Source organism: Chryseobacterium glaciei (assembly GCF_001648155.1).
Lineage (GTDB): Bacteria > Bacteroidota > Bacteroidia > Flavobacteriales > Weeksellaceae > Chryseobacterium > Chryseobacterium glaciei.
Map to the genome: position 1 here is coordinate 1,095,756 of NZ_CP015199.1, position 57,671 is coordinate 1,153,426.

Annotated in this window: 47 protein-coding genes (2 of these 47 cut by a window edge); 19 read left to right on the forward strand and 28 right to left on the reverse strand. The window is 34.6% G+C overall.

Features of this window, described 5'->3' with window-relative positions; all coding sequences use genetic code 11:
• The 20 genes from A0O34_RS04850 to A0O34_RS04945 form a co-directional block, all read right to left on the reverse strand.
• Positions 1–1,217 carry the 5' portion of a type VI secretion system Vgr family protein gene (locus tag A0O34_RS04850; RefSeq protein WP_066751929.1) on the reverse strand. The gene continues 706 nt to the left of window position 1, outside the view, so the window shows 1,217 of its 1,923 coding nt (coding positions 1–1,217); it begins with the start codon at positions 1,215–1,217; the stop codon falls past the left edge of the window.
• A 119-nt stretch (positions 1,218–1,336) separates the two neighbouring features.
• Positions 1,337–1,726, reverse strand: coding sequence for a type VI secretion system tube protein TssD (gene tssD / locus A0O34_RS04855; protein WP_066751930.1), 390 nt, complete (start codon positions 1,724–1,726; stop codon positions 1,337–1,339).
• A 231-nt stretch (positions 1,727–1,957) separates the two neighbouring features.
• Positions 1,958–2,344, reverse strand: a complete 387-nt coding sequence (gene tssD / locus A0O34_RS04860) for a type VI secretion system tube protein TssD (protein WP_066751932.1) — start codon at positions 2,342–2,344, stop codon at positions 1,958–1,960.
• 179 nt (positions 2,345–2,523) lie between these two features.
• Positions 2,524–2,910, reverse strand: coding sequence for a type VI secretion system tube protein TssD (tssD, locus tag A0O34_RS04865; protein ID WP_066751935.1), 387 nt, complete (start codon positions 2,908–2,910; stop codon positions 2,524–2,526).
• A 166-nt stretch (positions 2,911–3,076) separates the two neighbouring features.
• Positions 3,077–4,450 (reverse strand): DUF5458 family protein, encoded by a 1,374-nt coding sequence (locus A0O34_RS04870; protein ID WP_066751938.1) that lies wholly within the window; start codon positions 4,448–4,450, stop codon positions 3,077–3,079.
• 25 nt (positions 4,451–4,475) lie between these two features.
• Positions 4,476–4,925 carry a hypothetical protein gene (locus tag A0O34_RS04875; protein WP_066751941.1) on the reverse strand — a complete coding sequence of 150 codons (450 nt, stop codon included), beginning with the start codon at positions 4,923–4,925 and terminating at the stop codon, positions 4,476–4,478.
• 26 nt (positions 4,926–4,951) lie between these two features.
• Positions 4,952–6,778, reverse strand: coding sequence for a type VI secretion system baseplate subunit TssF (locus tag A0O34_RS04880; RefSeq protein WP_066751944.1), 1,827 nt, complete (start codon positions 6,776–6,778; stop codon positions 4,952–4,954).
• A gap of 4 nt (positions 6,779–6,782) precedes the next feature.
• The gene (locus A0O34_RS04885) at positions 6,783–7,211 is read right to left on the reverse strand and encodes a GPW/gp25 family protein (protein WP_066751947.1); all 429 of its coding nucleotides are present in this window, start codon (positions 7,209–7,211) and stop codon (positions 6,783–6,785) included.
• Between the two features lie 21 nt (positions 7,212–7,232).
• Entirely contained in the window at positions 7,233–7,931 is a 699-nt protein-coding gene (locus A0O34_RS04890) for a hypothetical protein (RefSeq protein ID WP_066751950.1), read from the reverse strand.
• Positions 7,928–8,497, reverse strand: coding sequence for a hypothetical protein (locus A0O34_RS04895; RefSeq protein ID WP_066751953.1), 570 nt, complete (start codon positions 8,495–8,497; stop codon positions 7,928–7,930). Before A0O34_RS04895 ends, A0O34_RS04890 begins: the two co-directional genes overlap by 4 nt.
• 11 nt (positions 8,498–8,508) lie before the next feature.
• On the reverse strand, positions 8,509–9,021 hold the full coding sequence (gene tssO, locus A0O34_RS04900) for a type VI secretion system TssO (protein ID WP_066751956.1): 513 nt from the start codon (positions 9,019–9,021) through the stop codon (positions 8,509–8,511).
• 20 nt (positions 9,022–9,041) lie between these two features.
• Positions 9,042–10,202, reverse strand: coding sequence for a type VI secretion system baseplate subunit TssK (gene tssK, locus A0O34_RS04905; RefSeq protein ID WP_066751959.1), 1,161 nt, complete (start codon positions 10,200–10,202; stop codon positions 9,042–9,044).
• A 60-nt stretch (positions 10,203–10,262) separates the two neighbouring features.
• Entirely contained in the window at positions 10,263–11,138 is an 876-nt protein-coding gene (locus A0O34_RS04910) for a hypothetical protein (protein WP_157885952.1), read from the reverse strand.
• Between the two features lie 5 nt (positions 11,139–11,143).
• Positions 11,144–12,097: a hypothetical protein gene (locus A0O34_RS04915; RefSeq protein WP_157885953.1), complete on the reverse strand. Its 954-nt coding sequence runs from the start codon at positions 12,095–12,097 to the stop codon at positions 11,144–11,146.
• 56 nt (positions 12,098–12,153) lie between these two features.
• Complete coding sequence (locus A0O34_RS04920; protein WP_066751969.1) at positions 12,154–14,259, reverse strand: M23 family metallopeptidase; 2,106 nt, start codon at positions 14,257–14,259, stop codon at positions 12,154–12,156.
• Between the two features lie 19 nt (positions 14,260–14,278).
• Positions 14,279–14,761: a DUF4280 domain-containing protein gene (locus A0O34_RS04925; RefSeq protein WP_066751976.1), complete on the reverse strand. Its 483-nt coding sequence runs from the start codon at positions 14,759–14,761 to the stop codon at positions 14,279–14,281.
• A gap of 15 nt (positions 14,762–14,776) precedes the next feature.
• Positions 14,777–15,586, reverse strand: coding sequence for a hypothetical protein (locus A0O34_RS04930; RefSeq protein ID WP_066751979.1), 810 nt, complete (start codon positions 15,584–15,586; stop codon positions 14,777–14,779).
• Between the two features lie 2 nt (positions 15,587–15,588).
• Positions 15,589–16,596 (reverse strand): TssN family type VI secretion system protein, encoded by a 1,008-nt coding sequence (locus tag A0O34_RS04935; protein WP_066751981.1) that lies wholly within the window; start codon positions 16,594–16,596, stop codon positions 15,589–15,591.
• A 12-nt stretch (positions 16,597–16,608) separates the two neighbouring features.
• A complete protein-coding gene (locus tag A0O34_RS04940) occupies positions 16,609–17,544 on the reverse strand; it encodes a hypothetical protein (protein ID WP_066751983.1) in 936 nt (311 codons plus the stop codon).
• Between the two features lie 7 nt (positions 17,545–17,551).
• Complete coding sequence (locus A0O34_RS04945) at positions 17,552–18,187, reverse strand: NlpC/P60 family protein (RefSeq protein WP_066751985.1); 636 nt, start codon at positions 18,185–18,187, stop codon at positions 17,552–17,554.
• 124 nt (positions 18,188–18,311) lie between these two features.
• On the opposite strand from A0O34_RS04945, the gene A0O34_RS04950 reads away from it, so the two are divergent.
• The 5 genes from A0O34_RS04950 to A0O34_RS04970 all read left to right on the forward strand — a co-directional run bounded on the left by A0O34_RS04950 (position 18,312) and on the right by A0O34_RS04970 (position 26,768).
• Entirely contained in the window at positions 18,312–19,376 is a 1,065-nt protein-coding gene (locus A0O34_RS04950) for a PKD domain-containing protein (RefSeq protein WP_066751987.1), read from the forward strand.
• Positions 19,377–19,466: 90 nt separating this feature from the next.
• Positions 19,467–21,941: an AAA family ATPase gene (locus A0O34_RS04955; RefSeq protein WP_066751991.1), complete on the forward strand. Its 2,475-nt coding sequence runs from the start codon at positions 19,467–19,469 to the stop codon at positions 21,939–21,941.
• A gap of 580 nt (positions 21,942–22,521) precedes the next feature.
• A complete protein-coding gene (gene xylA, locus A0O34_RS04960; RefSeq protein WP_066751994.1) occupies positions 22,522–23,850 on the forward strand; it encodes a xylose isomerase in 1,329 nt (442 codons plus the stop codon).
• Positions 23,851–23,971: 121 nt separating this feature from the next.
• Complete coding sequence (gene xylE, locus A0O34_RS04965; RefSeq protein WP_082891098.1) at positions 23,972–25,393, forward strand: D-xylose transporter XylE; 1,422 nt, start codon at positions 23,972–23,974, stop codon at positions 25,391–25,393.
• A gap of 346 nt (positions 25,394–25,739) precedes the next feature.
• The gene (locus tag A0O34_RS04970; RefSeq protein WP_066752001.1) at positions 25,740–26,768 is read left to right on the forward strand and encodes a LacI family DNA-binding transcriptional regulator; all 1,029 of its coding nucleotides are present in this window, start codon (positions 25,740–25,742) and stop codon (positions 26,766–26,768) included.
• A 486-nt stretch (positions 26,769–27,254) separates the two neighbouring features.
• Here the strand turns inward: A0O34_RS04970 and A0O34_RS04975 are convergent, their stop codons facing one another.
• The 8 genes from A0O34_RS04975 to kduI form a co-directional block, all read right to left on the reverse strand.
• Entirely contained in the window at positions 27,255–28,868 is a 1,614-nt protein-coding gene (locus tag A0O34_RS04975) for a UxaA family hydrolase (RefSeq protein ID WP_066752003.1), read from the reverse strand.
• 6 nt (positions 28,869–28,874) lie between these two features.
• Entirely contained in the window at positions 28,875–30,338 is a 1,464-nt protein-coding gene (locus A0O34_RS04980; protein WP_066752005.1) for a tagaturonate reductase, read from the reverse strand.
• 170 nt (positions 30,339–30,508) lie between these two features.
• Positions 30,509–32,038, reverse strand: a complete 1,530-nt coding sequence (locus A0O34_RS04985) for an MFS transporter (protein ID WP_066752008.1) — start codon at positions 32,036–32,038, stop codon at positions 30,509–30,511.
• 15 nt (positions 32,039–32,053) lie between these two features.
• Positions 32,054–32,719: a beta/alpha barrel domain-containing protein gene (locus A0O34_RS04990; protein WP_066752011.1), complete on the reverse strand. Its 666-nt coding sequence runs from the start codon at positions 32,717–32,719 to the stop codon at positions 32,054–32,056.
• A 105-nt stretch (positions 32,720–32,824) separates the two neighbouring features.
• Entirely contained in the window at positions 32,825–33,832 is a 1,008-nt protein-coding gene (locus tag A0O34_RS04995) for a sugar kinase (protein WP_066752014.1), read from the reverse strand.
• A gap of 332 nt (positions 33,833–34,164) precedes the next feature.
• Positions 34,165–35,562 carry a glucuronate isomerase gene (gene uxaC / locus A0O34_RS05000; protein ID WP_066752016.1) on the reverse strand — a complete coding sequence of 466 codons (1,398 nt, stop codon included), beginning with the start codon at positions 35,560–35,562 and terminating at the stop codon, positions 34,165–34,167.
• Between the two features lie 18 nt (positions 35,563–35,580).
• Entirely contained in the window at positions 35,581–36,363 is a 783-nt protein-coding gene (locus A0O34_RS05005; protein ID WP_066752018.1) for a gluconate 5-dehydrogenase, read from the reverse strand.
• 8 nt (positions 36,364–36,371) lie between these two features.
• Positions 36,372–37,208, reverse strand: a complete 837-nt coding sequence (kduI, locus tag A0O34_RS05010; protein ID WP_066752020.1) for a 5-dehydro-4-deoxy-D-glucuronate isomerase — start codon at positions 37,206–37,208, stop codon at positions 36,372–36,374.
• An 892-nt stretch (positions 37,209–38,100) separates the two neighbouring features.
• Between kduI and A0O34_RS05015 the strand changes: the two genes are divergently transcribed.
• The 14 genes from A0O34_RS05015 to A0O34_RS05080 all read left to right on the forward strand — a co-directional run.
• Positions 38,101–41,121: a SusC/RagA family TonB-linked outer membrane protein gene (locus tag A0O34_RS05015; protein WP_066752022.1), complete on the forward strand. Its 3,021-nt coding sequence runs from the start codon at positions 38,101–38,103 to the stop codon at positions 41,119–41,121.
• A gap of 13 nt (positions 41,122–41,134) precedes the next feature.
• Positions 41,135–42,949 carry a RagB/SusD family nutrient uptake outer membrane protein gene (locus A0O34_RS05020; protein WP_066752024.1) on the forward strand — a complete coding sequence of 605 codons (1,815 nt, stop codon included), beginning with the start codon at positions 41,135–41,137 and terminating at the stop codon, positions 42,947–42,949.
• Positions 42,950–43,042: 93 nt separating this feature from the next.
• On the forward strand, positions 43,043–44,065 hold the full coding sequence (locus A0O34_RS05025) for a pectinesterase family protein (RefSeq protein WP_066752027.1): 1,023 nt from the start codon (positions 43,043–43,045) through the stop codon (positions 44,063–44,065).
• A 39-nt stretch (positions 44,066–44,104) separates the two neighbouring features.
• Positions 44,105–45,520 carry a pectate lyase family protein gene (locus A0O34_RS05030; RefSeq protein ID WP_066752029.1) on the forward strand — a complete coding sequence of 472 codons (1,416 nt, stop codon included), beginning with the start codon at positions 44,105–44,107 and terminating at the stop codon, positions 45,518–45,520.
• A 60-nt stretch (positions 45,521–45,580) separates the two neighbouring features.
• Positions 45,581–46,837 (forward strand): glycoside hydrolase family 88/105 protein, encoded by a 1,257-nt coding sequence (locus A0O34_RS05035; RefSeq protein ID WP_066752032.1) that lies wholly within the window; start codon positions 45,581–45,583, stop codon positions 46,835–46,837.
• 260 nt (positions 46,838–47,097) lie between these two features.
• Entirely contained in the window at positions 47,098–48,741 is a 1,644-nt protein-coding gene (locus tag A0O34_RS05040) for a glycoside hydrolase family 43 protein (RefSeq protein WP_066752035.1), read from the forward strand.
• A gap of 132 nt (positions 48,742–48,873) precedes the next feature.
• A complete protein-coding gene (locus tag A0O34_RS05045; RefSeq protein ID WP_066752038.1) occupies positions 48,874–49,719 on the forward strand; it encodes a rhamnogalacturonan acetylesterase in 846 nt (281 codons plus the stop codon).
• A gap of 1 nt (position 49,720) precedes the next feature.
• Positions 49,721–51,388, forward strand: coding sequence for a glycoside hydrolase family 28 protein (locus tag A0O34_RS05050; RefSeq protein WP_066752041.1), 1,668 nt, complete (start codon positions 49,721–49,723; stop codon positions 51,386–51,388).
• Positions 51,389–51,459: 71 nt separating this feature from the next.
• The gene (locus A0O34_RS05055) at positions 51,460–52,374 is read left to right on the forward strand and encodes an alpha/beta hydrolase (protein ID WP_066752043.1); all 915 of its coding nucleotides are present in this window, start codon (positions 51,460–51,462) and stop codon (positions 52,372–52,374) included.
• A 195-nt stretch (positions 52,375–52,569) separates the two neighbouring features.
• Complete coding sequence (locus A0O34_RS05060; RefSeq protein ID WP_066752045.1) at positions 52,570–53,541, forward strand: pectinesterase family protein; 972 nt, start codon at positions 52,570–52,572, stop codon at positions 53,539–53,541.
• A gap of 263 nt (positions 53,542–53,804) precedes the next feature.
• On the forward strand, positions 53,805–54,536 hold the full coding sequence (locus A0O34_RS05065) for a rhamnogalacturonan acetylesterase (RefSeq protein WP_066752053.1): 732 nt from the start codon (positions 53,805–53,807) through the stop codon (positions 54,534–54,536).
• Between the two features lie 154 nt (positions 54,537–54,690).
• Positions 54,691–55,032, forward strand: coding sequence for a cupin domain-containing protein (locus A0O34_RS05070; RefSeq protein ID WP_066752057.1), 342 nt, complete (start codon positions 54,691–54,693; stop codon positions 55,030–55,032).
• Positions 55,033–55,119: 87 nt separating this feature from the next.
• Positions 55,120–56,022 carry an alpha/beta hydrolase gene (locus A0O34_RS05075; RefSeq protein WP_066752060.1) on the forward strand — a complete coding sequence of 301 codons (903 nt, stop codon included), beginning with the start codon at positions 55,120–55,122 and terminating at the stop codon, positions 56,020–56,022.
• 183 nt (positions 56,023–56,205) lie between these two features.
• Positions 56,206–57,671, forward strand: partial view of a glycoside hydrolase family 95 protein gene (locus A0O34_RS05080; RefSeq protein ID WP_066752062.1) — the 5' portion only. It continues 1,009 nt past the right edge of the window; only the first 1,466 of its 2,475 coding nucleotides appear in the window; it begins with the start codon at positions 56,206–56,208; its stop codon lies beyond the right edge, outside the window.

Sequence of the window (57,671 nt, forward strand, 5' to 3'; positions counted from 1 at the left end):
TTATCCAAAACCCTGGCAGACTGCTTTTCTCCCAACGGTAAGGCTTCATCATCCTGATAAGGTGCTGTAAATAAATCCGGAATGGCTACAAATTCATTGTAATACGTATTTCCGTCATGGAAATGTTTGATCTCAATGATGCGGTAGGTTTCCATGGCTTTGCCATTAATATCGCTGAGTTTTGCTCTTCCACCTATTTTAAGTTCGGGATCCTTGCTTTTTCCACGAACCAAGATCAAGTTTTCGCGTTTTTCTCTTTCTTTTCTTACTGCTTCTTTTAATTCTTTGTCTGAACCTGACGAAATTCCGGTGTGGTTGAACAGCATTTCCGGTTTCTTTTTGTAGACATTTTTTGAAGCATTGATGGCAACCGCCTGAAAAGGATTTTCTTTATATTGTATCTGTGCAGATGACGAATCTTTTTCTATTTTACTCCCATTTTCAGCATCGTAGGAGATATAATTGAATTCCTGAGGTTTAATTTTTAATTCAAATTCAACATCAATTAAATCAATATTCTCTTCCAATGTGACGATGGGTTGTACTTTATTTCCGAATATCAGATTCTGACCATTATAGTAGAAATATTCTCCGTATCGGGTTGCCAGTCTTTTAATAAACTGATAATCCGATTCTTTATATTGTACTGTATAAGGAATTTGGTATTTTGTATTTGGATTTTCGATCTGAACTTTGCAGTCTTCAGGATATTCTGACGTTGCTGTTTTGATGATCTGTTCCAGTGTTTTTTCTTCGTAGCTTTGGCAATCCTGTCCGTTTTCCAATAAGATACTTGGAGCGTAACCGCTTATATACAGCTTGCCGTAGCCGTTTTCTTTTTTATTTTTTACGTTGGCAACAATGCCCGTAAATAACTGTTTTACTTCCCCGAAACGGTGAAGGTTTAAGGTAAGTCTTTTCCCTAAAATATTCTTGGAATTCTCCATGACATAGCCTTCAAAACTGTCCAAAGAATCATCAGGAACAATAATAGTAAAACCATCATGGTCATTGGTTTTTTGGTAAAGTTCCACAGAATAACTCGACTTTTCAAGAAAATCTTTGCCTTCCATTTTCAGCGTACAGTAGACCAACGGATTGGTTTTATCTAAAAGATGATCTTTAAAGGTTTTTGATGAAAAATATTTCTTTAAATCGTCGGGATGATTCAGTCTTCCGCCCTGAGAACTTGAGTACTGGCTGTTATTTTCTTTCATTGCATTTGCGTTTTTGCGTTTTTTAGCGGTGAGCTTTATTGATGAGTAGTTAATAATGGGTAATAAGTAATTTTAGAAAACATTTCATTATTTATTACTGATTACCTATTACTTATAAACTATTCTCTCCATGTTTTTTCGTGAGTTGCTCCATTCAAATCAAACTTTTTTGCGATAAGATGAAGTTCTATCTGTAAAGGCTCATTATTTTTAGATTCAAAATGCTCTGAAAATTTTATGCAGTATGCTTTCTCAAAACTCAATTCCTGAAGTTTGCTCATCGCATCTCTTCTGTAATAGATGATTTTCCCGTTTTTAGTTTGGTGATGATCCAGCATCCAGCCCAGTAATTCAGGGTTTCCTGTACTTTCTATTCTGATCGTGATCTCACCTCCCTGAGGCATTCCCTGAGGTTTTCCTGTACCATCGGTCTGTTGGGTAAAACTATAATGACATTCAAGAACATTATAACTATTTCCGTCTAATTCTAATTTTGATAAAAATGACATATGTGTTTTTTTTATGAGTTGAAATTAAATTATAAAAGATAAGTGATGAATGATAAAGATGCTTCGACTTCGCTCAGCATGACATTGCTAATACTAACCATTTAATTATCATCTAATTATATGTTTAAAAAAATATTTTCAATTATCAAATCAATTATCATTAATCATTTATAAAAAATAAAGAACGGGCAACGAGCGATTACTCATTACCCATTGCTTATTATTCATGAATTATACCCATTCGTTTTCGTAAGCTCCTGAGCCTAATTCAATTTTTCTTGCAGAAATCGTAAAACTTTCTGTAAGCGGATTAGCTCCTGTAGAATCAAAGTTTTCTCTGTGCTTAACCAAATAGCCTTCAGTGAATTTCAATTCTTTCAAAGTTGCGTCGCTATCACGTTTTACAAATACTACGCTTCCGTCTTTTCTTTCGAAAGAATTCGTCATCCACTCGAAAAGATCTGTAGATCCTGTACCTTCGATGATAACTTCAATTTTACCACCTCTGGTTACTGTAGAAGGTCTTCCTGTTGCATCTGTTTCCTGGAATAATCCGTAGCTTACATTGAGAACGTTATATTCTTTTCCTGCTACTTTTAATTTTGCTTTAAATGACATAATGAATTGTTTTTTGTATTAAAATTTGTTGTTAAATTGTGCTTTTTCTCTCGGTTTGGGTAATCTTTCTTCCATCGTAAATATATTTCCTTGATATTCCGAATGGTTAGAAAACATAAGAAAACCGTCCTTAAGTATTTTTGTTGTATGTGTTAAATAAAGGTAATATTAAAGGTATATTACACCCATTCATTAACGTGCTTTCCAGTCCCTAGCTGAATCTCCTTAGCCGAAAGCGTGAACGTTTCTGTTAAAGGATTATCTCCGCTGGAATCGAAATTCTCACGATAATTAACAATGTAAGCTTCTTTGAATTTGAGTTCTTTCAATGTAGCATCTCCGTCACGTTTGTAGAATACAACGCTTCCGTCCTTTCTTTCAAATGAATTGGTCATCCATTCGAATAGATCGGTCTCGCCCGTTCCTTCTACCGTGATCTCGATTTTCCCACCTCTGGTAACGGAAGATGGTCTTCCTGTAGGATCTGTTTCTTGTAGTAAGTCGTAATTAATCGACAATACATTGCGGTTCTTCCCCGCAACTGTTAGTTTTGTTTTAAATGACATAATAAATATATTTTTAATTTTAAGAATAAATAATACCAAATATGGAAATATATCTGTCGCTAAGATATAAATAATTTTCCACCATGCAACTTTTCTATGTGTTTTTTAACATGACTAACAGAGAGTTACAAATAAAAATCCTCTATTAGCCATGGTTACAAGCAAATTATTTTTGCTCGTATTCAGTATCCCATTCGTTACCGTCATCACCCTTATGACCATCCATTTTAATAAGGAAATTTTTAGCCGGGAAATAGGGTTTCATATGAATATCTAAATGGATTCTGTCTTTCTGTACAGGATCTTGCTCAAATCTTTTTACTTCAAAATTCTCGATCAGTTTTCCTGGACCTGTGATCGCATCAAGGAAACGAACCATCTGACCCATGATCTCTTTTCTAGTAACTGCCGTAAAGTTTTCGAAAGCTCTTCTGTTTAAGAAATCCATCAAAACTTTAGTTACATAATCAAAAACTCTTACTACAGAATACGTCTGAAGTCCTAAGTTATCTCCATTGAATAAAGTTTTTCCTGAAAATGCCATTACTTTTCCGTACTCGTTAACCATTGGGATCAATCCAAGATTTTCAAGATTAGCAATTTCACTTTTTTTAAGATCGAATTTTACTCCATCGATTTCATTAATTCCACCGAATTTTTTACCGGCAGTCACCTGAGACATCAACGTTTTGTAAATTTTACCCGCCAAAGCTCCTGAAGGCGGAATAAACAGATCTTCACTTTCATGAATTTCCTCAAATCTTCCTCTTCCTACCAACCAGTTACAAGTCATTAAGACATTCGATCTATAAATTTCTCCACCTGTAAGATATGCTTGGTCAAACATTTCCATAACATCATCCGGTTCATCCAAATGCTCGAAATCGGTAACCAACATTACTTTGTTTTCGTGCGCAATTTTAGCCCATTTTTCAACCACTTTATTAGATCCCAAATACCCCGGAATTACAAGAATTCCATAGTTATTTTTAAGGTCTAATCTATCGTAGTTATCAGACAATTCTGCATGAATAGAATCGATAAATCTCGTATTATCAAGATCTTTCAACTGTTCAAGATTGGCGTTGACAATTGTTATATTTTTAACTTTTTCAGCTTCTGTATTTTTATAGAACATCCCAACCGTTCTGTAGTTGGCCTCCAATTCTCTCGTAACATCAACTGCTTTAGAAAGGTTTTTGGTTAATAATCCTTCAGCCATTTTTCTTTGATCTTCACAATCAGCCACCATATCTGTTAAAGATTCGCTCTTGCTGATTACTTCTGCCCAAAGCTGAAGCGTCTTTTTCAGCGTATCTCTTTCCTTTTCCTTGCTTTTTTCTGTTAAGAAAATTTTTCTTCTTGCTTTTCTGTCTGGATTGATATTCTGTACCCCTTCAATGGAAGTTTCCAAAAGATCGAAACCTCCGTATCTTACTAACTTTTCTAAACTTTTTTCTACAGAAACTTTTCCGGTCTGTACTTTTTGTTGTTCCAATACCGGATTTTCAGCATTTTGTGTTTGTGGCTTATTTGACATAATTTTTTTCGTTTTTTTGGTGTTTTTATTTATTTTCTTCTAATTCACTGATCAAAGATTGTAATGTATCATACAATGCTTTTTTCGCATCGGCATCTTCTAATGCAGCTTTTAAAATCTTGTTTGATTTCAACTGCTTAATAATTTTTTGATACTGATCTTTTTCAGTTTCCAAACCTGAAAGAAAATTACTCTGCTCGGTAATTCCTTTCGTTCCGAAGTCTCCTAAATTCTTGAATCTAAGATTTTCCATTTTTACAGCTCCGTCGGCGTCTTCAAAATCTACCTTAAATTCGGGCTTAAAATGTTCAAATACTTTGTCAATCGTATTAAGACCTTCTACAAGCTCCGGTTTTACAGGATCATCTGCTGTAAGTTTGTGAGCCATTATCGTTCTGTTTTGAGGTATCTCGGCGATGGCCTCATTTGCGTCGCGTGGAACTTCATTTCCACCAATCCCTTTGTTTGATAACATAAATTGTGTTTTAAAATTGTTTATAATTATTTTTCGAAAATTCTGTATGGATATATGTTTGCTGATTTTTCTTTGAGTTTCAGCAGAAAACTTTCACATAAATATTCCCATTCGGATGGTGCAAGATTGTTTATAATTTCAATATTTCGAACCAGATAAACATCTATTGTTCTGCTAAATCCACCTTTTAATGAAACTTCTTTTTTGGTTCCTTTTTTTACTTCAATATCCTTAATTGTACTTTTAAAATGACTCATCCCAAAAGCTCTGATATCGGCAACTGTAACAATTCTTCCTCTTGTCAGCAAAGAATTTCTATATTCTAAAATCTTATCCTGTGACGACAAACTTTTTCTGCCTCCAACGGAAGCTTTAATCATAACCGCCGATTTATCTAAAACCGAATTCTCCGATTCTTCAACAGAAAGGACTGTTCCGGGTTTGATATCATTTCCTTCTTCCGCCAACGTGAGCCAATACGAAATGGCGCAGGCAATTTCTTTTTCCTGAGAATCTGCATTAATAATCAGATAAGGATTATTGGTCTGAGAAAAGCTTTTCTCCTTGGCTAATTGATGTAATGCCGCAATATTCTGACTGATCTGTCTTAAAGTTTCCTTAGCCGAATCACCTCCAATTCCGGCGAAAGCCGCAGTTTCATCTTTAATTAACTCCAACATATACTGTAAAAGTTCGGATGCACTTCTTTGATCAAATCTTGAAATTCCGCCTTTTCTGAGAACGGCAGAAATATTTTCAGATTCTGCATTATAATTTTTAACATCAAATCTCCGTCCTGTCTCATCCGTCACAAAATCCAGATCCAAAAAGCTGTTTTCTGAAATGATCGGAATAATATTAAGCCTTCCCGTTACCCTGTGAAACGATCTGGAATTATTTATATTAACAGCCGGAATACAGTTCAGAGAAATGTGAACATTCTCTAAAATATCTCCAACAATAGCTTCCGAAAACTTGAATTTTAACCAAATCAAATTATCATCTTCACCCAGTTTCGTATTTTTAAAATATTGGGTAAATAATTCTACATTTTCTGGCTTTTCATTATGCTTCAAATTATCTTTTAATGTAAAATAATTGGAAAAATAATACTGATTTACGTCTGTATAAATCTGCTCGAGATCAGAATAATTCTTTGTAATAATATTATCCAGATTAAGATTTTGATTGTCTACATTATATCCCTCCTGCATACTAATTTCCTGATCTCCGAAATATACTTTAACCTGCTTTAAATAATAGAAAAACAGCTCTTTCTGATAATTATTATTGATATCAATATAAAGCATCAGCTGATCAAGATCTTCCTTATTCGGGCATCGAATTCCAAACCATAATTCTCCAGGCGGAAGATGGGTTTCGCTTTTCGCAATGGTATCACTGAAAAAGAAACTTTCAATATGATTTAAAGTATTTCCGTACGCGATATATTCTGCTTTTGCAGTTGTTAAAGTTGCTTCTAAAGTAGGTGTAAAATATACATCTTTACTAATACTTTCAGTCGGATTATACACATTATGAATCCTTTTGGAGGTTTTAAAATGATTATAAAGCGATACTTTAACATTATTTTCCAAAGGCGTCACCTGAAGTAATGTCCTTGCCGGAATTACTCCCGAAACTTCTTCCGGAAACATTATTTCCAACACACGCTCAATAATTCTTGATCTTGAACTTTCAAGCTCAAAACCTAGTTTTTCCAATTCGGATGCACAAGCCGATAACAGCAAACTTACAATCGGATCGAATGAAGTTTCTGCTTCGAGTTCATTATACCCCCAAAGTCTGGCAGCGCGCCGTAGTATTCTGTCTTTTATACGTTCCTGATTCATAAATTTAATATGATAATGGTCCTACGAAAAAAGAATTCTGAAATAAAAAAGGACGGTTTGTTTCTAAAACAAGGCCTTTAACGGCAATGTTTACACGTTTTTTCATTCTTTTTTTTCCTAATCCGCCAATATTATGGTCATCGATATATATTTCAACATCTCTAAGTTCAAGTCTTTTTTCGTGCATCGTAATTGCTTTTTTCAAAGAATTTCCGATGAATTCTTTTAATATATTGTCACTTTTCAAAAGGTCGAAATCCATTTCCCAAATCTCAGAACCGAATGATTCATCGAACTTACATTCGCCCAAAGATGTTGTGGCAATAAGAAATATCTGTTGAGCGATAGAATTGTCTATCGATATTTTTTCTGTATCTTTTTTTTCTACTAAAGCTCCAAAATCAATTGGTATTTTATAATAAATCCCTTTCATACTTGCGCAATTTGTGTTTGTTTATAAATATATCAGCTTGCTTACATTTCCTTTTTCATCAAATTCAAAATTCTTCGGAATTTTTTTCCTTTTTATGATTTGAAGTTCAACTTTTGGAGTGAGTTTCAATAATTTTTCTCTGTATAAAATATTTCCAATAAAGCTTATTCCATCGTGATTATCAATAATCATAAAATATTGTAAAATATCTTCTGGTTTTTCAAATTCATTAATCTTTCCGGCGTACAGCATTACATTTTCTCCGTTTCCTGATAATTTGTAGGTAAGATTTTCATCTGATAAACTTCTGTACCTTGAAAGATCAAACTTTTCAATACTTTCCAAGTTGGGTTCAAAAGGAATATTTTCATATAAAAAAGAGGTTTTATCAAATCTTTTAAATCCAAAAAAGGATAGAAAACTCTTCTTTGTTTTTGAAGTCACAAAACTTAACGTATCGCGTGTAACCTGATAAGCTTCTGTTTCATTGGTTTTATTATCCGTAATCGTTAATTTATAGGTAGGAATTTCAACTTCTTTATTCCCTATTTTCAACTGGATTTTTCCAACTTCCTGATCCGAAATTATTATTGTAATCATATATTTTCTGAGCTCAGAATCTGTTCTCACAATAATTTCTCCATCACCCTTTGCGTGGGATGAGGAATGAGGATCTTTGGCGATTCCTAAATTCAGATTAAGTTCCGGAAGAGGGCTCATTCTTTCGTGTTCTTTTGTTTTTTAATTTTCACCTCATCTGTCTTTTTAACTTTATAAGCATTCAGACAATCAATCTGATTATCAATATTATAATTATCAATATCGCTTACATAATATTCATAATTCTTTTCGTAGGTATATACTTTAATTAGAGTGATTTCATTTGTCTTTAATTTCTCTAACTCTTTCTTTTTTAACTGCTTTGCAAAAAAACCTTCACAATTCAGAGGATATTCGTTTTTAAGGGTAATCACTTCTCCGGATTTAAAATAGATATCCACATTTTTGTCTTTTTTAATACAAACATTATTAGTCAAAATTTGGATATACATAAATATCTTATTGTTTCTTTTCCCTAGCTGTAGTGTACTGTAGCTGTATTCTTCATTATTCGCTCTTAAATGCAAAGCCGCTGTGCTGGCAAAAAATTTCTTGTCCAGTCTTTGTTTAGTCTGCACAATCTCACAATCGAAACTTACGTATGCAGAATCGGAAGAAGCTTTCTGTGCCTTTGAGAAAAACACCAAAAACAGCAGACTTAGAAAAATGATCTTATATATTTTCATAACAAATCTTGTTATTGTGCCTGATAAAGCTGTCTGCAGACCTCCAAGTCGGTTTTCATTTTGTCGTATTCATCTTTCAGGGTTTTGTTGATAGAGCTTAAACTATCCATTGTCATCTGATTTCCTGAGAGTTGCTTGATCTGTTTTTTAGCATCAATCAAATCTTTATATCCAATGATCGTATTATTGTATAGAACCTTATTCTTCAAAGTATCCTTGGGAAGTTTGCTATACATTTCCGCAAGAATCGACAGCGCCAGTTTTTCATTGAAAAAATCATTCTGCTTCGGTACTCCGATTGAATCTGTTGCTGCCTTTACTTTTTCTAACTGAAACGAAAAACTATCCTGAATTTCCATTTCTTTTTTCATTTTGGCATTTTCGGATTTTAACAAACTATTTTCTTTAAAAGGGAAATAAGCATTAAAAAGTATCGCCGTTATCAAAACGACAACCGTGATGATAAAGAATAATATGAACAATGAAAAAGCCTTTGAACGCTCTCTTTTATTAAGGACCTCCATAAATTTGTGTTTTAATTAAATTAATCTGCCAAGAAAGTTCTACTACGTTTTGCATGAATTACAGAATCTCTGTCATCCGTATTTTCTGAAACGAAGATACTTCCGTCACGTTTTTTACCGATGTAATCCAGTCTGCTGAGAACTGAATACAGCTCCTCTAAAGTTTTCATAAATCGCTCAATCTTGGCAATTGTAATATCCATCTGGTTGTGGTTATATTCTGCGTTGATGACATCAGAAAATATCATTTCAAAATTCCCCTGACTTACGTTGCACCATTCTGCAAAATAATTCAGCAATTCTTCCTTTCCAGCTCCAGATCTGGCATCGATGAAGTTTTTCAATGTTCTTGCCAGTGCTACAACTGATAAAAACATGTTTGCGGGTTCTGTATGTGGAGACATCCATCTGAATCGGTTGATTTCTTTTCCTAAGTAATTCAGGGTTTTGTCTGTCATTAGTTCCATCATTAAGGCTAATGCGTTAGACTGTTTTTTACCATAAATCTTCTGAGCAATCTGAACCGAATACAACTCAATCTGGCCATAAAAACGGTCGATTTCCATATACAATTCTTGCAGTTTTTTGTGACTTGAAACATACACGGAAGGCGGAATATAATTTTCATCAATCCTTGATTCATTGGCATTGACAAGGATTTTTCCGATTGTAAGATAACTAGATCCAAAACCTAAAGTATTTTTAAGTTCGGCTTCCTGAATTAAATTCAGTGAATATTCCGGCTGCGTATAAGGATACCTTGGCGGATTTTCATCCGGATCCGGCTCTCCGCAAGGAGTTCGCTTAAAATTGTTGACCGAAAGACACGCAAAAAGAACCAGACTTTCATTGTCTTTTATCTCATAAGCCGCCTCTGGATAAGGTAATGAAAGTGAAATAGATTCTGCTGTTCCGCCTCCAATATCAATCCTCGATCCATTGGGAGTAATGGCATAACACTGCTCTACTCTTATTCTTAAAAGTTTATGATTATCAATGATCAAATTCATTTTTATGGAATCATTTACAGGCAGTAATCCGTAGTTAATCATCGACGTATGGATCCCTACCGAATCTCTAATAGAATCACTGATAAAATCCTGAACCGCATTGAAATGCGTTTTATTAATCTTCATCCCATCGATCCAGTTTACGGGGAAGTGGTTTAATTTTTCTATCATTGTTTTGTTGTATTTATTGGCGTTTAATTTTACTTAATTTCACTTTTTATATCAAATATTTTATTCATAATCCCAATCATCATCTCCGCGATATATATTATCTAGATTTAAATTTTTAAGTTTTGTTTTATTCGAAAATTCTTTTGTATTCCATTCATTATCTCCTGTTTTCGCACTTATTCCAAAGTTTGCAACAAATAGTTTTTCAACATACAACTCTTTATTTTTTAATAAAACAGGAATAGTAACTTTTCCGAAAACATTACCATACTGATCTTTATTTTCAATTTTAATATTAAAGATTTGCCCATAATTAACTTGTAGATCTAGTAACATAGAGTCACAATAGAAAAGTTTATTGAAAAATAAATTCCCATTTTTATAAATTTCCATTTTAAACTCTTGTTGTTCTTCAGTGTTCTGTTTAATAATTATAGAATCACTTATTTTATCATTATCAAAATCAACTTTATATGTATTTTTTACTTTATAATTTGAATCATTAACAGATTCAGCTTCATCATTCATATCTTCTTTAGGAAACAAAAAATATTTTTTACATTTAGGATCATCACAACCTAAAATTGTAATTTTCGAGCCATCTGTAATCTGTAAATGAGAACCACCATTTATAAATAAATCGACTTTCTTTCCTTTTATATTAAATCCCTTAACATCAATATTACAAGGAGTTACTGGATAGGTATAATGCACTTCCTGAGCATCAATTTCTTTAGACAAACTAATTATTGATAAGATATCGCTTTTTGTTAAAGACCATTTTTTTTCTCTCTCAGTTGTTTTCTGACCTGTGGAATATTCTCCTTCACATTTAGCTTTATAAACTTCAGGCTTTTGCTTTTCTTCTTTATCCTGCCCTTTACATGAACTAAAAATGTATAATGGCATTAATAAGATTAAAATTATATACTTCATTTTCTTTACTTAGTCTTAGTTGGTTCCATTTCTATCCAACTATTAATTGTGCCTTCTCCTCCAATACCTTTGATATAATATTTTCCCTTTTCAACTTTAATAGAAAATTTTGGAGTTATAGAAATACAATCCATATCTTCTCCTGCATAATAGATATTTAAAATTCCATTTTCTTCAAAAGAATAATAGATTCCTTCACAGTTGATTGTTTCATGATATGTATCTTTTTCTAATAAAATCTTGTTTTCAGCAATAGTAAAATTGTAAGTAATACTTGCCATTCCGGTCATTGTTTCTTCTGTATCAACAGATGTAGAAAAATTACCTTGATATTTTTCAGGTATTTTATTCTCTTTATAATAATGTTCTTGTATGAGTTTTATATAATATTGAAAATCTTTTTTTGGAATATTATTGCTAGCTATTTTACCAAGCTCTATCCATTTATTATTGTCATAGAGGTAAAAAGAATTAATCGCATCATCTTTAATTTCAAAATCTTCATTTTGATTATCTGATTTAATATATTGTGAAGGTAAAAAAACGGCGAAAATATAATAATCCTTCTCATTGATTAATTTTTCAATATTTTTTGAATCAATAGATCCGTCTTCTGGACTTGAATATTTTGAAAAGAATCCCTTTTTGTTATCTACACTCCAAAAATATTGAGTAATATCATTTTTACCTATATAATTAACACTGAATGACCCAATAGATTTATCATAATAACTATATGATGGATATAAATTTCCATTAATATCATCAGGAATTGAAAATCCATTTTTCTGATATTTTTTATCTAAAAAATTGATTATAGAATTTTTATCAGTTTTTTCTTTTTGGATGCTTGACTTTAGCGAAATTTTAGAAATATTTTCTTGCTCATTTTCTTTTTGTCCTTTGCAACTAAACAAAAAGAAAAGTAGAAATACATAAGTTATATATAATTTATTCATAATTATTTTGTTTTAGGATTACCTTCTTTAGTTTCATCAAATTTCGTTTTCATAAATTATTCTGGATCAACTCTATTATGTCCACCATAAAAAATACCATCTTGTGATGCTTCTATATGAACATGATAATATTGGGGTAAAATCCCTTTTGCATTTCCTGTATTACCGGATAAACCAATAATAGTTCCGTGTTTTATTTTATCATTTTTAGACACTTTAGTTGAAGATAAATGGCAATATCTTATCCATATTAAATTCCCATCCTTATCTTTGGATTTAACGGTAACAATTATTCCCAACTCTCCTTTTGTATCATTCGCTTCTATAACTTCACCACATAGTAATGAATATAAAGAAGTTCCAACAGAGGCCAAAATATCAACACCTGTATGGTAATAACCCTTTGGGTATGGATGCTTGCTGTTAAATCTTTTTTCTCGATTAAATCTATTTTTATTTACATTATCACTTTGATTATTGATCCTAGGATTTTTAACTACATCAGCATATTCAAAACATTTCGAGTAATTAGAAGGACATTTTTCAGTGGGCTTATTATTTACAAGCTCTATTATTTCTTCACATGAAAATTGCTTTTCTTTTTTACTTAATCCCTCTGTATAACTACTTCTATATCTCCCTAAAATTTCTGTTCTTTGTATTTTTCCATCCTTATTGTTTTCATTATCTATACTTTGATTCTGTTTGTATTTTTCACCATCTAGTTGTTTATCATACAAAACATACTCATCGCCTTTGCCAACTCCCTTGGGAGCAAATACATGTAAATATATGTCCTCAGGGGATTTGATATTTTCTTTTGCAGATTCAAAATATTTTTTCACATAATCTAATTGCTTTATTTCACCCATTTTTGCTAATCTCAATTTCACCTCATGAAGTTTATCAAAGCCTGATCCTTCTTTAAATTCACCAATTTGTTGAAGTGCTGCTTGGGTAAATTGAATTAAACCAACTGCTCTTGATGTTTTTGAAATTACTTTCCCCTTTTTATTTTTTTTTATTAACCAAAAATCATCTTGAGTAATAGAATTTACATCTTTCAATGACATTCCCATAATTTGATGAGCCTTAAAAGATCTATTGGTTTCCACATTCATCACAGCCATTAAACCATTTGCCATTTCTATTTTTCTTTTATCTCCCCAAAGATCAGCACAAATTTCAACTACTTTCTTTCTAAACTGGCAATTTACATTATCACCCCAAATTAAATCATATTGTTGACAAGCACATTTATTTTCCTCTTTCTTCTTCTCATCAGGTTCAAACACCGTCACCACCTTATTCCCAGTATTCACAGGAGGATTAGTCCCTACTTGCTTTTTAAACTTTCTTTTAACAATAACCTCTTCAATCACAATCCCTTCATAAATTTTTTCGGTATCAACACCACTGCTTACGGTCTGTACTTTCACATAATCAGGATTTTGTACATCTACATTTTTACTTACCGATTTATGTTCGGCAGTTTCCACGACTACATAATATTCATGTAGCTTGTCGTGACTGCCATCCATCATGGCATTGGCAATTTTAGCAAAATTGGCATTCAAGTTAAACTCATGCACTAGAAAACCTTTTTTATTCAGAGGTTTTTTGACGTAAGCTACCCTATTATTTTTATTCTTTGGACTGTCTCCACCACCCTGAGCATCATCTTCGTAGAGACTTAAATTCACCATTTTGTTCTGCATATTCTGGGTGTAGACCTTTACTTTTATAGTCTGACCATACTTCATAACCGTATCGTCCTTGATAGGAGTATCATCTACTTTGAAAAGATCCACACGTGTGATTTTCTTCTCAATTCCCGGCAGAACTTTGATCCTTAATCCTGGCGGAATACGCTTTTCAGGTTCATAAATATAAGCTTCAAGCATCAGTTCACTTCCAACCAATGATTGATTGGTTACTATAACCGGAACGCGATACCCAATTTTGGGAAGAGTTCCGGCTTTGGGTGTCAGCTCGCGCCAATTACCATGATGTTTAAAATCTAAAGCATACAATTTCCATCTTGCGGCGTCAACTTTCTTTTTATCATCAAGATCGTATATTCGGCTTACTTCATAATAAGCCGTCTCACCAAGACGAATCTCGGAAGGGCCTTTTATCTGCGAAATACCTTTTTTGCTCATCGTGTCTTTGTATTAAGATTTACATATAATCTGCTTCCTCTTCTTCCATTTCCATATTGTCTGCCATCTCTTTAAAATCAAAAAACGGACATATTTCTACCAAAACATCGTTGTCTGCATTTTTGAAATTCTGAGAAGTTACCTCACTTGTCTGTCCGTGGTTAATGATGTCTATACAATCTTTTCCTCCTATGGGACAAGTGGCCTTACTGTCTTCCAGCAAAACTTTTCCTTTATTATCTTCTATTACTATTTTTTCGTAATATCCGCTCCACTCTGTTACTACAGCCTGACAAGGATTATTGTTCATTTTCGCACAGCTTCCGAAAGTATTTTTTTCAAAGGTTTTCCCGATGTCTTTGTGGGTAGCCGTTAATTTTTCTTTTCCATCTTTGTCATTGATGTAGCGTTTGCTTTGGGTTTTCACCTTCAGCTTATCCGGCGTAGTTCCGAACTTACATTTGCAGGTTGCTCCCTGACATACTAAATGTTTTTCGCTCATCTTATGTTGTATTTTTTATAATTGATACAGTTCAAAATTGATCAACCTTATATTTTTTTCATCCTTACTTTGTAAGCCTATTTCTGCTTGTATCGAAAAAACAGAACCATCTTCTTTATTAAATTGATAGATTAAGTCTACTTTTCCGCCGCAGTTATTTTCCTCTTCATCTGATTCTGCATTTTTTCTATTATTGATAATTTGCTCAAAACTTCTCTGATCGATACATTTTCCTGAAATTTTCATCACTCCTTTTCCTTCTTCTGACAGCTTTGAATCAATAATTTTAATATTGTATTTCACTTTATTCTTAAAAGGAAAAACGGGCAGATACAAATCAAAATCAGCGTTTTCTTCTTTTATATAATCTCGAAACGGTAAAAAATAAAGACGATAAAAAAGACTATTCAGAATCCTATTTTGTATTATATTTTTTGATTCTAATTCATCTTCTACATTTTTTATAAGCTCTTTTGCTAATTTTCCTTTATAATATTCTACAAGTTTCGGTTTCAGGCTTTTCCAACGTTTTCTAATTTCATCTAAATTACTGATATGCTTCAAATTACCGCTTTCCAATGTTTCTACTTCCAATGGGAAAAATACATTCCCAATTTTTTCAGAAAGCTGTTCTATAACAAGATCCGGAACTTTATCATTTATCAATATATTCTTTCGTCTAATGGAATATTCAAAAGGTTCAAGCCTTTCAATTTCAATAATAAAAGTGATTTTGCTTTTCTTTTCATCGTTTTCAAAAAGAGTCTGCACAACACCATATTCTTTACGGAAAGGATATTTTTTCTCTAAAATATTCTGAACCATCTCTATTGATTTTGGTCTATTACTTCTACCTCTTCTTCTTTCTTAGCGGATCTTTTTCTTTCATCTTCTCTTGTAAATTCGTAGTCAGTTTCTTTAATTTTTTCTCTTTCATCGGCCATTACCGGTTCTGTTCTCAGGCAAAAAACAACGCTGTTTTCTTCAATTCCGTTCATGTAAAGAGTAAGATCCGGGTCAACATATTTAGTCGCTTCATACCATTTGGGTTGTAGAAAAAACACCCAATTAAACAATCCGTTTTGATCTTCAATCTGAATCTGACCTCCCGGATGTTTATCATTATAATCTAAAACGAAATTATAGAAAAGCTTTCCGAAATCTACTCTAGTTGGCCCTTTTGCACGGTAAACACTGTATTTTTTTGCGTTTTTATCTCTATCCATTAAAAATGTAAATACTACCATATTTTTCATTTCCGAATCGCTTAATCCCTCATCATCTTTATAATTTTCAGGAAACATCCAGGTTTTATAAATTTTTGGAGGGATAGACATTGCTCTGTTGAAAGTATCATTAAGAAATGTCGGAATAAAGAATATAATAAAGTGCCCAAGCATCAGGTAAATAAAATCCGATGAATTAAGGAAAGTATATATCAATGAAAACGGAATCAAGGCATACAGCACAGCTATCAAAGCAAAAAGATACTCTGTTCCTATTTTTTGGGAATCAAACTTGTTGAAAATATTTCTGTAAAGAATGCAATGGATGATCCCCATAATGAATGATGAGATCTGATAAAAAATAAATTCATATAAATTATCATTAGAAAAAAGTTTATTATACCCAAGCAATGCTGCTGTAGCATATATAAAAGCAAAAGAAAACAAATAGGTGTAAAATTTACCTTTATATTTTTGTTTAAAAGAGGGTACTTTCTGACCAAAAATCATGGTCAGAATTATACATAAAGCCAAAACGATGAACAGCATCACCAAAAGTTTTGGATCTAAAAGATTAATAAAATATTTTTTTATGTTTATCTGTGTCATATCATTTGTGTGTTAAATCCTTGTATTGTATCCTAAGACAGGGGTTTCTGTGGTATTAAATTCAAAATCCTGTTTTTCTTTCGGCAGGAGAACGATCGTATTTATTTCCACTTCAATGGGAAAAAAATGGTCATAAAACATTTCAATAAATTTTTTCTTCTTTCCTTCATGAATATAATCGATGAAAGATGAGTTTTTCAGAGGTCCAATCTGCAGATCCAAATGACACGAATAGTCATCATAAGTAGTACCTGCAATAAGATCCAATCCTAGCCTATTCATGCCTAATTCAACGCTTTGGCTTTCATCCGAATACTCATGATGTCCTTTATAGGTTACACTCACATTTTCTTCCAATAAAATGGAAAGAATGTGGCATGCTTCCTCAATATTTCCTACAATTTTATAAGCAAAAGGCAATAATCTTATAAATTTTGAAATCAATAACGGCGGAAAATCTTTGTCGATACCCCAAAAATCATAAAACATTTCCGGAGCCAGGTAACTGTTTAATTCAAATAAAAAATCGTTCTCCAGATTTTCAACATTTACTCCATAGCTGAACATCTCATTATCAAAAGGTTGAAAAAAAGTTCGGGCAGCTTTCTGTTGTTTTTTCTGAGTCTGATACTCTTTGATCATTACATCAACATCTTTATTCGGAGTATCATTTTGAGTTTGGTGGCTGATATTCTCAGGAAGCATATCATAAATACTGTCTCTGGAAAGATTCAGTTTCAACATTTGCTTACTGTCGTAATCATAGTCTGTAACTTCAGACTGTAAAATATCAAATCGATAGGCACGTGAGAACTGTCCTTCTTTTTGGATTACATATTGATTTTCATCAATCTCATTATTCTTCAGCAAATCATTAATAATAACCTCAGCTCTTATATCATGTTTTAAAGCATTGATCTGCTTTGTAAGATGTTCTAAGTTTTTCATGGTGTATTTATTTTTGCTTTAAACGTCCTGCAGCAACATATCTTAACTGGAAATATTCATCATTGAAATTGTAGATATTAAGTCCGTTTGTGGTACATGCTACAATCCTGTCGTTATGGAGATAAATCCCAACATCAGAGATTGGATGGCTTTTATCATAACGGAAAAACAATATGTCTCCTTCCTGTAAGAAAGACCTTCCTGTAAAAAGCTGAATGTCTTTAGATCTGAAAATCCCATCCGGCGTTTTAGAAAAAGTTGCTCCATAAACATCGCTGAAAAGAGCCTGCACAAAATAGGGAGCATCAACGCCGATATTTTTTTCAAGCATTTGTTTTCTATATGGTGTGCCCAGCCAGCCATCGACATAAGAATACAGTTTGTAATCTTTAATATCTTTAGGCATCACCCCCATAAGGATAGAGTATTTTTCTTTTACTCTTAAAGTATCATCGCTTAAACCTTCTGAATTATCATCTACTATAGAATAGGCAGATGTAGACGTATCTTTTTGCTGAGTTTTATCCTTCAAATATTCATCTGAAGAATAATTATAGGGAATGTCTTTTATATATTTATTAGCCCCACACGAAAGGAGAAGCAACGCAACAAATATGTGTATATACCTGTTAATGAATTTCATCTGTGTTTGTGTTTTGACAAATATATAATTTTTTTTGAAATAAATAATTTAATTCTCTTTTTTTTGAAAAAATTTTTGCCATATAAAAAATACTGAATATATTTGTCGAAACACAAACGCATTGATGACAAAAAATAATCGCACATTTTTCCAAAATGTAGATTACAGAATCTACATTAGCCTTGGAATCTTGCTTCTAGTAAGCCTTTCTCTACTTTTATATCAATATACAAGACATGTCGATTGCGATGATGCAAAGTTTTTTATTCATGCTGATGAATATGTAATTAATCGTGTTGTAGAGTATCAGGATAATACAAAAGGAGCTCAAAATTGGGAGTGGGATTTTGGAGACAGCACAGCTATAGATAGAAGACAAATCACTTTTCATAAGTATTCAAAACCCGGAAATTATATTGTAAAATTAAAAATAAACGGGAACTGTATTCATGAAAAATCTCTTACAATTACAAGTATTAGTCAGGAAACAGGATATTTACCCTCTATTATTGCTCCAAATGTTGTGACCATGGGAGAAAGTATTCAGTTTGATTCCGAAAAAGAAGGTGGAGAATCTTGGGAATGGAGTTTTGGTGAAACTTCAAGAACCGATGCTTTAGGAAAAAATCCAAGCTATAAATTTAAATCTGTTGGTGAGAAAAAAATTACTCTAATCGTGAACGGAGACGTGGAACATACTGCCGTTAAAACGATTTATGTAGCTCCAAAAGCGATTAAGGCGAAGCAAAAAATAGACATTCAGTCTTATGAATTTGAAAAACAGTCCGTTGCTTTTTCATTGCCAAGAGGAGCCGCACAGAAAGATCCTTTGGTAGACATGCTTCAGTACATTCCGGTTTCTCCAAAATCTAAATCGAAAAAAGACTCAATTATCGCTGAGAAAAAAGCACCGGAAATTTCTAATGAACAATTCCAATTGCTTTTAAATCAGGTAGCAGCACAGGCAAAAACAAAAGATGATTTTAAAGATTATCTGTGTGGAAATTTCGAAATTCCTGTTGTCGTTAATGATAAAAAACTGATGCCGTTCGGGCAATTCTGCCAGAATATTATGGGCAAAAAAATCAAAATTACAGCGCTTAGACTTAATAAAGATTCCAAAAACTGTATCCAAAACATCAACGTTCAGTATAAAGTGAAAAAAATGATGCTTTGGGTGAGAGATTAATTAAAATCCTTAAACACATTCTTTAATAAAACTAACAACGTGATTAGTTAGGGAACAATACTACTATATTAAGTAAAAACACAAAATCTCATGAATCAAAATGAAATAACCTACAGTGAGGAAGTTACAAAAGCACTAAATATTGCTCAAAAAATAGGTCGAGAAAATCTTAACAAATACTTCAATGGTGCACATTTGCTTAAAGCTATGCTCAACAGAGATCTTGGTCTTTTGAAACATTTAGAAAATCTGGGAATTGATGTTTTTTACCTTGAAGAATGGGCAGAAGTAAGGATCGAAGAAAGTCCTAAATCTTCAACAAATATTTACTCTTGTGAGCCGGATGAAATCATTGATGAGATCTTTGCAGAAGCCGATTCTGTGAGAGAAATTCTGGACGAAGAGGAAATATCTTTATTTGCTGTGATGACTGCGATCAGTTCTCCGGGAGTGGCATTCAGTTTTGATCAGATGAAAACTTTTCCAACCACAAGAAATGAATTACTGAAAGATGTTAATTCATTTGGATTAAAAACCGAATCCGAACCTTCAATATCAAAAAAGACAAGTAATACTTTTATCAAAAAATACTGCATCAATAAAAATGATCAGGTAAAAAATAAAAACAAAAAAGAACTTTTAGTAGGCCGAGACACGGAAATTAATAAAATCACAGAAATTCTTTGTCGCTTCAGTAAACAAAATGTCTTGATAATTGGTGATCATGGCGTTGGGAAAACCGCTTTAATAGAGGGTTTTATTCAAAAAAATATTGCAAAACAAATTCCGGATGTGCTTTCCGGTCTCCAAATTTTTGAGCTGGATATGGGAGGTTTAGTTGCCGGAGCTTCTTATAAAGGCGAAATCGAAGACAGAATTAAAAGTATCGCTCAGGAACTTAAAGCTTTCCCTAAATCTGTTTTAATTATTGAAGAATTTCATTCGCTTTTTGGAAATCAAGGCTCAGATTCAGGGATTGTCAATCTTTTGAAAAGTGAAATATCCAATGGTTTGACAATCATTGCCACCTCAACTATCGAAGAATACACGAAAAAAATAGAAAAAGAACAAGGTCTCGCAGGAATGTTTGAACTTCTAAAACTGGAAGAAACAGAGGATGAAACCCATCTGAGAATGTTGAAACAGACGTTAGAAGATTATCAGATTCACCACAAAATTAAGGTAGATGACGAAACCATGAAGGAAGCCATTCGTCTCTCCAAGCGATATATGAAAGAAAAAAGCCTTCCCGCTTCTGCGATTGACTTAATCGATCATACAATGTCTGTGTTGAAAACTGCAGGAGAATCTTTTTTAAAGGAAAAAAATCATTTATTAACCAAGATCATTCATCTTGAAGATAATGCCAACAATTATAGTGATGCTGAACGAAAACAGCACTCCGAGTGGCAGTTAAAAGACTTGATTGAAAAAACAAAATATCTCATCAGTACTTCAGATATTTATAAGGAAGAAAATCAAATTCCGGAATTTGAAAGTGCAGATGAAATTTTAAAATATTCAAGAGAATTAATTGAAAATGTTGAAAAAATAGCTCAGCAAAAAAGAACGCATATTACAGAACTGGATTTAGCGTTAATTATTTCTCAAAAAACCAACATACCGATCGGAAAACTGAAAGAAGAAGAAAAACAAAGACTCAACGATATGGAAAATGTCTTGGCAAAACGTGTTGTCGGGCAAGATCATGCTATTTCCATCGTTTCGGAAGCTGTGCTGGAAACCCGTTCAGGACTAAGTAAAGCCGGACAACCCATCGGATCTTTCTTCTTTTTAGGACCAACAGGAACCGGCAAAACAGAACTTGCAAAATCGTTGGCAGAATTCTTATTTCAGGACGAAAATGCCATCATCCGTTTTGATATGTCTGAATTTAAGGAAGAACATTCCGCAGCGTTGCTTTATGGAGCTCCTCCGGGATATGTTGGATATGAGGAAGGCGGACTTTTAGTGAATAAAATCAGGCAAAAGCCCTATTCCATTGTTCTTTTTGATGAAATTGAAAAAGCACACGCATCAGTTTTTGATGTTTTCTTACAAATTATGGATGAAGGAAAACTTCACGACAGATTGGGTAAAGAAGGAGATTTTTCGAATGCCATTATTTTATTTACCTCAAACATTGGTTCAGAATTTATTGTAGAATCATTTGGAAAAGGAGAAATTCCGCCCTCTTCAAAATTACTGGAAATGATGAGCCGTTTTTTCCGTCCTGAATTTTTAGGAAGACTAACGGAAACTATTCCTTTTGCTCCTATCAGCAGAGAAAATGCACTGAAAATTTTCGAAATTCATCTTAAAAAAGAATTATTAGATCTTGTAAAAAATCTAAATATTGAATTAAGCATTACTCAGGAAGCCAAAGAGTTTTTATCAATGGAAGGTTATGACATTAAATATGGAGCAAGACCGTTAAAAGGTATTATCAGAGGGCGACTAAGAAGACCTTTAGCTAAAAAAATTGTTGCGGACGAATATAAAGAAGGCGATAAAGTAGAAGTTTCTCTGGAAAATAACGATTTGGTTTGGAAGAAAATTAGTTAGACTTAAATTGTATGTTTCACCACAAAATGCACAAATATTTTCACAAATAAACACAATTTTACTATCAATAGGAGCAGACTTTAGTCCGCTTAAAAATATATAATGATAGTTGGCTTTAGCCAAAACTTAAATATTTTTATAAATAAATTTAGATTCTTTTAAGAATCCAAGATGTGAAGAATCAATAATTAACTGTTTGTATATTCAAATTTCAAACTTATAAAATCAATTAACCAAATTCAAACTTCGGATATGATTTTAGGAGAAAAAATTCAGTGGAATTCTACTTAATTTTAAATACTTATCATAAATTATATAATAAGATACATTCTTAAACCACTGAAAATAAACAGTAAATAAAAAGCTTACCATAACAATTTACAAATTCATAAAAAACAATCACATATTATATAAAATTATTACATTTAAAGGCTTAATAATTATTTAGTTCTAAAGTTTTAAATATTTATAAATTTTAATCATAATTCATGCAATCGATTACATTTTTAAATTTAAAATAGAATTTTAGGATAAATCAAGAATAAAATTAACGTAATAAATTAAAACTAAACAAAATATAATGGCAATTACAACAGGTAACAAAGAGTATTTTAAGGGAATAGACAAGATCCAATTTGAAGGAAGAGAATCAGACAACCCGTTAGCATTTAAATATTACGATGAAAATAAAGTCGTCCGTGGAAAAACGATGAAAGAATATTTCAAATTTGCAACGGCTTACTGGCATACATTCTGCGCAACAGGCGGAGACCCGTTCGGAGTGGGAACTCAACATTTTGACTGGCTGGCTTCTTCAGATGCTAAGCAAAGAGCAACAGAAAAGATGGATGCCGCTTTCGAGTTTTTCACAAAATTGGGTGTTCCTTACTATTGTTTTCATGATTATGATTTGATCGATGAAGCAGATAATTTCAAAGAATCAACCAAAAGATTAGAATTTATTACTGATTATGCTAAAGAAAAGCAGACTGCTTCAGGTGTAAAATTATTGTGGGGAACTTCGAATTGTTTCTCCAACCCAAGATTCATGAATGGGGCGGCAACAAATCCATCTTTTGATGTATTGGCTTATGCAGGCGGACAAGTGAAAAATGCGTTGGATGCAACCATTAAGTTAGGTGGAGAAAATTACGTTTTCTGGGGCGGTCGTGAAGGCTATATGTCTTTGCTAAACACCAACATGAAACGTGAACTTGAACATATGGCGAAATTCTTACATATGGCGAAAGATTATGCGCGTTCGCAAGGTTTCAAAGGAACATTTTTCATCGAGCCAAAACCGATGGAGCCTACAAAACATCAGTATGATTTTGATGCAGCAACTTGTTTAAACTTCCTTCGCCAATACGATTTATTAGGTGATTTTAAATTAAATCTTGAAGTAAATCACGCTACTCTAGCCCAACATACTTTTGAACATGAATTACAAGTTGCTGCCGATAATAACGTTTTAGGAAGTATCGATGCCAACAGAGGAGATTATCAAAATGGTTGGGATACAGACCAATTCCCTGTTGATTTATATGAAATGACTCAGGCGATGTTGGTCATCATTGAAGCAGGTGGATTCCAAGGTGGAGGAGTAAATTTTGATGCAAAAATCAGAAGAAATTCGACAGACTTAGAAGATATTTTCATCGCTCACATCAGCGGAATGGACAATTTTGCAAGAGCTTTCCTAGCTGCTGATAAAATTTTAGAAAAATCAAAATATTCTGAGATCAGAACCAACAGATATTCTTCTTTCGACAACGGAAAAGGAAAAGATTTTGAAGAAGGAAAATTATCCCTTGCGGATCTAGCTTCTCATGCAGCAGGACTTGGAGAAGTAGGTAGAGAAAGCGGTAAGCAGGAATATCTGGAAAGCTTAATTAATCAATATTTATAGTTATTAAACACAAATTGCACTACTATATTGCACTAATAACACTAAACTAGTTTGTGTTTTTTGTGAAAGAATTTGTGTCATTTGTGTTTAAGCAAAAATTAATCACAATTAAAACTAAACTATGCAAATTATAGATTCGGGGCCGAAATATTCCTCAGGAACAAAGGTCAAAATCAATATGGTATATGTCACCATGCTCACATTGGTTGCCACTTTGGGCGGACTTTTGTTTGGATACGACACCGCAGTAATTTCAGGAGCTGAAAAATCAATTCAGGAGTATTTGATCATTCCATTGGGATTGAGTTCGTTGGCACATGGAGCGACGATTTCCAGTGCTTTGATCGGCTGTATCATCGGAGGTGCAGTTTCAGGGTATATTTCAACCAGATTAGGAAGAAAAAAATCTTTGATGCTTGCTGCATTTTTGTTTTTCATCAGTGCTTTGGGAGCTGCTTATCCTGAATTTTTATTTTTTAAGCACGGTGAACATTCAATGGGTGTTTTGCTGGCTTTTAATTTTTATCGAATTATTGGCGGTATCGGTGTTGGACTTGCCTCTGCAGTTTGTCCGATGTACATTGGTGAAATTGCCCCTGCCGAAGTCCGTGGAAGATTAGTTTCTTTAAATCAATTTGCTATTATTTTCGGGATGTTGGTTGTTTATTTTGTCAACTGGGGAATTGCCGATGGAAAAAGCCTTGAATGGATCAACGAAATCGGATGGCGTTATATGTTCTTATCACTAACGATTCCTGCAGTGTTGTTCGGAGTTTTATTGTTTTTCGTTCCGGAAACGCCACGTTATCTTACCTTGATTAAACAAGATGATGAAGCATTAAAAATTTTAACCAAAATAAACGGTGAAGCACGAGCAAAAGAGATATTTTCTGAGATAAAAGGAACCGTTGCAGAACATAAAAGTGAGATTTTCGCGTTTGGAAAAACAGTAATCATTCTGGGGATTTTGCTTTCTGTTTTTCAGCAATTTGTAGGAATTAATGTTGCTTTATACTACGCTCCGAGGATTTTTGAAAGTATGGGTGTTCATAAAGATGCATCCATGCTGCAAACTGTTGTGATGGGATTGGTTAACGTAGTTTTCACGGTTGTTGCTATTTTCACGGTTGATAAATGGGGCAGAAAACCTTTATTGATAATCGGTTCCATCGGAATGGCAATCGGAATGTTTGCGATCGCTATTTTCTCGTATTATCATATTATCGGGATTGCAACGTTGGTTTTCATTATTGTTTATACCGCTTCTTTTATGATGTCTTGGGGGCCAATTTGCTGGGTTTTAATCTCAGAAATTTTCCCGAATAAAATCAGAGGAAGTGCCATTGCAATCGCAGTTGCCGCACAATGGGCAGCCAATTATTTGATCTCTTCAACCTATCCTTTTATGATGGAATTCAGTGGAGCTTTCACATACGGTTTTTACGGAGTAATGAGCGTTTTATCATTAATCTTTGTCTGGAAAATGGTTCCTGAAACAAAAGGAAGATCTTTGGAAGACATTGAAAAAATCTGGAAAAAGTAAAGTATTTTTTATATCAGTTAGTAAAATAGGGCATCGATTTTTCGGTGTCCTATTTTGGTTAAATTAACCACACATTTTTGATGTTTAAATTCATCATTAAATGTCATTTTTTATGATAAGTACTATTGATTATATGCAAGTACAGCTTTTTATCACATATAGAAAACAGCCTTAAAACAAAGATAACTAAGCATTTAAATACATTTTATCTTTAATTTAATCATAACCAGTCATAACCTGATATAAAATACATAATATTTCCTGTCTGATAGTTATAATTTGATTAAATTTACCTCAACAACGTATATCATTTTGACATACACAAAACAGCTAGAAAAACTCATTTATGAATAAGAAAAGTGCCACCATATACGATATTTCGAAGAAAATTAATGTAAGTGTGGCTACTGTTTCCAGGGCGCTTAATGATCATCCGAGGATAAGTCAGGCAACAAAAGATTTGGTGAAGAAAACCGCCAAAGAAATGAATTATAAGCAGAATAATCTTGCCAAAGCTCTTAAAAGTGGTGAAACAAAAAACGTAGGAATTATCGTTCCTTTTGTTAATACCAACTTCTTCTCCTCCGTTATCCGTGGAATTGAAGAAGAACTTTCTCCGCACGGATATCATGTAATTATTTGTCAGAGTCACGAAGATGTCAATATTGAAAAAAGACATTTAAATACTTTGCTGAACGCTCAGGTTGACGGGATTTTCATGTCCGTTTCAAGAACGACAATTGATACAGAACATATTCAGAGTATTTTAGATACAACCAATACGCCGATCATCTTTTTTGATAGAAAAAAGGATATTCCGGGCATCAGCACCATCGTTATTGATGACTACCGAGGCGGTTACATGGCTACCGAACATTTAATTAAAGAAGGTTATAAAAATATTTGTCATTTTGCGGGAGATCTTAATCTTGAAATCTATCAAAACCGTCTTAATGGTTATAAACAGGCATTACTTGACCATAATTTCCAGGTTAAAGAAGATAATATCATCATCACAGGAAGTTCAATAGATGAAGGAATTGATGCGATAAAAAAACTTTGGGACAGCAAATCGATTCCGGATGCGATATTTTCTTCAAGTGATTTTGCAGCGTTGGGCGCTTGTCAGGAATTAAAAAAACGTAAGATTAAAATACCTCAGGAAGTAGCCGTTATTGGCTTTTCAAACGAACCTTTTACCCAATTTATGGAGCTTTCGATGAGTTCTGTAGATCAAACTCCCGTTATCATGGGAAAAATGGCCGGACAGGTATTTATTGAAAGCGTAAAAGAGAATGGTTCCGGAGTTTCTATTGAGAAAAAAGTGGTGTTGGCGCCGCAGCTTTATATTAGGAAGTCTTCGAAAAGGAAGTAAGTTTTTTTGATATAAATTTCTTTTGTCTTGAAACAAAAGAAACAAAAATTCAAGACTTGGAAACTTCCGCTAAAAAATATTTTTGTTCTCTAAAAATCCCAAAACTCGTGCGAATTTAACATTTGTTCTTCGGTTTGATATTTGTCTCGCACTCAAACAGTGGGATTTTCTTAACGTTCACAAAACTATTTTTCTTAACGCTCCATTTTCCTATGTCGTTATTGACAATTCACAGTGTAGTTTGTTCATTCTGACGAAGGAAGAATCTCAACTTTTTCATTAAAAATATTTAAGTTTTGGCTAAAGCCAATCTGGATTGTATATTTATTAAACGGGCTAAAGCCCGTTCCTAATGATGCAAACTTTGTGTTTATTTGTGAAAAAAATTTGTGTCATTTGTGTTTAAATTGAATTTCCTCCAAAAGAAAATGCCTCCCACAAATGTAGAAAGCATTTTCAACCCTAATATTTATATAATTAAAACAATTATAAACTTACTCCCCGTCTCCAGGGAATAAAATCGTTTTGATTCAAAATTGCGGCTTTTGTTTTTACCTCTCCGCTTGCGACTTCGATGATAAATTCTAAAAGCTCTTCTGCCTTTTCGTCGATTGTTTTTTCACCTGTAATCACGTCTCCTGTGTTGAAATCAATGATATCGGGCATTCTTTGTGATAAAGAAGTGTTTGACGAAATTTTCACAACGGGAACAACCGGATTTCCAGTTGGAGTTCCCAAACCTGTTGTGAATAAAACTACGTTTGAGCCTGAACCAACCAAAGCCGTTGTACATTCCACGTCATTTCCGGGGGTGCATAATAAATTTAAGCCCGGTTCTTTGATGTATTCTGTGAAATCGAGAACGTCATTTATCGGCGATGAACCACCTTTTTTAGCAGCTCCTGCAGATTTCATGGCGTCGGTTATCAGTCCATCTTTAATATTCCCCGGCGATGGATTCATATCAAAACCTGATCCTGCAGCAACGACTGAATCTTCAAAATCTTTCATTAACTGTAAGAATCTTTCCGCATCATCTTCATTCACGCAACGGTTCACCAATTCCTGCTCTACTCCACATAATTCCGGAAATTCTGAAAGGATGGTTGAACCACCGATTCCAGCTATTAAATCTGATAATTGTCCTAAAACCGGATTGGCAGAAATTCCTGAAAAACCGTCTGAACCCCCACATTCCAATCCTAAAACTAACTTAGAAATTGGGGTTGGTTTTCTTTCGATTTCATTGGCTTGCTTGATGGCTTCGTAAGAATCTTTGATGATTCCGTTGAGCATTTCATCAACTGTTCCGGACTTTTGCTGTTCGTAAACAATGATCGGTTTTTTATTATTCGGACTGATTTTTTGCAATGCATCCGTAAAAATCTGAACCTGTAAATTCTGACATCCCAAGCTCAAAACCGTTGCTCCGGCTACATTCGGATTATTCACATAACCTGCCAATAACCTTCCCAACGCTTCTGCGTCCTGACGAATACCGCCACAACCGCCTTGGTGGGTGATGAATTTTACATCTATATTTTTAAAAACCCTTGAATTCTGATCTTCTTCAACAGCAGTTTCCGTTTCAGAATTATTGATTAGCGATCTTAATAATAGCTGATGTTTTGTTGCTTTTTCGAATAACAATTCCTTTTCAAAAACATCTTTTAAGATTTCCACATTTCTGTTTTCACAAAAAACCAATGGGAAAAATAACCAAACGTTTTCTGTTCCGACCTGCCCGTCTTCTCTGTGATAACCCATGAAAGTTTTATCTTTCCATTTGTCAACATTCGGAGCTGTCCAAACCGTTGTCTCTGTTTTGCCTTCTACTTTTGCGCTTTGGTGCTTAACATTTTCAGTCGTGATAACCTCTCCTTTCTGGATCGGCTGACTCGCTTTTCCCACCAAAACACCGTACATAATGATCTCGTCTCCAATCGCAAGATCTTCGGTCACGAATTTGTGTTTCTCCTTCGTATCTTTTATAATATCATAAGTAAGTTCACCCAAAGTAACAGTTTCTCCCTGCGTCAGATCAACCAATGCCACTGCTACATTATCTTTGGGATTTACTTTCAGTACTTTCTTTTGCATAATTTTTTAAGAATAAAATTGTATAAAGTTGTGATATGCAGTTTCTATATCGTTGTGATCAATTTCCCACAATGCTTTTGCAACTGCAGATTTCAAACCATTAACCTTTGTAAGGTCTGTGTCCCAGAAAGATGTTTCGCTTAGCGCCAATTCTGCGATTTTTTCGTAATCTTCGTTTGCCCAGATTTTTTTGAATCTAGTGACAATCGCTTCTTCATCATTTATCGGTAGAGATTTTTCACCAAAATTTCCTTGATAGAATCTGATTAAACTTGCCAATGAGAAGGTTAAATTAAGCGGTAATTTATGGTTAATTTCAACATATTTTAACAGACTCGGAAGAATTCTTACCTTAAATTTAGACACAAAATACAAAGCGATACTTGCCTGATAATGCTTGATAAAAGGATTTCTGAATCTGTCGAAAACTTCTTCAGCAAAATCTTTCAATTCTTTTTCATCTAAACCTAATGTAGGATTTACTTCATTAAAAATCGTTTCATTTAAAAATTTACCTAAAAATTGATTATCGATAGATTCTTTTACCGTTTCTTTTCCTGATAAAATTGCTGGAGCCAACATCAATGTGTGACCACCATTCAAAATTCTCACTTTTCTTAAACGGTACGGCTGAATATCATCAACAACCAAAATCTGTTCGTCAATTTTATCAAAAGGAATTCTTTCTTTTAAATTTGATGCATCCTGAATGACAAAAAGCAAGAAAGTTTCAGAAACGACCATCATTTTATCTTCATAATCCAATTGATCTTCGTACGTATCTGAATCATCTTTCGGATAACCCGGAACAATTCTGTCTACCAATGTATTATGGAAATAATTACTTTGTTCAATCCATTGCACAAAGTTAGCTTCTAAATTCCAAAGTTGGGCATATTTTAAGATAATTTCTTTTAAAGCAAAAGCATTGTCTTCGATCAATTCACATGGAATAATTCTCAACCCTTTGTCTTCCGCTCCATTGAAATGTTTGAATCTTTCGTGTAATAAAACCGTTAGTTTCGCAGGAAAATTCTTGTGCGGACCAGCGTAATCATTTTCTGATTCGTCATAAGCAATTCCTGTTTCTGTCGTATTGGAAAAGATAAATTCTAATTCTTCTTCTTTCGCTAACGCTAAGAATTCATCATAATTTGTATAAGGATTGATCGACTTCTGAATCGCAGAAATCACCTGTTTTGTATCAATGATCTCGCCTTTTTTAATTCCTCTTGAAAAAAGCGTGTATAAATTATCCTGCTCTTCCAATTTATGAACCGAACCACCTGCTGTTGGCTGAACGTTTACGATTCCTGCATTAAATCCTGCTTCTTTATTTAATTTATCAATCACATAATCTGTGAATCCTCTCATGAAATTCCCACCCCCAAACTGTACAATTTTGATTGGAAGCTTTTCCTGAGAACCGTTTAATTCACGATTTAATTTTTGTTTTGTCTGATTTTCCATCTTTCTAATTGATGATTTTATTTTTTTAACGCAAAGAGCGCAAAGATTTTTTGCAATTATTGCGGTTGATTTTTACGTTCGCAAGGGCGTTTCACTCAGCTAAGACCGCTATAAAATCTTTGGATCTATTTTTTGTTTAATCAAACCTTGAAGGTTTAGACTGGATATATTTATTTACTTATCACTTTATATTTTGGAACCAATGATTTCATCACTACCCATGCAATTAAATAGGCTACTGCGCAGATTGAGAAAATGATCATATATCCTTTATCAATTCCATCTGAAACTACTGCTCCGGACTTTTTTAACTGCTCAAAGAAATCATCCGGTAAACGATCGTTGATGTACTGAGGATATTTTTCCAACAAAGGAACTCCGTCCACTGTTGACCAAGCTTTATGGGCATGATCGAATAATACTCCTGAAGATTTATTAATGATAAACGAACCGATTCCACCTGCCATTCCGCCAATTCCAGTGATTGTTGCAATTGCTTTTTTCGGGAACATATCTCCTACCGTCGAGAAAATATTTGCCGACCAAGCCTGGTGAGCTGCTCCAGCAATTCCGATAATTAAAACAGGAATCCAATACGTTGCAGTACCTAATGGTTGTGCTAAAAGTGCTAACAAAGGGAAAAATGCGAAAATTAACATCGCTTTCATTCTTCCTGTGTAAGCGTTCATTCCTTTCTTTTCAACAAAATATTTTGGAAGCCAACCACCGATGATCGACAATAAAGTGATCATATAAAGAACGAATAATGGTAATGCACTTTGTGTGGAATCCATCCCGTACACTGAACTTAAATAAGCCGGTGTCCAGAATAAAAAGAACCACCAAACGCCGTCTGTCATAAATTTTCCAAATGCAAACGCCCAAGTCTGTCTGTAGCTGAAACATTCTTTGAATGTAAATACTTTTTCCGGAACAGAAGTATCTTCATTAGGAAGATCGTCCTGATCCTGATTGATATACGTTAATTCATGTTCGTTAACTCTCTTGTGTAAATGCGGTTTTTTGTAAACAAATACCCAAAGTCCCATCCATACAAATCCTAAAGCACCAATAATGATAAATGCCCATTCCCAACCCATTGATTTTGCAATAAAAGGGATCGTAAGCGGTGCTGCCAAAGCTCCGACTGTTGCTCCTGCATTCCAGATACTTGTAGAAAATGCTCTGTCTTTTTTAGGGAAATATTCCGCCGTAGTTTTGATCGCTGCCGGGAAATTTCCTGCTTCACCAATTGCCAATACGAAACGTGCAAAAATGAACAGTGTAACACTCGTACTGATGATCGCGGATGTATTGGAAACCGTACCAATCAATTCTTTCGAACCATGAAAACCAGCTGCCCAGTTTCCGGTAAGAATTCCTGAAGTTGCAATTCCACAAAATGCATGCAAAACTGCACCAATAGACCAAATACCGATTGCCCAAAGAAAACCTTTTTTAGTATCCATCCAATCCACAAACTTTCCTGCGAAAAGCATTCCTACCGCATAAAATATAGAAAATAATGCAGTGATGTTTCCGTAATCGTTGTTATTCCAGTGAAATTCGGGTGCGATAAAATCTTTCCACGTTAATGACAACACCTGACGATCCAAATAATTGATCGTAGTAGCGAGAAATAGCAGAAGACATATCGTCCATCTGTAGGTAGTCGGTTTAAGAGATTTAACTGAACTCATATTAATATTCAGAATTTAGTTATTGTTTAAAGTCTGAATAATTTCCAGTACTTTTTTTGTTTCGTTTTCTATGGTTGTATAGTCTTTAGCAAGCATCAATTCTTTGCTTACCAATTTGCTTCCCATTCCTACTGCAGAAACACCAGCTTTGAACCAGCTTTCGATACTCTCTTTTGTCGTATCTACTCCACCCGTCGGCATGAATTTCAGATTTGGGAAAACATCTTTAATGGCACTCATAAATCCGGTTCCTAAAGAATTTCCAGGAAATAATTTAACGAAATTTACTCCCGAATTTTCAGCTTCGATAATTTCTGTCGGAGTCATGCAACCCGGACTGTACAGTAAATCTTTTGGAATTAAAAATTCTGCTACTTCTGCCACAAAACCCGGACTGATAAAGAAATCTGCACCTACATTGAAATATTCTTCAGCTTGTTGTACATTCTTTATTGTTCCGATTCCCAAAAGCATTTCCGGCATTTCTGCGTTACGGATTTCTACCATTTTTGTAAAATTACTCAACGCAGCTTCACCACGGCTCGTATATTCTACCGCACGGATTCCTGCCTTGTAAAGTGCTCTCAGTATTTCCAGAGTTACCGTTTCATCAGCATTATAATACAGAGGTAAAACTCCTTGGTTGATGATCGTATTTGTAACTGATTGAATTTTTGTCATTTTTAATTTTTTATTAAAAATTATTTTGTTGATAGTTAATAGGATTTTATCCTATTCTGTATTAAGTCGTCCCTTCGGGACTCCCTTGTGAATTCGCAGTTGATTTTATCTTTTTATTCTTCCTCCTGAATCTCCGTTCATTACTTCCAGAATATCTTCTGCGCTGCTGTAATTAATGTCACCTAAAATGGTATGTTTTATAGCACAGGCTGCATTGGCAAATTTTAATGCTTTTTCGTCATCGAAATTAATTAAACCATAAATCAAACCTGCTGCAAAAGCATCACCTGTACCGATTCTGTCGACTACAGGGTTCACTTCTAAAAGTTCGGTTTCAAAATAATTTCCACCGACCAAAGCTCTTCCCTGCGTTTGCTGAGAACTTGCTGTAACGCCAATTCTTATCTTGTCGAAAATCTTATGAATAGAAGGAATTTGTAGTTTTAATTTTTTACAGGCTTCAATGAAACCTCCTTTATCTGATGAAAACTGAGTTCCGAGAATTTCATTAATTTCATTCACTCCACCTATGAAAATCGTTGAATATGAAACCAATTCTTTTAAAACTTCGTTTCCGTTTTTGCCGTATTTCCAAAGGTTTGAGCGGTAAGCCGGGTCTGAAGTAACTTCAATTCCCAGTTCACGGGCAGTTTGTAAACCTTCTTTCAAACTTTCATAAGCCGCTTTCGAAATTCCGGGGCTAATGCCAGTCCAATGGAAATATTTACAGCCTTCAAGGGCTTTTTTCCAGTCAATTTGTTCAGATTTAATGTTTGCGAAAGAACCATTTAATCTATTGTAAGCGATTCTGCTCGCACGAACTGACGAACCAACTTCCAAAAAATACAACCCTAAAGGATGTTCATTTTTGTTGATGAAAGTCGTGTCAATTTCAAAACTTTTGATGAAAGAAACCGCTGATTCCCCCACAAAATCATCAGAAACACTGCTGATATGTCTTACGTCACAACCCATTGTTGCCAATGAAGATGCTACATTAAGCTCTGTTCCGCCGAAAAAAAATTCCATTTCGTGGCTTTGCTTCATCGTTCTGTTTCCGGGTGGCGAAAGTCGCATAATGACTTCTCCGAATGTGACTATTTTGTTGCTCATTTTTTTAATTAATGATCTACTTAAATTTTTAAAATATCTTTTTTTATTTAAACACAAAGTGCGCAAAGATTTTTTTGACTACTAACTGTTTTTAAGTTCGCAAAGGCGTTTGACTATCTCGAATCTTCGATTTCACTTAGCTAAGGTCTCAAAGACTTCTTATTACAGATATTTATTTTTTAACCATTAAGATTTTATTTAAGGAGTTTAGAAAAGTTAAGTTGGGCTTTGCCTTAAGATTATTTAAAATCAATTTGGTTTTTCTTAATTAAACTTAACTTCTTAATTCTACTTAATGGTTTAAAATTGTGTCAATTATATTATCTCAAATTTTAAAAATCAAAATAATTTTTAGCATTATGATAACAAATATCTGAAATCGTCTTACCGATCAGTTCGATATCATCAGGTAATTCACCATTTTTCATCTCTTCACCGAAAAGATTACACAATACTCTTCTGAAATACTCGTGTCTCGGGTAAGAAAGGAAACTTCTGGAATCCGTCAACATTCCGACGAAACAGCTGATCAATCCCATGTTTGAAAGGGCGTTCATCTGCTTGATCATTCCGTCTTTCTGGTCAAGGAACCACCATCCTGAACCGAACTGTACTTTTCCTTTGATGCTACCGTCATTAAAATTACCTATCATTGTCGCGAAAATCTCATTGTCGGCAGGATTTAAATTATATAAAATTGTCTTTGTTAATTTATCTTTTCCATCTAAAGTATTTAATAATTTAGACAAAGTTTCAGCCTGAACGAAGTCACCAATAGAATCCCAACCCGTATCCGGACCTAGAATTCTGTGCATTCTTTCGTTATTATTTCTCAATGCCCCCAAGTGGAACTGCTGAACCCATCCAAATTTGTGATAAGCCTCACCTAAGAATAATAAAATTGCTGTTTTGAATTGATTCACCTGCTTTTCAGCGATTACTTTTCCTGAGATTTTATCATTGAAAATCGTGCTTACTTCTGCTTCTGTAAATTCTTCGAAAGAAATATTGTTCAATCCGTGGTCGCAAAGTCTGCATCCGTTTTCGTGGAAATATTCGATTCTTTTTAGTAAAGCATCACACAATGTTTGATAAGAATTAATTTCAATTCCGGCAGATTCGCCTAATTTTGAAATATAATCTGCAAAGTTGTGGTTTTCAATTAAAATCGCTTTATCAGGACGGAAAGCGGTACTCACTTTAATAGAGAAGTCACTTTTCGCCAAATCCTGATGATAATTCAATAGATCTGTAGGATCTTCTGTTGTGCACAGAGATTCTACATTCATCATTTTTAATAAACCTCTTGTCGATTTTTCACGAGTCTGAAGCTGAGCGGTGATGTTTTCGTAAATTTCAGATGCGTTGTCTGCATTTAATAATTCATCAATTCCGAAATATCTTTTTAGTTCTAAATGCGTCCAGTGATACAAAGGATTTCTTAATGTATAAGGAACCGTTTTTGCCCAAGCTTCAAATTTTTCTTTATCTGAAGCATCTCCCGTGATGAATTTTTCGTTCACGCCCATTGTACGCATCGCTCTCCATTTGTAATGGTCGCCTGCAATCCAAACCTTTGAAATATTTTCGAAAATAGTGTCTTCTGCAATATCTTTAGGAATCAAGTGATTATGATAATCAATGATGGGTTGCTTTTCTGCATACTTGAAGTATAATTCTTCAGCGTATTTATTTTGTAATAAAAAATTATCTGTAATAAAAGGTTTCATTCTAATCTAATTCTGTTGTTACTCATTAGCCGGTTTCCCGATAGTTGCCAAAATTCCTCCATCAACGTAAATAATCTGACCGTTGATGAATCTGCTTGCGTCCGAAGCAAGGAAAATAGCCGTTCCAGCAAGGTCTTCGGGGTTTCCCCATCTTCCTTCCGGAGTTCTACTAATGATAAAATCGTTAAAAGGATGTCCATCCACTCGGATTGGTTCTGTCTGAGAAGTTGCAAAATATCCGGGGCCGATTCCGTTCACCTGAATATTGTGTTTTGCCCATTCTGTCGCCAGATTTTTGGTAAGCATTTTAAGACCGCCTTTTGCAGAAGCATAAGCGACTACATTGTCACGGCCCAGCTCACTCATCATCGAACAGATGTTGATGATCTTTCCCGATCTTCTTTTAATCATATGTTTGCCGATTAATTTCGACATGATAAAAGGTCCTGTAAGATCCACATCGATTACTTTTCTAAAGTCTTCTACCTCCATCTCAATAGCGGGAACACGTTTGATGATTCCTGCGTTGTTGACAAGGATGTCTATTTTTCCATGGGTAGCTTCCATAAGAGCTACTTTCTGAGCGGCTTCCAATTCGTCCGTCACATCAAAAAGATATCCGGTTGCTTTGTACCCTTTATCGTGATAATAGTTTAAAGCTTCCTCTAATTTTGACGGCGTTGTGCTTGTGATCGCCAGTTCAGCACCTGCAGCAGCAAGACCTTCTGCCATTGCCATTCCTAATCCGTGAGTACCACCCGTTACAACGGCTACTTTACCGGATAAATCAAATAAATTCATTAGAAAAATTACTTTAGTTCGTTAGTTTTGATACCGTCCATATCGCCGTAGTCCATGTTTTCGCCGGCCATACCCCAGATAAAAGTATAATTAGAAGTTCCTACTCCCGAGTGGATAGACCATTCCGGAGATAGCACAGCTTGACGATTTTGCATAAAAATATGACGCGTTTCCTGAGGCTGTCCTAAGAAATGACTGATTGTCTGACCTTCTTCCAAATCGAAATAGAAATAAGCTTCCATTCTTCTTGTGTGAGTATGTGAAGGCATTGTATTCCAAACACTTCCCGGGTGAAGTTCTGTCATTCCCATTTGTAATTGACACGTTTCAAGAACAGAATTTACAATCAGTTTGTTGATCGTACGCTTGTTGGCGTATTTCTCTTCACCTAATTCTACAATTTCGGCTTCGTTTTTTGTGATTTTCTTTGTCGGATAAGTGTGATGTGCAGGAGCTGAATTGATGTAAAAATAAGGTTGTGCATCACCAGATTTTTCAAAAACTACTTCTTTTGCTCCTTTACCAATATATAAAGCTTCCTTGTTGGCAAGCTCATATACTTCACCGTCTACTGTTACTTTTCCGGCACCGCCTACGTTGATGATTCCTAGCTCTCTCCTATCAAGGAAATGTTGAGCTTTCAAATCGTCTGTTGGTTCCAGTTTTAAGGCTTGTGTTGAAGGCATTATACCTCCTACAATCAGCCTGTCGTACATAGAGTAGACTAATTTTATCTTATCTTCATTAAATAAATCATTGATTAGAAACTCCCTCCTAAGATCTTCAGTGGTATACTTTTTTGCATCTTCTGGATGGTGGGCGTAACGAAATTCTGATTGTGTCATACTACTTGATTTTTATACTTTTTCTTTTACGGTTTTCTCAAACCTGTTAAACTTTGCGTAATCGATTGCATAAAATTACACTAAAATTTGATAGAATTACTGTTGGGATAAATATATAATTATTCTTTAATTAGTTAACAAAAAATTAATTTTAATTTACAAATACCTGAAAAACAGATTAATAATTTTTAAATTTTAAAAAAAATAAAGAATATTTTATGGAATTTCAAGGTTAAAAATTAACCAAAAGTTAATCCTAACCTTTAATTTTAAATAAAATCATGCCAAAATAAAGCAGCAAAACCAGAATTACAAAATCGTTAATAATAACTTCATTTCTCTATACATATGATGTGTATTAAGTTTAATCCTTAGTATTAAAGAAAAACGGTTAAAAATATCAACCTAAAAAGATGACAAAAATCAGGAAAACAGGTGGAATTTTGAGTTTGAGTATCAATTTTGGGAATTTTTAAGACAAAAAAACAGGCATTTTTTAAGTAAATTTTAAGTTTTTGATTATTAAACAGCAAAAAATTTCATGTATTTTAAAAATATTTCAATATTATTTAATTTAATAATAAATATTTAATTATCAACTAATTAAAACAAACTAACGAACAAATGTTCTGTTAAATTTAACAACTTAAACAATCAAATTAATGAAAAAATAATATTTTTTTCTTTGTGTAATGGAAAATAATATTAGTTTAGGAGCCAAGATATTTTATAACGAAAAATTACGCAATCGATTGCACTTGAATAAAGCGTATAATTTTTAAAAATTTTAATCACTAAAAAGAATAGAATACTTACTAAATCCACAAAACAAAAGCAACAAAGCTTGAAAAAAAACTTTCAACCAAAGAATTAAAACTATAAGGATACAATAATGGATAAAAGAGTACAATCAGTAAAGTGGTTATATTTAACTGTCTTTCTTCTTCCTGTCCTTGCAATGGCTCAAGAAAAAGAAACGAAAGCAGAAAAAGAAACTAAAATCGACGAAGTGGTTTTGGTAGGATATTCCAGAGTTTCTAAAAAAGACGTTACCAACGCTGTTGGTTCTGTAAAAGCCGAAGCTGTAAAGGATATGCCTGTGAATAGTGCTGCAGAAGCCATCCAGGGTAGAATTGCCGGTGTACAGATTACTGCAAGTGAGGGCTCGCCCGGTGCAGAAGTTGAAATTAAAGTAAGAGGTGGTACTTCTATCACACAGAGTAACGCACCCTTATATATCGTAGACGGAATTCAGATGGATAATGCACTATCCATCATTTCGCCGAAAGAAATTGAATCAATTGAGGTATTAAAAGACGCTGCTTCCACTTCTATCTACGGATCCAGAGGTGCAAACGGGGTTGTGATAATTACAACAAAAGGAGGACGCAAAAAAGCGGTTACAACGATTAACTACAGCGGTTACACAGGGGTTAGAAAAATCACGAATACGATTCCTGTTTTAGATCCTTATGAATTTGTAATGTATCAGTATGAACTTTACAACAAAAACGGTGTAGCTGAAGATATTACAGCCTTTAATACAAGATATGGAACCTATGATCAACTTGCTACCAAATATCAGAATATTAAAGAAAGAGATTGGCAAAATGAACTTTTCGGACAAGAAGCTTTCAACTTTACGCATAATTTAAGCTTAACAGGAGGATCTGATAAATCTGCATTCTCATTAACATTAAATCATGTTGAAGAAGACGGTATCATGCTAAATTCTGGTTTCAGAAGAAGTATGGCCAACTTTAAATATGATTATGATGTTTCTAAAAAATTAAAAGTTGGATTCAATGCAAGATACAGCCGACAGTTAATTTCCGGAGCAGGAACTTCTGCTACAGGTTCTCAAGGAACAAACAGACTGAGAAATGCGGTAAGATATCAACCATTTGAAGGAGGAAGTAATGTTCCTATCGATGATTTTGATCCTAACTACGCAACAAACACCAATTTGGTTAATCCTTTATTGTTGAATGACAATGAAATAAAGGACGCAAGAACCAATGACTTGTTATTAAATGCTTATTTAAACTATAATATTACGAAAGACTTAACTTTCAGAAGTGTTGTAGGGTATGTACAGAAAGATAATTTTGTGAATCAGTTTTGGGGAACTATTACAAGTGATGCCAGAGCCAATAACAATCAACCAATTGTACAATTAACAAGGAATCAAACGAGAAGAATTACCAATACGAATACTTTAAATTACACAAAGAAATTCGGAAATCATAAACTTGATTTATTATTGGGTCAGGAAACGGTACAGACCGATGGTGAAGTATCGAGTACTTACACAAAATGGCTTCCGGTTTCTATTCTTCCTAACGAGGCATTTGCTAATATTCAGGCTGCAAGTCCTCCATCAGGAATGATTCAGGATGCACCAAGAACGAGCGCATTACCTCCGGACAGATTAGCTTCTTTCTTTGGTAGAGTCAATTATATTTATGATAACAAGTATATCATAACGGCTTCCGTTAGATCAGATGCTTCGAATATTTTTGACTACGAAAACAGATGGGGAACATTTCCTGCAGTTTCAGTAGCATGGAAAATAAAGGAAGAAAAATTCCTTAAAAACAAAGAATGGCTGGATGAACTTAAACTTCGTTTTGGATATGGTTTAGCCGGAAATAATAGAATTACACCTTATTTATACAATACATTCTTTACTACATCTACAGACTTTGGATACACATTCGGAAGCGGTGTCACGCCTGGAGCGACTACCGGAAATGTTTTAGCAAATCCTAATATTAAATGGGAAGCTACGGTTTCTAAAAACTTAGGGATTGATTTCGGATTTTTCAACGGAAGATTATACGGTAGTGTAGACGGATATATTACAGATACAAAAGACCTTTTGGTTTTAGCTAAAATTCCACAGACTTCGGGTTATGAGTCTCAATTCCAAAATTCAGGAAAAACTCAGAATAAAGGAGTTGAAGTTTCATTAGGAGGTATTATCGTAAACAAAGAAAATTTCACTTGGAAGACTGATTTTAATATCTCTGCGAACAGAAATGTTATTAAAAGTTTGGGTGCCGGTAACGGGCCAAACAGTACTCAATATCTTGTACCTTCAGGATGGGTAAACAATTTATTTGATTTTGTTGCTAAAGTTGGAAATCCGGTAGGAACTTACTACGGTTACGTTACAGAAGGTAGATACGAGATCAGTGATTTTGATTATAATACTGCAACACAAGCCTATACTTTAAAGGCAGGAGTTGCGAGCAGCAGTGCAGTGGCTAATGGTTCAAAACCAATCCAGCCGGGAGATCTTAAATTAAGAGACCTTAACGGTGACGGACAGATCACAGCATCTGACCAGACAGAATTAGGAAGCGCTCAGCCGAAATTTTTCGGAGGTTTCAGCCAGACTTTCAGATACAGAAACTGGGATATGAGCTTATTCTTTAATTTCTCTGTTGGAAATAAAGTGTACAATGCCAATAAAGTAGAGTTTACCACTCAATATTTATACAGAGACAACAACATGGCAGCGGAAGTTGCAGACAGATGGAGATGGTTTGACAATAACGGTGTTAAAGTTAACGACCCTACTGCCCTAGCTGCTTTGAATGCCAATACAACAATGTGGACACCTCCACAGGGAAGTTACATTCTACATTCTTATGCCATTGAAGATGGATCTTTCTTAAGATTAAACAATGTAACGATAGGATACAGCCTACCAAAAAACTCATTAGAAAGCCTTGGTATCAAGAATTTCAGATTGTATGCTACGGTTAATAATCTATTTACCATCACAGGTTACAAAGGTTACGATCCTGAAGCGAGTACAAGAAAAAATCCTTTAACTCCAGGTGTAGACTACGCTGCCTATCCTAGAAGCAGATTTATTTTAACAGGTGTTGATATAACCTTTTAATTAAAACTTAAACATGAAAAAGACAATAATTATTTTAAGTTGCATCCTTTCTTTAACTACACTGACTTCATGTAATGATTATCTGGAAGCAGAAAATTATTCAAGTGTGGCAGAAGCGCAACAGTTCGACAGTACATCAGATACATTTTCCGCTTTGGTAGGGGTTTACAGCCAATTGGCAGGTGACGACGGATATGGACAAAGATTAGCATTAATTTATCCTCACTCAAGTGACGATTTCAGAACTTCAGGAGATTACAACTGTAATGACAGAAGAGGAATTGCGACATTCGGATCTTGTCCTACCAATACAGAACTTAATAAACCATTCTTAAAATTATATTCAGGAATAGAAAGAGCGAATCTTTGTATTAAAAACATTCCGCTTTCTCCGGTTTACAAAACAGGTTCTGATGCCGATAAAAAATTAATGGATCGCTATCTTGGTGAAGCATTAACCTTAAGAGCTCAATACTATTATGAATTGATCAGAAACTGGGGAGACGTACCATTTCAGGATAAGCCTTCAGCAGATATGGCAGATCTTTATCTTCCGAAAACAGATAGAGATATCATCTACGAAAGAATGATTGCGGATCTTGCACAAGCATCAGCATTAGTTCCGTGGAGATCAGAAGGAAGCACAACCAACGCAAGAATTTCAAAAGGTTTTGTAAAAGGTCTTAGAGCAAGAATTGCAATGGCAAGAGCAGGATATTCTTTAAGAAGAAGTCCACAAATAATGGCGCAGGGATCTAATCCTCAAACTTATTATCAGATTGCTTTAGACGAGTGTAAAGACATCATGAATCATGCTGGAGAACATAGCTTAAATCCTAGTTATGAATCAGTTTTCAAAGCTCTACACAGCAATTCTCAAGATACTACAAACGAGATTATTTTCTGCGTGGGAGCTTTTGGAGGTAACGCCAGAACAGACAGTAAAATTGGGTATTACAACGGTCTAAAACATGATGACAACTCCAACTGGAAAGGTGGTGGCGGTATCAATGCCCTTCCAACTTACTTCTATGAGTTTACTAAATATGATTTAAGAAGAGACATCAACGTTGGAATTTTCAAAGTAAATAATACCAATCAGGCAGAATTGGTTACTGCAATTTCTTTCACAGATTCAAAATACAGAAAATCTTGGACGAATATCACAGGACCTTCTCAAAACCTTGCGGTAGACTGGCCTTTGCTACGTTTTTCAGATGTATTATTGATGTTTGCTGAGGCTGACAATGAAATTCATGGAGCGCCTTCTGCAGATGCAATCAATGCTGTAAAAGCAGTAAGAAACAGAGCATATACAGGAAACTTAGCTCAGGTAGGAACAATCCCGACTGATAAAACAGGATTCTTCAACTACGTTGTACAGGAAAGATTATTAGAATTGGGCTCTGAAGGAATCAGAAAATATGACTTGATCCGTTGGAATTTATTAGATACCAAGATCACGGAAACAAGACAAAAATTGACAGCTTTCGCAAACGGAACTGGTCAATATGCAAACGTTCCACTAAACCTTTACTTTAAAAAATCGGTTTACGATCCTACAAAGTCTGCACAGCAAAATATCAACGACATCGATATCTACTATACTGGTGGGGACAAATCTCAGGTATTTTATATGGCCTCACAAGATGCGACGCCTACAGGCTATACAAAAATTGCATGGAGAGCAGCTGTTTTACCAACTTACATTAGTGATCCGGTAAAAGGTTTTGCGCAGTATTTCCAGCCAAACAAGAGAGAATTATTGCCTATTTATAGCGACATCATCCAATCTAACTACAATCTTACGCAGGATTATGGTTACTAGGAGATAAAAATACATTCATATCAAGTTAGATACAGACTTACTCCGTAACAAGAGCTAAGTCTGTATTTTTAAAAAAATCCAAAATCAAATTCAATGAAAGCTTCCACTTTTCATAAAAATTTTATTCTGTTTTCTGTTTTTTCTGTATTAATTTTAAGTCTTCTTTCTTTCAAAGCTAATGATAAAACAATCGTGGTTTCGAAAGACGGAAAAGGCAACTTCACCACAATACAACAAGCCGTTGACGCGGTCGAAAACGGAACTTCAGCAAGAACAAAAATTTTAATTAAAGCAGGAGTTTACAAAGAAAAAATTACAATTCCAGATACGAAAGGAGCGATTTTGATGGAAGGAGAAAATCCTGAAAACACAATCATCACTTACGACGATTTTGCTTCAAAAAAGAATTCGGAAGGAAAAGATATCGGAACAACAGGTTCTTCTACTATTTTTATTTATTCAAACGATTTTATAGCAAAAAATATTTCGTTTGAAAACAGCTCAGGAAGAGTTGGACAAGCAGTTGCTGTCTTGACTGCAGGCGACAGAATCATTTTTGAAAACTGTAAATTCTTAGGAAATCAAGACACTTTATATTTAAAAGGAGCTCAGGATTTAACGGATAAAACAAAACCTTCAAGAAATTATTTCAAAAACTGTTATATCGAAGGTACAACCGACTATATCTTCGGAGCCGGAACTGCCGTTTTTGAAGACTGTACAATTTACTCTAAAGAAACAGCAAGTTACGTCACAGCAGCTTCTACTCCACAGGAAAACGAGTTTGGATTTGTTTTTATTAAATCTAAAATTATCGGAAATGCTAAAGAAAATTCAGTCTATTTAGGAAGACCTTGGCGACCTTTTGCCAAAACAGTTTACATCGATTGCGAAATCAATTCAACCATAAAACCAGAAGGTTGGCACAACTGGAGCAAACCTGATGCAGAAAAAACAACTTTCTATGCAGAATCTAATTCTAAAGGAACAGGAGCAAATATCTCTAAAAGAGTTTCTTGGTCACACCAATTAACCAAAGAAGGAAGAAAAAAATACACTACAGAAAATATTCTCAAAGGAAAAGACAACTGGAACACGAAAAAAAGTTTAAAATAATTTAAACCTCATCATCAAAAACACCAAAGATTTTCAATCATGAAAAACCACTTCACAAAACTATTCACATTAGGAATTTTATGCGGCATTTCTACCTGGGCGAATGCTCAGGAGGTGTTGAGTTTTCCAGACGCTGAAGGTTTCGGGAGATACACAACCGGCGGACGTGGCGGAAAGGTGTATTTTGTAACGAAATTGACAGATGACGGTTCAGAAGGGACTTTGAGATATGCTTTAGACCAAAAAGGTGCGAGATATATTACTTTTAAAACAAGCGGAACGATCTATTTAGAATCTCCATTAAAAATAAAAGAAGGCGACGTTACCATTGCCGGACAAACCGCTCCCGGAGACGGAATTACCGTTGCCAATTACGAAACTTTCGTTGGCGCAGACAATGTGGTTATACGTTACATGCGATTCAGAATGGGTGATCAGAAAAATTTTGAAGGGGATGCCTTGGGCGCAAGATTTATCAAAAATCTAATCGTTGATCACTGCTCGATGAGTTGGTCAACAGACGAGACAGTTTCCATTTATGTCAACGAAAATACAACACTTCAATGGTGCGTAATTGCAGAAAGTCTGAGAAATTCTGCTCACCAAAAAGGCGCTCACGGATACGGTGGAATTGCAGGCGGAAAATTTGCCTCTTTTCATCATAATATTTACGCTCATCACGACAGCAGAAATCCGAGATTGGGAGAATATGCAGGAAGTAAATTTGCCCTGACCGACCTGACCGATTTTAGAAATAATGTCATTTACAATTGGGGACACAACAATGTTTACGGAGGTGAAGGAATGAATGTGAATATCATCAATAATTACTATAAACCCGGCCCTGCAACAATGACAAAACAACGAATTGTTGCTATCGATAAAAATGAAAAACCGGAAACCGAAGTTTACAACGTCTGGGGGAAATATTACATCAACGGAAATGTTGTGGAAGGAAATCCTGAAGTCACACAAGACAATTGGACGGAAGGAGTTTTCAGTCAGATGAAGCCATCTTACAACTTGACGGATAAAGATAAAAATGCTATAAAAATCAACCAGCCCCACGATATTCAGAATAATGTAAAAACACAGTCTGCAAAAGAAGCTTACGAGAAAATTTTACAGATCGGTGGTGCAAGTTTGGTGAGAGATGCAGTGGATTTACATGTTTTGAAAGATGTCAAAAACGGAAGTTTCACTTATAAAGGTTCAAAAGGAAGTACCAACGGAATCATTGATTCTCAAAAAGATGTCGGCGGATTTCCAAACCTGAAACAAGGAACGCCTCTACCCGATTCAGACAACGACGGAATGCCTGATGAATGGGAAATTAAGCATCAATTAAATCCAAAAGTGGCCAACGCCAACGGAAGAGATTTAGATAAAAACTACGATAATATTGAAGTGTATTTTAATGACATAGTTAAAAAAATAACCGAAAGACAATTCTAATAACCATGAAAACTCTTTGTTAAATCCGGTAAAAAATAATCAACTTTAAAGTTTAAAATCATGAATTTCATAAATAATAAAATAAAAGCATACGCAGTCGCAATTTTAGGTTCAGGAATGTTCCTTGCATGCGCTCAAACTAAATCTGTAGCATCAAGACCTGCAACAGAAAATTCAAAATCAGGAAAAATAGTTCCAACCAATTTGAAATGGTCTGAAAGAATGCTACTTTCCGAAATGAACCGTTTCCCGGAATCGTGGATGCTTGATTTCAGTAAAAGTCCAAAATGGACCTATCCATCAGCAATTGTTTTAGATGGAGCTGAACAGGTTTATGCAAAAACAGGCAAAAAAGAATATTACAATTATATCAGTGACTTTGGAGAAAAACTGGTCAAAGAAGATGGTAGCATCCTTACCTACGAGTTAGATAAATATAACATCGACCTTCTAAACAGCGGAAATGTACTTCTTTATCTTTACGAAAAAGAGAAAAAAGAAAAGTATCTAAAAGCGTTGAAAATGCTTCGTTCTCAGATTGATGGACAGCCAAGAACATCGGAAGGCGGTTTCTGGCACAAAAAGATCTATCCAAGTCAAATGTGGCTGGATGGTTTATACATGGGACAACCATTTTACGCTCATTACACCAAAGATTTTGCAAAAGGTGCAGAAGCAACAAAAGCTTATGATGATGTTGTTTTGCAGTTTGATTTAATTCAAAAACATTTGGTAGACAAAAAAACAGGATTGCTGTATCACGCTTGGGACGAAAGCAAAGAGCAGGCTTGGGCAAACAAAGAAACCGGAGTTTCTCCAAATTTTTGGGGAAGAGCAATGGGTTGGTACGGAATGGCAATGGTAGACGTCTTAGATTATTTACCGAAAGACCATCCTGGAAGAGCAAAATTAATTTCTTACTTAAAATCTTACACAGACGCCATAATAAAAGTTCAGGATAAAGAAAACGGACTTTGGTATCAGGTTTTGGATAAAGCAGGAGAAAAAGGAAATTACACGGAAGCTACCGCATCATCAATGTTTGTCTACACGATCATTAAATCTGTCAACAACGGTTATCTTCCAAAATCTTATAAAACTGCTGCCAAAAAAGGCTATGACGGAATCATCAAAAATCTTATTTCTGTAGACGAAAATGGTGTAGTTAATTTAAATAAATGCTGTGCAGTCGCAGGATTAGGAGGAAAACCTTACAGAGATGGTTCTTACGAATATTATGTAAATGAAGAAATCCGTTCCAACGATGCAAAAGGAACAGGACCATTTATCTTGGCGAGTATAGAATTTGAAAAATAATACTTTAAACCATTAAGGAAAATTAAGAAGTTAAGATTCATTAAGGTTAAAATCTAAGATCTTATTAAGTTAATTACTTAAAGCGAAGCTCAACTTAACTATACTAAACTTCCTTAATAAAACCTTAATGGTGAAAAATTTTAAACAATTAGCCTTTGCTGAGTGAAACGCCTTTGCTAACTTAAAAATATACATCAAGTTTAAAAAGAAAATCTTTGCGCTCTTTGCGTTAAAATTAAAACAGATCTAAAATCTGATTTATGAAGACAAAAAACATTTTAAATATACTTTCAATCACAGTTTTTTCTATTGCATCAAATTATTTGAACGCACAGGAAAAGAATTACGTATCCGAAGTTTGGACTTCAGATCAGGGAAAAAATTTCAGAAATCCTGTTTTGTATGCAGACTATTCCGATCCAGACGCAATTCGTGTCGGTGACGATTATTATATGACGGCTTCGAGTTTCAATGAAGCGCCGGGATTGCCCATTCTTCATTCAAAAGATATGGTGAACTGGAAATTAGTGAATTACGCACTTCCGGATGTTCTTCCAAGCGAACATTTTTCTACCCCAAAAAGAGGTGACGGAGTTTGGGCGCCGAGTATTAGATTTCATAAAGGTGAATTCTATATTTATTGGGGCGATCCCGATTTCGGAATTTATATGATTAAAACCAAAGACCCGTTGGGAGTTTGGGAAAAACCTGTTTTGGTGATGGAAGGTAAAGGACTGATTGATTCTTGTCCGTTTTGGGACGAAGATGGACAAGCTTATTTGGTTCATGGTTGGGCGGGAAGCCGTGCTGGAGTGAAAAGTATTTTAAGTCTTAATAAAATGAATCCTGAAGGAACAAAAGTCTTGGATAAAGGTATTCATGTTTTCGACGGTCACGATGCACATCCAACCGTTGAAGGTCCTAAAATGTATAAAAGAAACGGCTATTACTACATTTTTGCTCCCGCCGGCGGCGTTGCTACAGGTTGGCAATTGGTGTTAAGATCAAAAAATATTTACGGTCCTTATGAAGAGAAAGTTGTGCTGGAACAAGGTTCAACAAAAATCAACGGACCTCATCAGGGAGCTTGGGTAGATACGCCTTCGGGAGAAGATTGGTTTTACCATTTTCAGGATGTAGATGCAGGTGGAAGAATCGTTCACTTACAGCCGATGAAGTGGGAAAAAGACTGGCCTGTCATCGGAATCGATAATAATAAAAATGGAATCGGCGAACCGGTTTTAACCTATAAAAAACCAAACGTCGGGCAATCCTACCCTATCGTTACTCCGCCAGAAACAGATGAATTTGATGGTGAGAAATTAGGAATTCAATGGCAATGGAGCGCGAACGAAAATATCGTTTGGTCATCCAAACTTCCTGGACAAAAATTTTTAAGATTATTCTCAATGAAAGTTCCTGAAGGCGAAAAAAACCTTTGGAATGTCCCGAATTTATTAACCCAAAAATTCCCAGCTCCAAACTTTGCAGCTTCCACAAAGGTTAAATTAACTCCAGAAGATGCCAAAGAAGGAAAAACCGCAGGACTTTTAGTGATGGGATTAGATCATGAATCAATTGTAATTACCAATAAACCCGACGGATCTTATTTACAATTAAAAAGAGCCGAAAAAGCTGACAAAGGCGGTGAAGAAAAGGTTTTATTTGAAACCAAATTAAAAGGAAACGAAGCTTATTTAAAAGTAAACGTGAACGAGCCAAAAGGTTTGTGCCAATTCAGCTACAGCGAAAACGGGAAAAATTTCACAAAAGTAGGTGACGTTTTCCAAGCAAAACCAGGAAAATGGATTGGAGCTAAAGTTGGTTTATACAGCGTAAGCACAACCAAAGCACCTCGCGGAGGATATGCGGATTTTGATTGGTTTAGAATTACTAAAAATTAATTGTTTCCCGCAGATTACACAGATTTTCACAGGTGATTGCGCATAGCTTTTAAAACTTATAAATAAAAAATATTACATAAACATCTGTGAAAATCTGTATAATCTGTGGGAGAAAAATTTTGAAATAAATCAATGACAAAAAAAATATACAAGATCGTTTCATTTTTATTCGTTGTTTTGCTTTTATCAGCATGCCAAGCACAAACTCATAGTCAAAAGTCAACGGTAAAACACAATAAAAAAGTTACGCACATCTACCTCATCGGAGACTCCACAATGGCAGACTATACGGGAAATTACGAGCCCGGAAAAGACTATATGAAAGTCCGTTATCCAATTACAGGTTGGGGACAGGTTTTTCAGCCGTTTTTTGTGAAAGACAGTTTAGTTTCTCTAAAACCAGCCATTACAACAGATTCTGTCGAAGTGATCGACAGAGCTCACGGCGGAAGAAGTACAAGAACATTTTTTCAGGAAGGAAGATGGAGATATGTGTATGAAAATTTGCAGCCAAACGATTATGTCATCATGCAATTTGGTCATAATGACGGCTCAGAAAAACATACAGAACGTTATGTAAATATTGAAGGTTATAAAGAATTTTTAAGGCTATTTGTAACTCAAGCAAGACAAAAAGGTGGAAACCCTATCATATTAACTCCAGTTGCAAGAAATTATCCTTGGAAAGACGGAAAATTAGAAAATGTACACGGAGAATACGCCCAGGCTCCAATTGATATCGCCAAAGAAATGAATGTTCCCTACATTGATTTAAACAAATTATCAATGGAATATTTTACAAAAAAAGGACAGGATTTTACTACAAATCATTATTTCATGAATCTTCCGGAGAATGTTTATGAAGCCTATCCGAAAGGGCAAAAAGATAACACTCATTTTCAGCCTGAAGGTGCAAAAGCAGTGGCGTCAATTGTTTATCAAGAATTTAAAAAAGTAATTAAAACTCAAAAAAAATAAAATGAAGAAGTCTCTCAAAGTTATCGGTTTAGTAGCAGCAATGATGTTTTCAGGGCAAATCTATGCTCAGAATTTAGATATTTATAAAAATATTGAGTTTAAAATGCCTCAGGTTACAGAAACTTCTTTTGCAGCCAATACAGTTTCCATCACTCAATACGGTGGTGTTGCAGGCGGAAATGTGAAAAATACAGAAGCTTTCAAAAAAGCAATCGAGGATTTAAGTAAAAAAGGAGGCGGAAAATTAGTCGTTCCCCGCGGAATGTGGCTAACAGGGCCAATCGAGCTAAAAAGCAACATTAATCTTCATGTAGAAGAAGGCGCTTTCATTGTTTTCAGTAAAGATAAAGCAGATTATCCTTTGGTTGATGTAAGTTTTGAAGGGTTAAATACCATTCGCTGCCAATCACCAATTTCAGCAAGAAATGCGACCAATATTGCGATTACAGGAAAAGGGGTTATCGACGGAAGCGGTGACGCATGGAGAGCCATCAAAAAAAGCAAAGTCGCAGAATCTGAATGGAAAGAAATCGTAAAATCAGGCGGAATTTTATCTGCTGACGGTAAAAATTGGTATCCTTCAGAAAGCTATAAAAAAGGATTTGAAAGCAGTTCGAGCTTCAATGTTCCTGATAAAATTTCTAAAGAAGAATTAACAACGGTTAAAGATTTTCTTCGTCCCGTGATGGTAAGTTTGGTTGGTTGTGACAAAGTTTTATTAGACGGCCCAACTTTCCAAAATTCTCCAGCCTGGAACCTTCACCCATTGATGTGTACGAACGTTATTTTAAGAAATCTTACGGTTAGAAATCCTTGGTTTTCTCAAAATGGTGACGGTGTAGATTTGGAATCATGTAAAAATGTTTTGATCTACGATAATACTTTCGATGTTGGTGACGATGCAATTTGTATTAAATCAGGGAAAAATGAAGACGGAAGAAAAAGAAATATGCCCACTGAAAATGTGATCATTAAAAACAATGTCGTGTACCACGGTCACGGAGGTTTTGTGGTAGGAAGCGAAATGTCTGGTGGCGCAAGAAACATCCATGTTTCCGACTGTACTTTCATCGGAACCGATATTGGCCTTCGTTTCAAAACAACCCGTGGAAGAGGTGGAATCGTTGAAAATATTTACATTAAAAATATTGATATGATTAATATTCCTACACAGACAATTGGTTTCAATATGTTCTATGAAGGCGCTTCTCCAGTTTTGGAAGACGGACAAAAACAAGAAGGGAACAAAGCACCGGAAAAAGTGTATCCAGTAACAGAAGAAACTCCGATTTTCAGAAATATTTTCTTTAAAAATATCAATGCAGTTAATTCTTATGAAGCGATTACTTTGTTTGGTTTAGCTGAAATGAATCTTAAAAATATCGTTATCGAAGATTCTCAATTTGACACAAAAAAAGCTTTAACTATCGTAGACGCAGACGGAATTCAACTGAAAAATGTTAAACTGAAATATTCTGAAGGAACGGGAGCAACAATTTACAACAGTAAAAACATCAACCTTTCAACGGTGAAATTTGAATCTACAAATAAGCCCGTGGTTAAGGTTTTAGGAAATAAAACAGGAGCAGTCCTGTTACCAAAAGAAGTCACGTCTGATAAAAATTCACTTTCTATCGGAACTGATGTAGCTAAAAATGTAGTTAAATAAAATGTATCAATAGTATTTAAACCATTAAGTCCAATAATTCTTAATGGTTCAAAATTTTAAAATTTGACAACATGAATTTTAGCAAAAAACTTACTTATATTTCTATTTTTTGGTTAGGAGGCACATTAGCATTCGGTCAAGTTCCACGACCGAATGCTACTCCTTACACCAATGAAGCGACGTATGAAAAATTTAAGAAAAAATATTCTTTCATCACGCCTATCGACCGACCTGTTCCACAAAACATTGGAGTTGACAAAGATGTAGAATACACCAACATTAACGGACTTTCGTTAAAAGCTGATGTGTATTACCCTCTTGATAAATCAAAAAAATATCCGGGAATCGCAATGGTTCACGGTGGTGGCTGGGTTTCTGGAAGTAAAGAAAACGAGAAATTTATGGCTATGGAATTAGCTTCAAAAGGATATGTGGTCATCGCAATCGGATATCGATTGGCTGATGTTGCAAAATATCCTGCCGGAGTTGAAGATATTGAAACGGGCATTCAGTGGTTGAAGAAAAATCACTCCACCTATTCTTTAAACAAAAAGAAAATGGTGGTTTTGGGTGAATCTGCAGGTGCTCAGATTGCCACTTTAGTCGGAGTTAAGAAAAAGAATAAATTGCAGGCTATCGTCAATATAGATGGCGTTGTTTCATTTGTTCATGAAGAATCCGGAAAAGAAGGAACTTACGACGCCTATTGGCTGGGCTATCCACAAAAGGACAATCCGAAAATCTGGAAAGAAGCTTCACCTTTGGAATATGTGGATAAAAATACACCTCCTACCCTTTTCATCAATAGTTCTCAACCTCGTTTTCATGCGGGAAGAGACGATATGATGAAAAAATTGAAGAGCTATAATATTCAGACTGAGTTTCATGAAATTAAAGATTCTCCACATTCTTTTTGGTCTGCAGAACCTTGGTTTACAGAAACGTTGAATTTAACGGTTGACTTTTTAGATAAGGTTTTGAAATAATATTAATTATGATTTTAAACGCAAAGATTTATAAATAAGAATGCAAACTTTAAGGAGCAAAGAATACGACAAGTCACTGATGAAGCTTTATGGCTAAAACGATCGCTTAATCAAAATCAATTCATTGATTTCATCTTAGCTCACTAAAAATAAACATAAAGAAAAACAAACTTTGCGTCAAAAATAATATCGCTTATGAAAAAAATATTTTTAATTTTCTTCATTTCAATAACTCAATTTCTCTTTGCAGAAAATGAATCGTACATCAAAATTACCGTTGCAAAAGACGGAAGCGGAGATTTTACATCCATTCAAAAAGCGATAAATTCAATTCGAGATTTAGGTCCGGCAGAGGCATTGATTTTTATTAAATCCGGAACTTATAATGAAAAAATCGTCATCCCATCTTCAAAACATAAAATCACGTTAGAAGGTGAAAATAAAGATAATACCATCATTACTAATAATGATTTTTCAGGAAAACTGGATTCATTTAATGAAAAAATGACAACGTTCAATTCCTACACTTTGTTGGTGATGGGTGATGATATTAAAATCAGTAATCTTACCATTCAAAACAGTTCTTGTAACGAAGGACAGGCAGTTTCACTTCATGTGGAAGGAGATCGTTTTATCATTAAAAATTCAAAAATTCTGGGTTGTCAGGACACTATTTATTCAGCAACTAATCACAGCAGACAATATTTTGAAAACTGTTATATTGAAGGAACAACTGATTTTATTTTCGGACAGGCAACGGTTGTTTTTAAAAATTGTACTATTAAAAGTTTAGCCGATTCTTACATCACCGCAGCCGCAACGGAATCTGACAGACAATATGGTTTTGTCTTTTTTAACTGTCAATTAACAGCAAAAGAAGGCATCACAAAAGTCTACTTGGGAAGACCTTGGCGACCTTATGCCAAAACGGTTTTCATCAATACAGAAATGGGAAAACACATCCTTCCCGAAGGCTGGAATCCTTGGAAAGGTGATAAAATGTTTCCTGATAAAGAAAAGACCGCTTATTATGCAGAGTTCGGAAGTAAAAGCGATGGCGGAAATACTACAAACCGAGTAAATTGGTCGCATCAATTGACAAAAAAAGACTTGAAAAATTATACATTAGAAAAAATTTTTAATGATTGGAAACCTGAACATAATTAATAAGCAATTGGTAATGAGTAATGATAACCACAGCTAAATCGACATAGGAAAATGGAGCGTTAAGAAAATTAGTTCTGTGAACGTTAAGAAAATTCTACTGTTTGAGTGCGACATAAATATTGAGTCGAAGGACAAATTTAAAATTCGCGCGAGTTTTAGAATTTTTAGAGAACAGAAGTAATTTTTAGCGGAATTTTCCAAGTCTTGAACTTTTGATTCTTTTGTTTCATGACAAAAGAATATTAATTTAAAATTAATTTAAAATGAAAAAGCTTACTGTACTATTTTTATTTCTATCAGTACTGACATTCGCACAAAAACCCACCCTATTCCTCATTGGCGATTCAACCATGGCAAATAAGGAAAATCCAGACAAAAATCCAGAACATGGATGGGGACAGGTTTTACCACAGTTCTTCACAGCAGGAATTGAAATCCAGAATCATGCGATGAATGGAAGGAGTTCAAAAAGTTTCAGAACGGAGGGACGATGGGATAAAGTTGACAAACAACTTAAAAAAGGAGATTTCGTGATTATCCAGTTTGGGCATAATGATCAGAAATTGAAAGATTCTACAAAATTTACCAATCCCTATACTCAATACAGAGCCAATTTGGAAAGATATGTGAATGAAACCAGAGCAAAAGGAGCAACACCAATTCTGATGACTTCTATTGTAAGAAGAAATTTCAATGAAAATGGAGTTCTAATTGATACTCATAAAGAATACCCTTTGGTCGTAAGAATGGTTGCGAATGATCTGAAAGTTCCTTTTGTAGATTTGCAATTGCTGACAGAGCAACTTGAAGTTTCTTACGGTCCGGAAAATTCAAAAAAATTACACCTGCATTACAAAGAAGGCGAAGATCCATACTATCCAAAAGGAAAAGATGACGACACACATTTATCAACACTTGGAGCAGAATCTGTTGCAAAATTGGCAGTGAAAAATTTGAAGAGCTTGAAAATTGGATTGGAGAAATATATTAAATAGTTTTTTATCTCAATAATTAAACAGTCAGTTTGTCATTCAGAGCGGAACGTAGTGGAGCGTGGAATCTCAACATTAAAAATTATAGTTTAGATTCCTACGGAATGGCAAATTGGGCGTAAAATTTTAATTAAATAATAATTCAAAAACATACAAAATGAAGTTCAAAAAAGAACCCTTCTTTGACGGTAATTCCGAATGGGAAGATTTAGGAGGTGGAGTATCAAGACAATTCGTTGGATACAATTCACAGGTAATGATGGTAATTGTAAAATTTGAAAAAGATGCGATTGGTACTTTGCATCAGCATTTTCATTCGCAGATCACCTACGTTGCTTCAGGGAAGTTTGAAGTGACAGTTAATGACGAAATAAAAGTTCTACAAAAAGGTGACGGATTTTTCGCGCAACCTAATATTTTTCATAGTGTAAAATGTTTGGAAGAAGGTCAGTTGATTGATGCTTTTACACCATTTAGAGAAGATTTTCTTAAAGGTTAATATCTAAAAAATTCAAACCTAACGGGTTTTTGAAACCCGTTAGGTTTTAGCAAAATATAATTTACAATAATCACAAATTAATTGGTTATGAAAAAAATTACTTTTCTACTATTAATTTCCTTTTTCATTCAATTATCTGCACAGGAAAAAATCATGGTTTGGCCAAAAGGTCAGATGCCTAATTCCAAAGGACTACCATTAAAAACCGAAGAAAAAGACGGAAGAATTATACAGATAAAAGAAACTGAAATGTTTGCTTTCCTACCTCCAAAAGAAGAAAGAAAACAGATGGCCGTCATCGTCATTCCCGGTGGTGGATATTATAAACTGACTTACGATTTGGGTGGCTATCAAATTGCAAAATGGTTTAACACGCTAGGAATTTCTGCTTTTGTTTTGAATTACAGATTACCGACTTCTCCAGATTTGAAGCAAAAAGAGGTCGCCCCATTACAGGATGTTCAGGCTGCTATAAAGTATCTCAGAAAAAATGCTGCTCAATATGGCATTTCACCAGATCAAATTGGAGTTATTGGCACTTCAGCTGGCGGACATCTGGCTGCAACGGTGAGTAATATTCCTACAGATTATACAGAATTAAAAGGTGATTGGGAAAGTTTTTCAACCATTCCAAATTTTGCGATTCTTGTCTCTCCAGTCATCGATTTGGGAGAATTTGCCCATATTGGAAGCCGTAACAGTTTGCTCGGCGAAAATGCCTCTTCGGAAAAAATCAAAGAATATTCAATGCAAAATAGAGTGACGGAAAAAACTCCACCAACCATATTATTTCATGCTCAAAATGATAAAACCGTTCCCGTTATGAACAGCATTCTCTATTATCAGGAAATGACAAAAAATAAAGTAAAAGGTGCAATGTTTATTTTCCCCGAAGGCGAACATAAAATAGGCATTACCAACAAATCTGAACTGACCGACAACTGGAAAAAATTGTGCACAGACTGGCTTAAAACCATTGGTAATAAGTAATGAGTAATTAAATATTGTTGGATAATCAAAAAGGTTAATAAAATCCTATTTTTTTAAAAATATTTAGTGTAAAATTTTATCGTAGATAAAATCCTTGCGCCTTCAAGCATTATTATAATTAAAAACTTTTGCGCCTTTGCGTTTTTCCAACAAAAAATAAAATCATTTTAACAAAATATAAAAATGCTCAAAATCATTCAACATAAAATCTTTTTACTGGCTTTTGGAGCGATGATTTCTATTTCTGTTCAAGCACAACAAAATTTAAAGCTGACTTACAATAAGCCCGCAGAAAACTGGAACGAAGCTCTACCCATCGGGAATGGAAGGTTAGGAGCAATAGTTTTTGGTGGAGCTTCACAGGAACATCTTCAACTTAACGAAGAAACAATCTGGGCTGGAGAACCGGGAAATAATGTCCCGAAAAACACATTCGACAGTATTCAAAAAATAAGAAAATTATTGAGCGAAAGTAAATTTGAACAAGCTCAAAAACTTTCCAATACAACTTATCCCCGCGCAGCTCCAAAAGATTTGAATTATGGAATGCCTTATCAGACGATGGGCGACTTGTTTCTGGATTTTAAAGGTCATGAAAATTTTAAAAATTATACCCGAACTTTAGATATTGAAAAAGCTTTAAGCACAGTTTCTTACGAAGTAAATGGAATCATTTTTAAACGTGAAATTTTCTCTTCATTCGTGGATAATGTAATTGTAATCAAATTATCATCAAGCAAAAAAGGAAGTTTAAACTTTTCCATCAACGCTTCTACTCCACATTTGAAAAAATCAATTTTTACGGAGAAAAATCAATTAATGATCACTGGAACGAGCGGATCAGTTGACAATAAAATTGGAAAAGTCAATTTCAAAACGGTTGCTGTTCCTGTTTTAAAAGGCGGAAAATTAACCTCAACTCAAGATCAACTCAATATTTCGGGAGCGGATGAAGTGGTTATTTATCTTTCGATTGCGACGAATTTTAAAAAGTATAATGATATTTCAGGAAATCCAGATGTGAGAGTTTCGGAATATTTACAATCAGCTTTAAACAAAAAATATGAAGCTGAATTAAAAGCTCACATTCAAAAATATCAGAAATATTTCAAGCGTGTAAGTCTTGATTTAGGAACAACCGAACAGGCAAAAAAAACAACCGACGTCAGAATAAAAGAATTTGCGACTTCAAAAGATCCTGATCTGATTGCTTTGTATTTCCAGTTTGGTCGTTATCTTCTCATTTCTTCCTCACAACAAGGAACTCAGCCTGCAAATCTGCAGGGAATTTGGAACCATCAGTTAAATCCGGCTTGGGATAGCAAATACACGGTCAATATCAATACAGAAATGAATTACTGGCCGGCAGAAAACACCAATTTGAGCGAAATGCATGAACCTTTGTTTGATATGATTCAGGATCTGTCAGTAACGGGACAGGAATCTGCCAAAGAAATGTATCACGCAAGAGGCTGGAATATGCACCACAACACAGATTTGTGGAGAATCACGGGCATTGTGGATGGTGGTTTCTACGGAATGTGGCCAATGGGCGGAGCGTGGCTCACACAGCATCTTTGGAATCATTATTTATACACCGGTGACAAAGAATTTTTGAAAAAATATTATCCTGTTTTAAAAGGTTCGGC

Bases quoted from the DNA above. Each gene is read 5' to 3' on its own strand.
- A0O34_RS04955 (WP_066751991.1), top strand. From the start codon at position 19,467: ATGAATCAAAATGAAATAACCTACAGTGAGGAAGTTACAAAAGCACTA.
- A0O34_RS04880 (WP_066751944.1), bottom strand. From the start codon at position 6,778: ATGAATCAGGAACGTATAAAAGACAGAATACTACGGCGCGCTGCCAGA.
- A0O34_RS04910 (WP_157885952.1), bottom strand. From the start codon at position 11,138: ATGAAGTATATAATTTTAATCTTATTAATGCCATTATACATTTTTAGT.
- A0O34_RS05020 (WP_066752024.1), top strand. From the start codon at position 41,135: ATGAAAAAGACAATAATTATTTTAAGTTGCATCCTTTCTTTAACTACA.
- xylA (WP_066751994.1), top strand. From the start codon at position 22,522: ATGGCAATTACAACAGGTAACAAAGAGTATTTTAAGGGAATAGACAAG.
- A0O34_RS05025 (WP_066752027.1), top strand. From the start codon at position 43,043: ATGAAAGCTTCCACTTTTCATAAAAATTTTATTCTGTTTTCTGTTTTT.
- A0O34_RS04885 (WP_066751947.1), bottom strand. From the start codon at position 7,211: ATGAAAGGGATTTATTATAAAATACCAATTGATTTTGGAGCTTTAGTA.
- A0O34_RS05040 (WP_066752035.1), top strand. From the start codon at position 47,098: ATGAAGACAAAAAACATTTTAAATATACTTTCAATCACAGTTTTTTCT.
- A0O34_RS04915 (WP_157885953.1), bottom strand. From the start codon at position 12,097: ATGAATAAATTATATATAACTTATGTATTTCTACTTTTCTTTTTGTTT.
- A0O34_RS05060 (WP_066752045.1), top strand. From the start codon at position 52,570: ATGAAAAAAATATTTTTAATTTTCTTCATTTCAATAACTCAATTTCTC.
- A0O34_RS04945 (WP_066751985.1), bottom strand. From the start codon at position 18,187: ATGAAATTCATTAACAGGTATATACACATATTTGTTGCGTTGCTTCTC.
- tssD (WP_066751930.1), bottom strand. From the start codon at position 1,726: ATGTCATTTTTATCAAAATTAGAATTAGACGGAAATAGTTATAATGTT.
- A0O34_RS04975 (WP_066752003.1), bottom strand. From the start codon at position 28,868: ATGCAAAAGAAAGTACTGAAAGTAAATCCCAAAGATAATGTAGCAGTG.
- A0O34_RS04890 (WP_066751950.1), bottom strand. From the start codon at position 7,931: ATGAGCCCTCTTCCGGAACTTAATCTGAATTTAGGAATCGCCAAAGAT.
- A0O34_RS04970 (WP_066752001.1), top strand. From the start codon at position 25,740: ATGAATAAGAAAAGTGCCACCATATACGATATTTCGAAGAAAATTAAT.
- A0O34_RS05065 (WP_066752053.1), top strand. From the start codon at position 53,805: ATGAAAAAGCTTACTGTACTATTTTTATTTCTATCAGTACTGACATTC.
- A0O34_RS04940 (WP_066751983.1), bottom strand. From the start codon at position 17,544: ATGAAAAACTTAGAACATCTTACAAAGCAGATCAATGCTTTAAAACAT.
- A0O34_RS04895 (WP_066751953.1), bottom strand. From the start codon at position 8,497: ATGAAAATATATAAGATCATTTTTCTAAGTCTGCTGTTTTTGGTGTTT.
- A0O34_RS05030 (WP_066752029.1), top strand. From the start codon at position 44,105: ATGAAAAACCACTTCACAAAACTATTCACATTAGGAATTTTATGCGGC.
- A0O34_RS04930 (WP_066751979.1), bottom strand. From the start codon at position 15,586: ATGGTTCAGAATATTTTAGAGAAAAAATATCCTTTCCGTAAAGAATAT.
- A0O34_RS04990 (WP_066752011.1), bottom strand. From the start codon at position 32,719: ATGACAAAAATTCAATCAGTTACAAATACGATCATCAACCAAGGAGTT.
- uxaC (WP_066752016.1), bottom strand. From the start codon at position 35,562: ATGAAACCTTTTATTACAGATAATTTTTTATTACAAAATAAATACGCT.
- tssK (WP_066751959.1), bottom strand. From the start codon at position 10,202: ATGATAGAAAAATTAAACCACTTCCCCGTAAACTGGATCGATGGGATG.
- A0O34_RS05005 (WP_066752018.1), bottom strand. From the start codon at position 36,363: ATGAATTTATTTGATTTATCCGGTAAAGTAGCCGTTGTAACGGGTGGT.
- A0O34_RS05045 (WP_066752038.1), top strand. From the start codon at position 48,874: ATGACAAAAAAAATATACAAGATCGTTTCATTTTTATTCGTTGTTTTG.
- A0O34_RS05075 (WP_066752060.1), top strand. From the start codon at position 55,120: ATGAAAAAAATTACTTTTCTACTATTAATTTCCTTTTTCATTCAATTA.
- A0O34_RS04925 (WP_066751976.1), bottom strand. From the start codon at position 14,761: ATGAGCGAAAAACATTTAGTATGTCAGGGAGCAACCTGCAAATGTAAG.
- A0O34_RS04870 (WP_066751938.1), bottom strand. From the start codon at position 4,450: ATGTCAAATAAGCCACAAACACAAAATGCTGAAAATCCGGTATTGGAA.
- A0O34_RS05050 (WP_066752041.1), top strand. From the start codon at position 49,721: ATGAAGAAGTCTCTCAAAGTTATCGGTTTAGTAGCAGCAATGATGTTT.
- A0O34_RS04950 (WP_066751987.1), top strand. From the start codon at position 18,312: ATGACAAAAAATAATCGCACATTTTTCCAAAATGTAGATTACAGAATC.
- A0O34_RS05055 (WP_066752043.1), top strand. From the start codon at position 51,460: ATGAATTTTAGCAAAAAACTTACTTATATTTCTATTTTTTGGTTAGGA.
- A0O34_RS04995 (WP_066752014.1), bottom strand. From the start codon at position 33,832: ATGAGCAACAAAATAGTCACATTCGGAGAAGTCATTATGCGACTTTCG.
- A0O34_RS05015 (WP_066752022.1), top strand. From the start codon at position 38,101: ATGGATAAAAGAGTACAATCAGTAAAGTGGTTATATTTAACTGTCTTT.
- A0O34_RS04875 (WP_066751941.1), bottom strand. From the start codon at position 4,925: ATGTTATCAAACAAAGGGATTGGTGGAAATGAAGTTCCACGCGACGCA.
- A0O34_RS04980 (WP_066752005.1), bottom strand. From the start codon at position 30,338: ATGGAAAATCAGACAAAACAAAAATTAAATCGTGAATTAAACGGTTCT.
- tssD (WP_066751935.1), bottom strand. From the start codon at position 2,910: ATGTCATTTAAAACAAAACTAACAGTTGCGGGGAAGAACCGCAATGTA.
- A0O34_RS04985 (WP_066752008.1), bottom strand. From the start codon at position 32,038: ATGAGTTCAGTTAAATCTCTTAAACCGACTACCTACAGATGGACGATA.
- A0O34_RS05070 (WP_066752057.1), top strand. From the start codon at position 54,691: ATGAAGTTCAAAAAAGAACCCTTCTTTGACGGTAATTCCGAATGGGAA.
- A0O34_RS04935 (WP_066751981.1), bottom strand. From the start codon at position 16,596: ATGACACAGATAAACATAAAAAAATATTTTATTAATCTTTTAGATCCA.
- A0O34_RS05035 (WP_066752032.1), top strand. From the start codon at position 45,581: ATGAATTTCATAAATAATAAAATAAAAGCATACGCAGTCGCAATTTTA.
- kduI (WP_066752020.1), bottom strand. From the start codon at position 37,208: ATGACACAATCAGAATTTCGTTACGCCCACCATCCAGAAGATGCAAAA.
- xylE (WP_082891098.1), top strand. From the start codon at position 23,972: ATGCAAATTATAGATTCGGGGCCGAAATATTCCTCAGGAACAAAGGTC.
- tssD (WP_066751932.1), bottom strand. From the start codon at position 2,344: ATGTCATTTAAAGCAAAATTAAAAGTAGCAGGAAAAGAATATAACGTT.
- tssO (WP_066751956.1), bottom strand. From the start codon at position 9,021: ATGGAGGTCCTTAATAAAAGAGAGCGTTCAAAGGCTTTTTCATTGTTC.
- A0O34_RS04920 (WP_066751969.1), bottom strand. From the start codon at position 14,259: ATGAGCAAAAAAGGTATTTCGCAGATAAAAGGCCCTTCCGAGATTCGT.